This window comes from Campylobacter concisus (genome assembly GCF_015230035.1).
GTDB classification, from domain to species: domain Bacteria; phylum Campylobacterota; class Campylobacteria; order Campylobacterales; family Campylobacteraceae; genus Campylobacter_A; species Campylobacter_A concisus_BK.
Map to the genome: position 1 here is coordinate 1 of NZ_JAAKZD010000001.1, position 57671 is coordinate 57671.

The 57671-nt window shown below is 39.3% G+C and carries 56 protein-coding genes and 6 tRNA genes (1 of these 62 running past the window's edge); 11 read left to right on the forward strand and 51 right to left on the reverse strand.

Features of this window, described 5'->3' with window-relative positions; translation table 11 throughout:
- Positions 1 to 274 precede the first annotated feature (274 nt).
- Genes G6W41_RS00005 through mqnE form a run of 5 tightly spaced genes read right to left on the reverse strand, consistent with a single transcriptional unit; the run spans position 275 to position 5019 of the window.
- Positions 275 to 970 (reverse strand): pilus assembly FimT family protein, encoded by a 696-nt coding sequence (locus G6W41_RS00005; RefSeq protein WP_194170208.1) that lies wholly within the window; start codon positions 968 to 970, stop codon positions 275 to 277.
- A 3-nt stretch (positions 971 to 973) separates the two neighbouring features.
- The gene (locus tag G6W41_RS00010; protein WP_194170209.1) at positions 974 to 2191 is read right to left on the reverse strand and encodes an ArnT family glycosyltransferase; all 1218 of its coding nucleotides are present in this window, start codon (positions 2189 to 2191) and stop codon (positions 974 to 976) included.
- 9 nt (positions 2192 to 2200) lie between these two features.
- On the reverse strand, positions 2201 to 2641 hold the full coding sequence (locus G6W41_RS00015) for a phosphoribosyltransferase (RefSeq protein ID WP_103608327.1): 441 nt from the start codon (positions 2639 to 2641) through the stop codon (positions 2201 to 2203).
- A 12-nt stretch (positions 2642 to 2653) separates the two neighbouring features.
- Positions 2654 to 3946 (reverse strand): NCS2 family permease, encoded by a 1293-nt coding sequence (locus tag G6W41_RS00020; protein ID WP_004317807.1) that lies wholly within the window; start codon positions 3944 to 3946, stop codon positions 2654 to 2656.
- Between the two features lie 11 nt (positions 3947 to 3957).
- A complete protein-coding gene (gene mqnE / locus G6W41_RS00025) occupies positions 3958 to 5019 on the reverse strand; it encodes an aminofutalosine synthase MqnE (protein WP_194170210.1) in 1062 nt (353 codons plus the stop codon).
- A 113-nt stretch (positions 5020 to 5132) separates the two neighbouring features.
- Here mqnE and G6W41_RS00030 point away from each other — a divergent pair, with 113 nt between their 5' ends.
- The 5 genes from G6W41_RS00030 (at position 5133) to G6W41_RS00050 (ending at position 11536) form a co-directional block, all read left to right on the forward strand.
- The gene (locus G6W41_RS00030) at positions 5133 to 7631 is read left to right on the forward strand and encodes an HD domain-containing protein (protein WP_194170211.1); all 2499 of its coding nucleotides are present in this window, start codon (positions 5133 to 5135) and stop codon (positions 7629 to 7631) included.
- Between the two features lie 3 nt (positions 7632 to 7634).
- Complete coding sequence (gene glmS, locus G6W41_RS00035; protein ID WP_103594898.1) at positions 7635 to 9446, forward strand: glutamine--fructose-6-phosphate transaminase (isomerizing); 1812 nt, start codon at positions 7635 to 7637, stop codon at positions 9444 to 9446.
- A 147-nt stretch (positions 9447 to 9593) separates the two neighbouring features.
- Positions 9594 to 10382, forward strand: coding sequence for a peptidoglycan-binding protein (locus G6W41_RS00040; RefSeq protein WP_194170212.1), 789 nt, complete (start codon positions 9594 to 9596; stop codon positions 10380 to 10382).
- A 1-nt stretch (position 10383) separates the two neighbouring features.
- Positions 10384 to 10812 carry a gamma-glutamyl phosphate reductase gene (locus tag G6W41_RS00045; RefSeq protein ID WP_194170213.1) on the forward strand — a complete coding sequence of 143 codons (429 nt, stop codon included), beginning with the start codon at positions 10384 to 10386 and terminating at the stop codon, positions 10810 to 10812.
- Positions 10813 to 11212: 400 nt separating this feature from the next.
- On the forward strand, positions 11213 to 11536 hold the full coding sequence (locus G6W41_RS00050) for a Fic family protein (protein ID WP_346010870.1): 324 nt from the start codon (positions 11213 to 11215) through the stop codon (positions 11534 to 11536).
- Between the two features lie 169 nt (positions 11537 to 11705).
- Here G6W41_RS00050 and G6W41_RS00055 read toward each other — a convergent pair whose 3' ends face one another.
- Together G6W41_RS00055 and G6W41_RS00060 are read right to left on the reverse strand one after the other, a co-directional pair.
- The gene (locus G6W41_RS00055; protein WP_103648013.1) at positions 11706 to 12200 is read right to left on the reverse strand and encodes a hypothetical protein; all 495 of its coding nucleotides are present in this window, start codon (positions 12198 to 12200) and stop codon (positions 11706 to 11708) included.
- Positions 12201 to 12211: 11 nt separating this feature from the next.
- Positions 12212 to 13411, reverse strand: coding sequence for a tetrahydrodipicolinate N-succinyltransferase N-terminal domain-containing protein (locus G6W41_RS00060; RefSeq protein ID WP_194170215.1), 1200 nt, complete (start codon positions 13409 to 13411; stop codon positions 12212 to 12214).
- A 160-nt stretch (positions 13412 to 13571) separates the two neighbouring features.
- On the opposite strand from G6W41_RS00060, the gene G6W41_RS00065 reads away from it, so the two are divergent.
- Positions 13572 to 14168, forward strand: coding sequence for a YagU family protein (locus G6W41_RS00065; RefSeq protein WP_194170216.1), 597 nt, complete (start codon positions 13572 to 13574; stop codon positions 14166 to 14168).
- A 164-nt stretch (positions 14169 to 14332) separates the two neighbouring features.
- Here the strand turns inward: G6W41_RS00065 and G6W41_RS00070 are convergent, their stop codons facing one another.
- From G6W41_RS00070 to thiC, 6 genes are all read right to left on the reverse strand, one after another.
- Positions 14333 to 14785, reverse strand: a complete 453-nt coding sequence (locus G6W41_RS00070) for a hypothetical protein (RefSeq protein WP_194170217.1) — start codon at positions 14783 to 14785, stop codon at positions 14333 to 14335.
- A gap of 155 nt (positions 14786 to 14940) precedes the next feature.
- A complete protein-coding gene (locus G6W41_RS00075; protein WP_194170218.1) occupies positions 14941 to 15630 on the reverse strand; it encodes a cytochrome-c oxidase in 690 nt (229 codons plus the stop codon).
- A gap of 104 nt (positions 15631 to 15734) precedes the next feature.
- Positions 15735 to 17072: a PFL family protein gene (locus G6W41_RS00080; protein ID WP_194170219.1), complete on the reverse strand. Its 1338-nt coding sequence runs from the start codon at positions 17070 to 17072 to the stop codon at positions 15735 to 15737.
- 9 nt (positions 17073 to 17081) lie between these two features.
- Positions 17082 to 17348, reverse strand: coding sequence for an ACT domain-containing protein (locus G6W41_RS00085; RefSeq protein ID WP_002939508.1), 267 nt, complete (start codon positions 17346 to 17348; stop codon positions 17082 to 17084).
- A gap of 132 nt (positions 17349 to 17480) precedes the next feature.
- Entirely contained in the window at positions 17481 to 18581 is a 1101-nt protein-coding gene (locus G6W41_RS00090) for an Mrp/NBP35 family ATP-binding protein (protein ID WP_194170220.1), read from the reverse strand.
- Complete coding sequence (gene thiC, locus G6W41_RS00095) at positions 18575 to 19873, reverse strand: phosphomethylpyrimidine synthase ThiC (RefSeq protein WP_194170221.1); 1299 nt, start codon at positions 19871 to 19873, stop codon at positions 18575 to 18577. Before thiC ends, G6W41_RS00090 begins: the two co-directional genes overlap by 7 nt.
- Before the next feature lie 146 nt (positions 19874 to 20019).
- Here thiC and G6W41_RS00100 point away from each other — a divergent pair, with 146 nt between their 5' ends.
- The 4 genes from G6W41_RS00100 to G6W41_RS00115 are packed head-to-tail and all read left to right on the forward strand — an operon-like array spanning position 20020 to position 23660.
- Positions 20020 to 21138 carry a bifunctional 2-C-methyl-D-erythritol 4-phosphate cytidylyltransferase/2-C-methyl-D-erythritol 2,4-cyclodiphosphate synthase gene (locus G6W41_RS00100; RefSeq protein ID WP_194170222.1) on the forward strand — a complete coding sequence of 373 codons (1119 nt, stop codon included), beginning with the start codon at positions 20020 to 20022 and terminating at the stop codon, positions 21136 to 21138.
- The gene (locus G6W41_RS00105) at positions 21135 to 22025 is read left to right on the forward strand and encodes a response regulator (RefSeq protein WP_194170223.1); all 891 of its coding nucleotides are present in this window, start codon (positions 21135 to 21137) and stop codon (positions 22023 to 22025) included. The genes G6W41_RS00100 and G6W41_RS00105 overlap by 4 nt, the downstream gene beginning before the upstream one ends.
- A complete protein-coding gene (locus G6W41_RS00110) occupies positions 22003 to 23184 on the forward strand; it encodes a sulfate adenylyltransferase (RefSeq protein WP_194170224.1) in 1182 nt (393 codons plus the stop codon). The genes G6W41_RS00105 and G6W41_RS00110 overlap by 23 nt, the downstream gene beginning before the upstream one ends.
- Before the next feature lie 8 nt (positions 23185 to 23192).
- A complete protein-coding gene (locus tag G6W41_RS00115; RefSeq protein WP_194170225.1) occupies positions 23193 to 23660 on the forward strand; it encodes a phosphatidylglycerophosphatase A family protein in 468 nt (155 codons plus the stop codon).
- Positions 23661 to 23716: 56 nt separating this feature from the next.
- Here the strand turns inward: G6W41_RS00115 and G6W41_RS00120 are convergent, their stop codons facing one another.
- From G6W41_RS00120 to G6W41_RS00280, 34 genes are all read right to left on the reverse strand, one after another.
- Positions 23717 to 24283, reverse strand: a complete 567-nt coding sequence (locus G6W41_RS00120) for a hypothetical protein (RefSeq protein WP_194170226.1) — start codon at positions 24281 to 24283, stop codon at positions 23717 to 23719.
- A 78-nt stretch (positions 24284 to 24361) separates the two neighbouring features.
- On the reverse strand, positions 24362 to 24796 hold the full coding sequence (locus G6W41_RS00125; RefSeq protein ID WP_148801727.1) for a fatty-acid--CoA ligase: 435 nt from the start codon (positions 24794 to 24796) through the stop codon (positions 24362 to 24364).
- Positions 24797 to 27892 (reverse strand): cytochrome c biogenesis protein CcsA, encoded by a 3096-nt coding sequence (gene ccsA, locus G6W41_RS00130; RefSeq protein ID WP_194170227.1) that lies wholly within the window; start codon positions 27890 to 27892, stop codon positions 24797 to 24799.
- A 45-nt stretch (positions 27893 to 27937) separates the two neighbouring features.
- Positions 27938 to 28495, reverse strand: a complete 558-nt coding sequence (locus G6W41_RS00135) for a c-type cytochrome (RefSeq protein ID WP_103631261.1) — start codon at positions 28493 to 28495, stop codon at positions 27938 to 27940.
- A gap of 93 nt (positions 28496 to 28588) precedes the next feature.
- Positions 28589 to 29860 (reverse strand): OprD family outer membrane porin, encoded by a 1272-nt coding sequence (locus G6W41_RS00140; protein WP_194170228.1) that lies wholly within the window; start codon positions 29858 to 29860, stop codon positions 28589 to 28591.
- Between the two features lie 268 nt (positions 29861 to 30128).
- Positions 30129 to 30566, reverse strand: coding sequence for a hypothetical protein (locus G6W41_RS00145; protein ID WP_194170229.1), 438 nt, complete (start codon positions 30564 to 30566; stop codon positions 30129 to 30131).
- A 126-nt stretch (positions 30567 to 30692) separates the two neighbouring features.
- Positions 30693 to 31280, reverse strand: coding sequence for a hydrogenase-4 component G (locus tag G6W41_RS00150; protein ID WP_194170230.1), 588 nt, complete (start codon positions 31278 to 31280; stop codon positions 30693 to 30695).
- Positions 31281 to 31363: 83 nt separating this feature from the next.
- Positions 31364 to 31798 carry a Dps family protein gene (locus G6W41_RS00155; RefSeq protein WP_009294499.1) on the reverse strand — a complete coding sequence of 145 codons (435 nt, stop codon included), beginning with the start codon at positions 31796 to 31798 and terminating at the stop codon, positions 31364 to 31366.
- Positions 31799 to 31951: 153 nt separating this feature from the next.
- A complete protein-coding gene (locus G6W41_RS00160) occupies positions 31952 to 32329 on the reverse strand; it encodes a rhodanese-like domain-containing protein (RefSeq protein WP_103576220.1) in 378 nt (125 codons plus the stop codon).
- 111 nt (positions 32330 to 32440) lie between these two features.
- Complete coding sequence (locus G6W41_RS00165; protein WP_194170231.1) at positions 32441 to 33643, reverse strand: Ig-like domain-containing protein; 1203 nt, start codon at positions 33641 to 33643, stop codon at positions 32441 to 32443.
- Positions 33630 to 33779 (reverse strand): hypothetical protein, encoded by a 150-nt coding sequence (locus G6W41_RS00170; RefSeq protein ID WP_194170232.1) that lies wholly within the window; start codon positions 33777 to 33779, stop codon positions 33630 to 33632. Before G6W41_RS00170 ends, G6W41_RS00165 begins: the two co-directional genes overlap by 14 nt.
- Positions 33780 to 34022: 243 nt before the next feature.
- Positions 34023 to 34099 (reverse strand) — tRNA-Arg (locus tag G6W41_RS00175).
- A 78-nt stretch (positions 34100 to 34177) separates the two neighbouring features.
- On the reverse strand, positions 34178 to 36256 hold the full coding sequence (gene fusA / locus G6W41_RS00180; RefSeq protein WP_194170233.1) for an elongation factor G: 2079 nt from the start codon (positions 36254 to 36256) through the stop codon (positions 34178 to 34180).
- A 12-nt stretch (positions 36257 to 36268) separates the two neighbouring features.
- Positions 36269 to 36739, reverse strand: coding sequence for a 30S ribosomal protein S7 (gene rpsG, locus G6W41_RS00185; RefSeq protein WP_002941142.1), 471 nt, complete (start codon positions 36737 to 36739; stop codon positions 36269 to 36271).
- Between the two features lie 78 nt (positions 36740 to 36817).
- Positions 36818 to 37213: a 30S ribosomal protein S12 gene (rpsL, locus tag G6W41_RS00190; RefSeq protein ID WP_002941121.1), complete on the reverse strand. Its 396-nt coding sequence runs from the start codon at positions 37211 to 37213 to the stop codon at positions 36818 to 36820.
- Between the two features lie 80 nt (positions 37214 to 37293).
- Positions 37294 to 37824, reverse strand: coding sequence for an amidohydrolase family protein (locus G6W41_RS10050; RefSeq protein ID WP_242039875.1), 531 nt, complete (start codon positions 37822 to 37824; stop codon positions 37294 to 37296).
- Between the two features lie 2 nt (positions 37825 to 37826).
- Positions 37827 to 38426, reverse strand: a complete 600-nt coding sequence (locus tag G6W41_RS10055; RefSeq protein WP_242039876.1) for an amidohydrolase family protein — start codon at positions 38424 to 38426, stop codon at positions 37827 to 37829.
- Entirely contained in the window at positions 38423 to 39835 is a 1413-nt protein-coding gene (gene nhaC, locus G6W41_RS00200; protein WP_194170234.1) for a Na+/H+ antiporter NhaC, read from the reverse strand. Before nhaC ends, G6W41_RS10055 begins: the two co-directional genes overlap by 4 nt.
- A 135-nt stretch (positions 39836 to 39970) precedes the next feature.
- Positions 39971 to 40360, reverse strand: coding sequence for a DoxX family protein (locus G6W41_RS00205; RefSeq protein ID WP_009294512.1), 390 nt, complete (start codon positions 40358 to 40360; stop codon positions 39971 to 39973).
- Positions 40361 to 40493: 133 nt separating this feature from the next.
- On the reverse strand, positions 40494 to 45008 hold the full coding sequence (gene rpoC / locus G6W41_RS00210) for a DNA-directed RNA polymerase subunit beta' (RefSeq protein WP_194170235.1): 4515 nt from the start codon (positions 45006 to 45008) through the stop codon (positions 40494 to 40496).
- Complete coding sequence (gene rpoB / locus G6W41_RS00215; protein WP_194170236.1) at positions 44995 to 49140, reverse strand: DNA-directed RNA polymerase subunit beta; 4146 nt, start codon at positions 49138 to 49140, stop codon at positions 44995 to 44997. Before rpoB ends, rpoC begins: the two co-directional genes overlap by 14 nt.
- Before the next feature lie 118 nt (positions 49141 to 49258).
- Positions 49259 to 49636, reverse strand: a complete 378-nt coding sequence (gene rplL / locus G6W41_RS00220; protein ID WP_103569366.1) for a 50S ribosomal protein L7/L12 — start codon at positions 49634 to 49636, stop codon at positions 49259 to 49261.
- 29 nt (positions 49637 to 49665) lie between these two features.
- On the reverse strand, positions 49666 to 50151 hold the full coding sequence (gene rplJ, locus G6W41_RS00225) for a 50S ribosomal protein L10 (protein ID WP_194170237.1): 486 nt from the start codon (positions 50149 to 50151) through the stop codon (positions 49666 to 49668).
- A gap of 103 nt (positions 50152 to 50254) precedes the next feature.
- Positions 50255 to 50956, reverse strand: a complete 702-nt coding sequence (rplA, locus tag G6W41_RS00230; protein ID WP_002941167.1) for a 50S ribosomal protein L1 — start codon at positions 50954 to 50956, stop codon at positions 50255 to 50257.
- Between the two features lie 59 nt (positions 50957 to 51015).
- Complete coding sequence (gene rplK / locus G6W41_RS00235; RefSeq protein WP_002941145.1) at positions 51016 to 51441, reverse strand: 50S ribosomal protein L11; 426 nt, start codon at positions 51439 to 51441, stop codon at positions 51016 to 51018.
- A 10-nt stretch (positions 51442 to 51451) separates the two neighbouring features.
- Positions 51452 to 51985, reverse strand: a complete 534-nt coding sequence (nusG, locus tag G6W41_RS00240) for a transcription termination/antitermination protein NusG (protein ID WP_180385147.1) — start codon at positions 51983 to 51985, stop codon at positions 51452 to 51454.
- A gap of 12 nt (positions 51986 to 51997) precedes the next feature.
- Entirely contained in the window at positions 51998 to 52177 is a 180-nt protein-coding gene (gene secE, locus G6W41_RS00245; protein ID WP_002941070.1) for a preprotein translocase subunit SecE, read from the reverse strand.
- A gap of 17 nt (positions 52178 to 52194) precedes the next feature.
- Positions 52195 to 52270: transfer RNA gene (locus tag G6W41_RS00250), tRNA-Trp, on the reverse strand.
- Between the two features lie 19 nt (positions 52271 to 52289).
- Positions 52290 to 52448: a 50S ribosomal protein L33 gene (gene rpmG, locus G6W41_RS00255; protein ID WP_002941157.1), complete on the reverse strand. Its 159-nt coding sequence runs from the start codon at positions 52446 to 52448 to the stop codon at positions 52290 to 52292.
- Positions 52449 to 52501: 53 nt separating this feature from the next.
- Positions 52502 to 53701, reverse strand: coding sequence for an elongation factor Tu (gene tuf / locus G6W41_RS00260; protein ID WP_002941132.1), 1200 nt, complete (start codon positions 53699 to 53701; stop codon positions 52502 to 52504).
- Positions 53702 to 53773: 72 nt separating this feature from the next.
- Positions 53774 to 53848 (reverse strand) — tRNA-Thr (locus G6W41_RS00265).
- A gap of 124 nt (positions 53849 to 53972) precedes the next feature.
- Positions 53973 to 54049: transfer RNA gene (locus G6W41_RS00270), tRNA-Gly, on the reverse strand.
- 7 nt (positions 54050 to 54056) lie between these two features.
- A tRNA-Tyr gene (locus G6W41_RS00275) sits at positions 54057 to 54141 on the reverse strand.
- 52 nt (positions 54142 to 54193) lie between these two features.
- Positions 54194 to 54269, reverse strand: a tRNA-Thr gene (locus tag G6W41_RS00280).
- A gap of 257 nt (positions 54270 to 54526) precedes the next feature.
- Here G6W41_RS00280 and G6W41_RS00285 point away from each other — a divergent pair.
- Positions 54527 to 54775 carry a hypothetical protein gene (locus G6W41_RS00285; RefSeq protein ID WP_002941090.1) on the forward strand — a complete coding sequence of 83 codons (249 nt, stop codon included), beginning with the start codon at positions 54527 to 54529 and terminating at the stop codon, positions 54773 to 54775.
- Here G6W41_RS00285 and G6W41_RS00290 read toward each other — a convergent pair.
- The 4 genes in view from G6W41_RS00290 to G6W41_RS00305 are tightly spaced (at most 17 nt apart) and all read right to left on the reverse strand, a layout consistent with a single transcriptional unit that may run on beyond the window.
- Entirely contained in the window at positions 54772 to 55398 is a 627-nt protein-coding gene (locus tag G6W41_RS00290; RefSeq protein ID WP_149704013.1) for a transglutaminase-like cysteine peptidase, read from the reverse strand. The genes G6W41_RS00285 and G6W41_RS00290 overlap by 4 nt on opposite strands.
- Positions 55391 to 56026 (reverse strand): response regulator transcription factor, encoded by a 636-nt coding sequence (locus tag G6W41_RS00295; RefSeq protein ID WP_002941084.1) that lies wholly within the window; start codon positions 56024 to 56026, stop codon positions 55391 to 55393. Before G6W41_RS00295 ends, G6W41_RS00290 begins: the two co-directional genes overlap by 8 nt.
- A 17-nt stretch (positions 56027 to 56043) precedes the next feature.
- On the reverse strand, positions 56044 to 56541 hold the full coding sequence (locus G6W41_RS00300; RefSeq protein WP_194170238.1) for a DUF5416 family protein: 498 nt from the start codon (positions 56539 to 56541) through the stop codon (positions 56044 to 56046).
- On the reverse strand, positions 56541 to 57671 hold the 3' portion of the coding sequence (locus tag G6W41_RS00305) for an HlyD family type I secretion periplasmic adaptor subunit (RefSeq protein WP_021089988.1). Its footprint extends 336 nt past the window's final position; 1131 of the gene's 1467 nt are visible here — the last part of the coding sequence; its start codon lies beyond the right edge, outside the window; its stop codon occupies positions 56541 to 56543. Before G6W41_RS00305 ends, G6W41_RS00300 begins: the two co-directional genes overlap by 1 nt.

The following is a 57671-nucleotide window of genomic DNA, read 5'->3' on the forward strand; positions in this document are numbered from 1 at the left end:
AAAAACTTTTAGTTTTTATAATTAGTTTGTCTAATCTATTATTTAATCATAATAGACTGGCTCAATCGATCACTTGTTTAGATTTCAAAGATTGACTAATAGTTTAACAATTGTAAGTTAAAAGAACAACGATAAGAAAAAGGCTTTATTAACGTTGAAGTTAAAGGTGGTTTCTCGTTTCGTGAGCTGGAATTATATATGAGGGATGCTTAAATGCAGATTAAAAAATGGCAACTTTTTAAAAAAAATAAAAACTATAAAATTTTAATCAAATTTAACTATTTTCTTTTATAGATGCAAAGCCGCTTTCTTTTTCTATAGTAATGATTGTTTGATTGCCGCGTTTATCAGTTATTGTTATACTGCAATCTTTTTTAAGAAGTCTATCATAAGGACGCTTTGCTCCACCAGAAGTAGTACTTGCTACTCTCATAGGTCGGCCCATTTCATCAAAAATTATAGTTTGCATTCCGCTACAACCATCTTTAAAATCAACCGATGTTATGCCAAACCTTTTTCCTAAATTTAATTCTTTATTCCACTTTTTGCAAGTAGCTTCTGTTACTATTCCACTACTCCAGCCTCCACTAAGGAGTTTTCCGCTTTTATAGATATCGTTTGCAACTTCACTTTCTGAATTTATATTTCCATTTAAACTTTTATCAAAAAAGACACTATATTTCCAAGTATTAACTCCCGGCTTATCTATAGAGCATTTTTGCAAACTAGTATTATTAAAAGCTACCCCCCATCTCATTCTAAACCATCCCACAGGATTATCACTAACAAAATTTTCATATTTATCATCCTGCATAGCGAGATGTTGAGTATATCTTATATGAGTTAGGATCTGATTTGCAGCTTCTCTTGAGGCATTTCTATTTAGTTTTGGGATCATAATAGCAGCTAAAATTCCAACAACAACAATAACAAAAATAAGCTCTATCATCGTAAAAGCTCTTTTTTTCATATTTTATCGTTCCTTGACATTGAAATTTGCAACTACTTTTCCCATTTTTTCTATACTAAATTTTGACTTCTCATCTAAATCGGCACTTGCTAATAAATTTTTAGAGTAGCTTTTTGTTTTTATCCCATAAAATTTAAGCCTAAGCGCAAGCCTTGTATCTTCAGTCGTTATGTCCTGCACTCCAGCCTCTTTTAGCTTATCTGCCAGCTCTTTTGCTACATCAAATTTATAAGTGAGATGTTTTGTAGGATCATTTAAAAAGAGGTAAAAAATTTGATTAAAGATGATCGCTGACCAGTTAAATATCAAAAAGAGCATCACTAAGCTAGTGCAAATTTTATGACCTTTTCTAAATTTTGGCAGCCTCACGCGATATGAGTTGAAAAAAACTCTTACCATAAGTGGCGTTGCTATCACGCAAAATGGCAAGAACTGCTCAAGCTCCAGCCTTTGGCGCACAGAGACTATCATACAAAAGCAAAATGAGCAAATGGCGATAAACCACAAAAGATCTTTCTTCTCCTTAACCCAAATTCTATAAATCGTATATACAAAAAAGATAAAGACAAATGGCGAAAATACAGCAGCAAATATGCCAAAGGTATCGATAAAATGCCCGCTTGGTCTGCCATTTGTTTCAAAGCCAAAAAAGTAAAGTGTCAGCAAAAATAAAATGGCGCTTAGCCAAGCAAGAGGTGGCTTTCTTTTGTAAAGCGCAAATATAAAAAATCCTGCATAAAATATCAAAAAATCACCATCTATAAAAAAGGCTAGGCAGAAAAAGAGGCTAAATAAAATTTTCTTTTTAATATGAAAAAGATATATGCATAAAAGCGCTAGAGTGATGCAAATTCCAGCATTATTTATGATAAGGGCTGAAGCTAGTGTGCCAGGAAGCAGCACAAAAAGTAGGACCGCTACGATCCTGTCAAACTCGAGCTTGATGTAAAATTTACTCACCTTATACATCAAAACCACGCTTGCGATGTGAAAAAAGATCATCACACCTCGCACAGCGAGGTCATTTTGACCAAAAAAATGGGTGCTTAGTTTTAAGATATAGCTTAGAAGGCTGTGCTTTTGAAAGAAAATTTCAGCCTCGTTGTAGCTTATACTAAGAGAATTTGCCGCATAAAGTAGAAAAACAAAATCAATCAAACATATCAAAAATACGCTAAAAGCGATGTGCCTGCCAGCAAATTCTCTAACTCTTTCTAACAAATTTAGCCCTTAAATATGTATATCCCAGAAAAACTCAACCCAGTCATGAGCCTCTTTTACCTTAAATTCAGGCAAAAGCAGAGCCTTTTCTTTGTAAAATACAGTTGCTATCTTTATATCTAAATTTGGATAGCGTTTAAGCAGCTCTCTTTTTATCTCGACCATGCTCTCGCCACTATCGATGATATCATCAACAAGCAAAATTTTAGTGTATTTGCTAAGATCTGGCACGTTAAAAATTTGTATCGTATCAAGCTTGTTTGTATCCTCGTAGTGGATAGAATTTAAAGTAAATAAATTTCTATTTTCAAGCGCAACAGCTAGTGAGTGGCCAAGCGTTAGACCACCTCTTGCCACAGCTAGTATCACCTCTGGATCAAACTCATCTTTTATATCCTTTGCCATCTTTTTGGCATCAACGGCAAATTCATCGTAGCTATAAAATATCATCTTTCATCCTTATCAATGCACCAAAAATACGATAAAACTAATGAGCGCTAGCACGACTACGCCTAAATTTATATCGCTAAATTCTCTCTTTATGAGCTTAACTATGACGTATGACATAAAGCCAAATGCAAGGCCGTTTGTGATCGAGTAAGTAAGCGGGATGAGCACAACTATGAAAAATGTCGCAACAGCTATGGCTGGATCTTTGAAATTTATGCTAGCAAGCTCAGCAAACATAAGCACACCGACCATTACGAGGATCGGATAGATGGCATTGCCAGGGATAGCTTTAAAAAGTGGCAACATAAATAATGTAAGTATAAATAAAAGTCCGCAAAATACAGCTGTTAGACCAGTCCTACCGCCCTCTTCTACGCCGCTTGCGCTCTCTACAAACGATGTGGTCGTACTTACACCTACAAGAGAGCCAGCTGCCGTAGCAACAGCGTCAGCTTCAAGAGTTTTTTCAAGTTTTACGACGCCATCTTTTTTGTTTTCGTCAAATATCCCAGCCCTTGTGCCAACGCCAGCTAGTGTGCCTATCGAGTCAAAAAGATCGGTCACAAAAAATGTGATAATAACTGGTAGCAAGGCTAGGCTAAAGGCACCTTTTATGTCAAGCTCTAAAAATATCGGAGAGATAGAGGCTGGGGTTGAGAAAATTTCTGTTGGATGAGGAGCGATGCCAAGCACCCAAGCTATCACCGAAGTGACAAGCACAGCTAGGATAAACGCACCCTTTATCTTCCATGCCCAAAAGCAAATAACCAAAAATAGCCCCAAAACGCCAAGAAGCACGTTTGGATCTCTGAAATTTCCTATGCCAACCAAAACCGCATCGTTATTTACGATAAAGCCCATTTGCTGAAACGCAACAAAGCTGATAAACGTGCCTATGCCAGCGCTTATCGCTCTTCTTAGATCAAGCGGGATGGATCTTATTATCCACATTCTAAAATTTGTAAAAGACAAGACGACAAATATCACGCCACTTAGAAAAACAACACCAAGAGCCGTTTGCCAAGGCACTTTCATACCGATGCAAAGACCAAATGTAAAATAAGCGTTAAGCCCCATGCCAACGCTCATCGCAACTGGCGTGTTCGCCCAAAGACCATTTAATATCGTAGAAAATATGGTAATTAGCGCAGTTGCAGTGATTAATGCCTCATAAGGCATGCCAGTTTTGCTCATAATGATCGCATTTACCGGCACGATATACATCATCGCTAAAAATGTCGTAAGTCCCGCTCCAAATTCCTGCTTCACACTCGTTTTGTTTTGTGCTAAGTCAAAAAATTTCACCCCAAGCTCCTTTAGTAAATTTTAAGTTCGTTATACAAGCTATCACGCTCAACCGGCGTAAAACCAGATGTTTTTATGAGATCACAAAATGTCTTTAGTGTGACGCCATTTGCGCTATTTGCGCCAGCTGCACTTTGTATGCTCTCTTTTTCTATCGTGCCATCAAGATCATCAGCGCCAAATTCCTGAGCGATCATCGCTAAATTTAGCGTCGAAGTAGCCCAGTATGCCTTTATGTGTGGGACGTTATCAAGCACCAAGCGAGATATCGCCATAGTCTTTAAAATTTCAGCTGATCCTAGAAATTTAATATCTTTTAAGTAGTTATTTTCTCTTTGATAGACAAGCGGGATAAACGCGTTAAATCCGCCAGTTTCATCCTGTAAGTCTCTGATCCTTAACATGTGATCGATCCTATTTTCACGGCTTTCTATGTGTCCAAAAAGCATTGTTGCGTTGCTTTGTCTGCCTTTATCATGCCACATTTTGTGGATCTTTAGCCAGTTCTTGCTACTTACTTTACCTTTGCAAATTTTAGCCCTGACCTCTTCATCAAAAATTTCAGCCCCACCTCCTGGCATGCTATCGACGCCGTATTCAAGCATCTTTTCTATCACCTCATCGTAGCTTAAGCCGTAATGCCTTGATAAAAAATCAATCTCAGCCGCCGTCATCGCCTTTACGTGAAGCTCTGGGTGGGCTGCCTTTATCTTTTTAAAAATTTCTAAGTACCACTGCCAGCCGCTAGTTGCGTTGTGCGCTGAGACTATGTGTATCTCTTTTGCGCCGTGGCTCACGCTCTCATCAACGATCTTTAAAATTTCTTCGTGGCTCATTAGGTATGGATTTGGATTTTTTCTGTGGGCTGAAAATGCGCAAAATTTACAGATGTCAGCACAGATATTTGTTGGGTTTATGTGGCGATTTACGTTAAAAAAGACCTTGTTGCCGTGCAATTTTCTGCGCTTTTTGTCGGCAAATTTAGCCAAGGTAAAAAGATCAAGCTCATAAAGCGAAAAAGCCTCTTGCTTGCTTAATCTCTCGCCACTTTCTAGTTTTTGTAATAGATTCATTAGTTATATCGTCCTAAAGCTGAACTTAAGGCTTTATTATAAGCAAATAAAGCTTTGTTTTTGCAAAAATTATGTAACATTTGCCAAGATATTTTTAACAATGGAAACACTAAATGCTAGCTGATAAAAGTGCCAAAAATAGCGATAATTATTCAAAGATCAAAGAGAAATTTCTTGATTTTAAGGCAAATTTGCCAAAACATTTTCAAAAAAACCAAGGCAGAAATTTCACAAATTTCTTAGCCAAAGAGTATGATGATTTTATAAAATCTTATTTAAATGAAACTATGCGAGAATTTTTTGATGAGTTTGTACCGCAAAATGACAGCTTTGCTTTTAGCGTTCTAGCCACTGGCAAATACGCTCAAACGCTACTTAGCGCAAATAGCGAGCTTGAAATTTTACTAGTTTATAAAAATTTAAAGGGCTACAATATAAAAAATTTCTTAAAAGAATTTTCTGAAATTTTAGATAGCTCTGGCATGAAATTTGTGATAAAAAGCGCCGAAGTGGATGAAATTTTTATAAATTTCAAAGATGACCTTAAATTTAAAAGCGAAACCTCACAACTTCGCTACATCTGCGGCTCAAAAAGCCTCTACCGCCTAGTAAAAAGCGAGATCATAAAGATAAAAGAATTTGATAAAAAAGCCTTTTTAAACTACCATTTAAAGGCATTTTTGCCATTTTCTAGCATAAGCTACTTGGCACAAGAGCCAAATTTAAAAAGTGGCTTTGGCGGGATCGATGAAATTTACCGCTTAAACTGCATACTAAACTGCCTTGATAGCGACGTTTCGGTTAGATCACAAGCCCTAAAAGTGATGAATGAAAAAGAGATCGCTAGTTTTAATCTAAATGTGGATTTTTTACTAAGCTTGCTAAGTGCTTTAAATTTAACTCAAAACACCGATACTTTCAGCGCTTCAAGTGTCGAGATCACGACAAATTTCATGCAGACAAAGTCTAAAAAGCTTCAAGACAACGAAAGCGTCATCAGCCAAAAGATGCTAAGCTCGATGAATAATGTAGCCATTTATTCAAGATTTATCGCGGCTTCGCTTTGCAGGCCATTTTTCAAAAGCGAGCTAAGCTTCGTTCAAAGAAAATTTGCTAGACTAAAAAATGGCTTTTATGAGATAAATGGCGTCATCTACGTGCCACTTCACAAAAGGCCAGCACTTATCGAGAATCTCATAAATGAGCTTTTAGAGCTAAAAGATGTGGATTATAAATTTGATATAAGCGCGATCTTTTATATCAAGCGAGCCATCATCACAAAAGATGGCTTAGAGCGCGCTATCAGCGAGTTTAAGAAGATATTTTTAAGAGAAAATTCCTACGCCATCTTAAAATCCTTGCTCGATGCGCAGATGATACAAATTTTGATAAAACCGATGGAGCATATCTCCCAGCTAGCAGAATATGACGGCTATCACGAATTTACGGTTGATGAACATAGCATCTTAAGTGTCAAATTTCTTGAAAATATAAAAGATAAATTTATAAAAAATCTCTACACTGAGCTTTGCTTGGAAGGCAAAACGATGCTTAAGATCGTGACGCTTATGCATGACGTTGGCAAAGGACTTGGTGGCAAAGATCACGCAAATATCGGCGCAAACATCTTTAGAGCCTATGCTAACAAGCTAAATTTAAGCCAAAAAGCTATCAACATCGGTGTCATCTTGATAAAATACCACACCCTAATGAGCAACGTCTCAAACAGAGAGGACATCTACTCGCAACGCGTCATATTTGCCTTCATATCAAAGCTAGGCGACAAGCAGGTTTTAAAGCTACTTTACATCCTTAGCTACTGCGTGATAAACGCCACAAATGAGAGGCTTTACAACGCCTACACAGCAAAGCTTTTAAGAGAGCTTTATGAAATTTCTCTTAGCGCATTTAGCGATGAAAATTTACTTGATGAAGCGACAAGGCGGGTAAAAAAAGAGCAGTCTATAAAACGAAATAGCGAGTTTTTGGCGCTTGAGCCAAAGCTGCAAGAGAAAATTTTTAAGATCACATCAAATTTGGTCTTTACAAAATATAGCGCGAACGAGATCATAAATTTAAGCAAAGTGGCTGATAGCTTAAACGAAACCGAAATTTTCATAAACAATACTAAAAATTTAAGCATTCAAATTTATACAAACAAGAGCCTAAATTTAAGCGCCCTGCTCTATGAATTTGCCAAATTTGACCTTGCATATATGGAGATATTTGAGCTTTTTGAGAAAAAATTTTATATCAGGCTTGACTTTAACCAAAATGTAAAAAATCATGAGCTTGAAAATACTAAAATTTTAGCCCTAAAATCCCTAAATAGCGAGGTTTTAAGAGAGCCTTTGAAACCAAATATTAACAAAGATGAGATAAACTTCGAGCTAAATCACTCAAAAGATTACGCCAAACTTAGCATCAACGCAAAAGATCAGCGCGGGCTAATGGCTTATGTGATGAGTGTTTTTGACAGGCTTCATTTTCAAGTCACGAGTGCTAGAATTCAAACGGTTAAAAATAGAACGAGAAATCTCTTTTTGATCGAGAAAAACGAGCGACTTGAGAGTAAAGGCGAAGAGATATTAAATTTATTAATAAGCGAGTAAAACATGTGTGGAATCGTAGGATACATCGGAGATAAAGAGAAAAAAGAGGTCATTTTAAGCGGTCTAAAAGAGCTTGAGTATCGTGGATACGACAGCGCTGGCATGGCTGTGATGAGTGATGGCAAGATCGACTTCTTTAAAGCGGTCGGCAAGCTTGAAAATTTAGCCCTAAAGACAAAGGACTTTACATCAGAGGGTTTTGGCGTGGCGATAGGTCACACACGCTGGGCGACGCATGGCAAACCAACTGAGATAAACGCTCACCCACACCTTGGCGAGCACTCATTTGTCGTTCACAACGGCATCATCGAAAACTACAAAGAGCTTAAAGATGAGCTTGAGGCAAAGGGTGTGAAATTTGTCAGCCAAACCGACACCGAAGTGATCGTGCATCTTTTTGAAGAAATTTTAAAAGAGAAAAAAGACCCATTTAAGGCTTATGAGGCGACTATCGCAAAGCTTAGAGGCGCTTATGCGACGCTACTTATCACCAAAACTGCACCTGATAAGATATTTTTTGCAAAAGATGCCGCTCCTATGGCGATAGGCAAAAGCGACAAAAAAGAGCTATATTTTGCCTCATCAGATGCCCCGCTTATCGGCAACGCAACCGAAGTAGCCTACCTTGATGATAACAACTACGGCTATGTGAGCTTAGACGAGATAGCTGTTTTTAAACACGGCAAAAAGGCTAGCATAACATTTAACGCACTGCCAAAAGATAAGAGCTATGCCCAAAAAGAGGGTTATACGTTTTTTATGGAGAAAGAAATTTACGAGCAAGGCGCAGTCGTGTCTGAAACCATCATGGGCAGGGTCAAAAACCACAAAGTCACCCTTGAAAATTTAGACGATGAATACCTAAAAGGTATCGATGATATCGTGCTTTGTGCGTGCGGTACGAGCTACCATGCAGCGCTTGTTGCAAGCTATCTTTTTGAAAGGCTTGCCAAAGTTAGAACAAAGGTCGAAGTGGCAAGCGAATTTAGATATAGAAAGCCTTATCTAAACAAAAACTCGCTCTTCATCGTCATCTCGCAAAGTGGCGAAACAGCTGACACTCTTGAGGCGCTTAGGATAGCAAAAGAGGCTGGGCTAAAGACACTTGCAATTTGCAACGTCGATAACTCATCTATCGTTAGACTAGCTGATAATACACTTCTAACTCGCGCTGGCATCGAAAAAGGTGTGGCGAGTACAAAGGCATTTGCTACGCAGATCATCGTGCTTTGGATGCTTGTGCTTCAAATGGCATCAGCAAAGGGATCTATCAGCAAAAAAGAGCTTGATCACGAGATCAAAACGCTTCTTCACATCCCACAAATTTTAAATATAGATAACTCTTTGCAAGAGAAGCTTCACCGCCTAAGCAAGCACTATTTGCACGGTCATGGCTTCTTCTTTATCGGTAGAGATATCTTCTATCCGCTAGCACTTGAAGGTGCATTAAAACTTAAAGAAATTTCATATCTTCACGCCGAGGGCTATCCATCAGGCGAGATGAAGCACGGACCTATCGCACTTGCAGATGAGAAGCTATTTACGATCGCTTTAATGCCTCAAAACTTACTATATGAAAAGACAAAGAGTAACGTCGAAGAGCTTGCTGCAAGAGATGCTTACATCCTAGCGATCAGCCCACTTGAGTTTGAACTAAGCGATGACTATGTAAAAACTAGCGTTCAAGATCACTATATGAGCGAATTTTTCGAGATGATGCTAGTGCTTCAGCTGCTTGCACTTGAAATTTCCGTTAGACTTGGCAACAACGTCGATATGCCAAGAAACCTCGCAAAAAGCGTAACTGTCGAATAATTTATGTGGCTGGCATCTTGCTGGCCGCTTAAATTTTTTGTGAAAAATAGTTTTGCATTATGTTGTTAAACATAAATTTTATATTAATATTTTTATAATATTTACTCATATATAATTCTAAAACCAACTTAAATATTAAGGATAAAAATGAAGTTAAGTTCATCTTTACTAAGCGTAGGTCTTGGAGTTTTACTTTTAAGTGGTTGCGCAACTGGCAACAACAATGGCGTAACTGGCAGTGCTGCTGGCAGCAATAACAAAAATGCTAACACAAAAATAGAAAAGTGTAGTAGCACTCTTGGAACACTTGCGTTTTATGAAGACCAAAATTCCGACTGGTATTCATATTTAACACGCAACTACAAGCTCACATCAACTATTCCTGTTTTACGTCTTCTTGCACAACAAACTGGTTGTTTTGTTATAGTTGAGCGTGGTGCTATGATGGATAATATGATGCAAGAGCGTGCGCTTGATAGATCAGGCGAACTACGCGGTGGTTCTGGCTTTGGCAAAGGCAAAATGGTGGCAGCTGATTATACTATTCGCCCTGAAATTTTCTTTAGCAACGAAGATACTGGTGGCGTAGGCGGTGTTGTTGGAGCACTTTTTGGTAGTGTAGCAGGTGCTGTAGCTGGAGGTTTTTCAACAAAAGAGACACAGACCACATTGGTTCTTATAGAAAACCGCTCAGGTGTTCAATTAGCAGCGGCCATTGGCTCAGCTTCTAGCACTGACTTCTTTGGCATGGGTGGCGGTGCTGGCGCTTCTCTTGGTGCTGGACTTGGCGCATATTCAAGAACACCTGAGGGAAAAACACTTGTAAATGCTTTCCTTGATTCGATGAATCAATTGGTTATCGCCCTAAAAGACTACAAAGCACAAACCGTAAAAGGTGGTCTTGGCAAAGGTGGAAGCCTAAAAGTAGGAGATTAATATGAAATTTATAGCCATTTTATTTTGTTCATTAACTTTTTTGTTTTCTATGAGTTACGAAAAAAAAGTTGAAGCTAGGCTTTGTGGTCTTATAAATCAAAGAGAAATGGCTAAAATTTATGGCGACATAAGAAGTATTGATAGCTTTGATAAAAAAATAGAAAGCTACAAATTTCGCAACGGAATAGAAAAGTTTGACGAGGATAGTTGTCGTGCAAATGGCTACTATCCTGTTGACCCAAACTATGCGCCATATCCGCCTAACTACCGCCCATACTATCAAAATGAGTACGACAGATTTGATAGATTTCAGCGTGGTTACCGTAGAGGCTACTATAACGATGATGACGGCTATGATGATGGTTTTGAGCGTGGTTATAGACGTGGCTACAATGACGCTAGAAGAGAGTATAGAAGACCTTATAGATAGGCACAAAAGCCATAATCTTTAAAGAAATTTGATGCAAAACCTGTGGATATGGCAACATCCCAACTACCCAAATTTTTATTTCGATAAAAGTGCAATAGACCCTTGCGAATAAACTAGAGCAAGATCACGAAATTTTAAAAGAGATAACAAGCAAGACCGGTAGAAATGATCTTTTAAAGGCGCAAATTAACGCCCTAGAAGATGAGATCTTTTACTCATCTCTCATAGAGGGTTAGAGGCTAAAAAGATCAAGCATTCGCTCATCGGTAAAAAAGAGACTAGATGAAAATTTTGACTGGTTAGCTGACACTCATGCGACTAGACACAGCGATAATCTAGTCTCGCTAATGCTTGATGCAAATTTAAACAAAGCTCCTATGAACTTCGAGCGGCTACATGGCTGCACAATGCCTTGTTTGGATATAGTCATAGCAAAATTTACAAGATAAAAAGAGCTAAATTTAGAGATGATGAGATGAGCGTCGTCTCAGGCTCACAAGAAAATGTGCAAATCCACTACGAAGCCTTGTCAGTAGAGCATATAGAGGATGAGATGAGAAAATTCTTAAATTTTATCAATAAAAATCACAAAAACACCTATGTAAAAAGTGCCTTAGCGCACCTTTGGTTTGTGATCATCTATCCTTATGAGGGCGGCAATAGCCGCATCGCAAGGGCTTTGGCGCACTACTTTTTCTATCTCCAGCGTCATTTATGCAAATAAAAAAGATTATTATGAAATTTTAGAACAGACGACAAAGCTTGAAAATAATTTAAACTTTGACTTCACAGCGTGGGTAAAGTGGCATTTAGAAGCGGTAAATAGCGCCATAAAACAAGCTATAAGCTCATTAAAAGATAAAATTTCTATCAAAATTTAAGAGCCAGAGCCCTTAAATTTTATCTTTACTTAGGATTTTTGCGAGCTGCTCTTTGATCTCGTCATCAAATTCGCTAACGCTTATCACACCCCTGCTCTCGCACATCTTAGCGTCATTTACCTCGCAGTAGCCACTCAGCGCGTTTTTGTATCCGCCCCTTATGCAGGCCTCTCTGTCTTCTAAAAATCCAGCCCCACCAATGATAAGCACGCCAAGGTCAAAGCCGATCTTAAATTTCGCGCTCGCTGAGCTTTTTATCCAGCTTAAAAATATCTCATCATATCTTAGTCCAAGCGCTCCAACGCCGTCTGGCACGACCAGGATATCCACGCCGTAAAGGCTCTCAGCGTAAATTTCAGGATGAAGCCTGACGCCAAATTCATCGACTATCTCAGGCTTTAGGGCGTAGGTTTTGATGTTAAAACCTTCAAATTTATGCAAAAAATCATAAATTTTGGCAAAGCTTAACAAATTTATCTTGTCAAACATCAAAATGCCAACTTTCATGTTAGCTCCTTTTAATGAAGTGCCTCATTTAGCTTGATCGCCCTTTTGCTCGCACTTGCGGTGATCTGACCTGTTTGGCTATTTTGTCTAAAATGAAGCCCGTTTAGTCCGCCAAGCTCAAGCGCTTTGTAAATTTCAGCTTCAAATTTAAAGCTAGGATTTAGCTTAGCTAGTTTTTCGCGCTCGCTTGCCGAGATATAGACCTTTGTGCCCTCAAGCACCGCTATGCCAGCGTCCACGATGCAGTTATCGCCAAGTGGCACGCCAGTAACTGAGTTTGCGCCAAGCAAGCAGTGTTTGCCGATGCTTACAGGGTTGCCGTTTGTGCCGCTTAGCACGCCAAGTATGCTAGCTCCGCCACCAACGTCGCTGCCCTCGCCCACTACGACAGAGCTGCTAACCCTGCCTTCAACCATAACGCCACCAGTCGTGCCTGCGTTAAAGTTGATGTAAGCAGCCCCTGGCATGACGACTGTGCCAGGATGCACAGCTGCACCCATGCGGACTTTGGCAGCGTCTAAAATTCTCGTGTTATCAGCTGGGATGATGTGACTTAGAAATCTTGGAAATTTATCCACGCTCACGATCGCTGGATACTCGCCAAACATCTTTAGAGAAATTTCATTTTCTCTTAGCCACTCAAGCTCGATCGGGATGTTTTGACTAGTCCATGCGACATTTGGTAGCACTCCAAAGGCTCCATCAAGTGCGATCGTCCTAGGTGCGACCTTGCCAAGTGAGATCAAGTAGAGCTTGAGATAGACGGCCTCCACGCTAAGTGGCTTTGCGTCATCGAACAAAAATACAAGCTTAAATTTATTCTCATTTAGCTCAAGATCGTCATCAAATGCCATCTTCACAGCGTGTAAATTCTCCACGTTTTTATGCGATTTTATATCTTTTTCAAAGACGCTAAAGAGCTTACTAGCCTTTTTTGCTACCTTTGGCGTGAGATCAGTCACAAACTCGTGAGCACTAAAATCAACCTCAACATCGCACTTTTGCAAGGCGTAGATAAAAGCAGCTGCGCTTAAAAAGCTCTCTTTATAATTTACAACGGCATAACTTGCTTGCAAAATTTTGTCGCTATTTTTTTGTCCGCGATCAACTCTTGCGATGCCAAAAGCAACTGGATCTTTATAACCATCTTTTTTTCTAAATTCTTCAAAAAATTCCTTAAATTCGTTTGCGTCTTTAAACTCTTTAGACATCTATTCTCCTTTAAATTTTTTCTTAGTCTAGCCAAAAATGGCTAAAAATTTTATGATTTTAAAGCATTTAAGCTTTGATAAATTTATAAATTATAATAATGATTAACCTTATCATAAAGAAAATAGAAATAAAATGCCTCAAATTTTACAAGGAGACAAAATGTCAAATTTAGCTACCAAACCAAAATTTGCCTTAGCTGCGTTGATCGGCCTCGTCGCTGGCGTAGTTTCAGCTTTTGTCAAGTGGGGCGCAGAAGTGCCACTTCCGCCAAGAAGCCCTATGGATATGTTTAACGCAGCTTGCGGACCAGAAAGTGCCATCAGAGCGGCTGATGCGATCGACTGCTCAAGAAATTTTCTAAATCCCCCTTATGTGTTTTTGAGAGATTATGTCGGTATCGCCGATCCAAACGCTGCTATCTACGAGTTTGCAGGGCATGCCTTTAACTACGTGATGCTAACGCACATCATATTTTCAATAGTCTTTGCCGTTGGCTACTGCGTCGTGGCTGAGAAATTTCCAAAGATCACGATGTGGCAAGGCGTGATGGCTGGTATCTTAGCAACTATCGCAGTTCATGGCATCTCACTGCCGCTTCTTGGCCTCACTCCGCCACTTTGGACACTTCCTTGGTATGAGTATGTCTCTGAGTTTATGGGTCACATGATCTGGTTTTGGTCGATAGAGATCATCCGCCACGACCTAAGAGCTAGGATCACAAAAGAAAAAGATCCAAGCGACTGCTGCAACGCTTAGCTTATAAATTTGCTGTTTTGGGCGCAAAAACCTAAGACAGCAAAATTTAATAATTCAAAAACTCTAGCGCCTCTTGATCGCAGCCAATACCTAAAAACAAAATTTCATCATTTTTTGCAAGGCTTGAAAATCTTAACTATCTTTTAATGCGTAAATTTAAACGTTTAGAACTCCTCGCTAAGCTCTAAATTTTCTAAACGAAGCGGCTTTTCACCATCAAAGATCACCCCAACGCCATAAGGCTCACAGATATCAAGCGCGCCCTCTGCAAATCTCATCAGCCACTGCTTATCATGCGCATAAAAGGTGCATTGTGGCGAGCTAAATGGCAGGTCGCAAACTGGCACGTCAAGCAAGTTAAGCTCGTCCTCGCTCAAAAAGCGCCCTCGCCTAAACTCATCTTTTAAAAAGGTAAGCGCCTCTTTTACGTGCCGGTCAATATCGCTGGCAATGCGCTCTGCTAGTAAAGTAGTCTCATCATCCAGGTCTGCTCTATCTGTGCTAACGAGGCAAAATAACACCTGACCGAAATTTTCGCTCATTAGCTTCACCTCCGCATACCAGATAAAGCCACCATCTGTCGCTATTTTTTCAAGCTCGCCAAATTTCAAAGTCATTTTTTATACTCATTTTTGTGATTTTGCTACTATTATGGAAAAGAGCCAAATTTAAGCAAATTTGTTGTGATTTAAAATAGAAATAGCTTGTAAATTTGCCCTTTTAACATAAAGCAAAAGCTAAATTTACAAGCAAATTTTCAATGTCTTGCTACTTAAAAGCAAAATTTCTCATCAGTGCCATTTTGCTTGCGCATAGCTTTGAAGTTAGCAAGATTGTCTTTGTCTAAAAAATAATCTTTCTCTTTTTTATTGCGCGCTTCTAGCTTTTCTATGCCTTTTGCAAGGGCTGCTTTTCTATCTTCGTGAGGTGAGCTAAATTCTGGCGAAAACATCGCTTCATAGGCATTTTTCTTAGTCCATTCAAGCGCTTTATCAGCGATCTCTTGTTGCTTTTTGATATCGCAAAATGCATAAGGATTGACCACGTCGCCAACAAGCTTCATAAACGCCCCTATCGCAGCCACCACGTCAGTAAATTTCTCGCCCTCCATGTCTATAACGCCTCTTAGCAAGATCGCGCGATTTTTTGCCACGTAAAACCAAAATACCGCATCATCGCGAAGTCCAAGATCATAAGCGCGAGCTGAGAGAACAAAAAGAGTTATCGGAGAGACCATTTGTGGAGCGTCTTGCACGATCTTTTCAGCCTTTTTAAACTCCTCCACTTTGCCACTTTTTAAAAGCTCATCTATCTTGTCATAGACCTTGACATACTCCACCTTGCCAGCATTTGCTGAGTAGTATGGCGTGACGTAGATGTCGATACTTCTTACTTTACCGTCGTTTGCAAAGCCACATACCGCTGTAAAAAGTAGCACCGTAAGCAGTGATAAAATTTTCATTTTAACTCCTTGGTTTAAAATTTTTATTATTTTAACTAAAAGCAGTTGAAAAGATTAGGATAAATTTAAGAAAAAGTCCGCAAATTTAAAGCGGACTTTGTAGATTAGTTTTTGAAACTATGAATAGGTGCTGGAATTTGTCCGCCACGAGCGATAAAGTCGGCACTTGAAGCTTTATTTATCTTCATCACAGGTGCTCTTCCTAAAAGGCCGCCAAACTCGATCATATCGCCCTCTTTGCCTAAAGGTATGATACGAACGGCCGTTGTTTTTTGATTTATCACGCCGATAGCAGCCTCATCAGCGATCATCGCAGCTATACTTTCACTTGGCGTATCAGCAGGTATGGCGATCATATCAAGCCCAACTGAGCATATCGCTGTCATCGCCTCAAGCTTTTCTAAATTTAGCGATCCCGCACGCACAGCAGCTATCATGCCCTCGTCCTCTGAGACTGGGATAAACGCACCGCTTAAGCCGCCAACTTGATTGCACGCCATGACGCCACCTTTTTTGACCGCGTCATTTAGCAGGGCAAGCGCCGCAGTCGTGCCGTGCGTACCGACAGCCTCAAGCCCCATCTCCTCAAGCACGCGGGCCACCGAGTCGCCCACAGCAGGCGTTGGAGCAAGAGAGAGATCGACGATACCAAATTTAACCCCAAGGCGCTCGCTCGCCATTTGACCAACGAGCTGACCGATACGAGTGATCTTAAAAGCTGTCTTTTTCACAGTCTCAGCCACCACGTCAAAGCTCTCGCCACGCACCTTTTCAAGCGCTCTTTTTACGACGCCTGGGCCTGAAACGCCGACGTTTATCACCACATCAGCCTCGCCCACTCCGTGAAATGCACCAGCCATGAAAGGATTGTCCTCGACTGCGTTTGCAAAAACAACAAGCTTCGCACAGCCCATCTCTGATGCTGCCGCCGTCTCTTTTATGATGCGTCCCATGTCACGCACCGCGCTCATGTTTATGCCACTTTTTGTTGAGCCGACATTGACACTTGAGCACACTTTTGCAGTTTGTGCTAGAGCTTGCGGGATAGAATTTATCAAAATTTCATCGCCCTTTTGATAGCCCTTTTGAACCAAGGCCGAAAAACCACCTATAAAATCAATACCAACTTCAATAGCCGCTCTATCAAGCGTCTTTGCGATCATCACGTAGTCTTTTGCGTCCGTTGCGGCGCCGATTATCGAGATAGGCGTCACGCTCACTCTTTTATTGACGATTGGTATGCCTAGTTCAGCGGAAATTTCGTTGCCCACCCTAACTAGGTCTTTGGCTTTAGTGGTGATTTTTGCGTAAATTTTGTCGCAGGCTTTGCCCATGTCAGGGTCGATGCAATCAAGCAAACTAATGCCCATCGTGATCGTTCTGATGTCAAAATTTTGCTCCTCGATCATCGAGATCGTTTCAGTTACGTTTTTGATATCCATCTTTTGTCCTTAAATTTTGTGCATAGCATCAAAAATGGCTGAGCTTTGGATATTTATCTTTACTTTTAGGCTCTCTCCAAGCTTATCTAGCTCCGCTCTTAAGGCTGTAAAGTCCTTATTTTCATCGCTTGAAACCACCGCCATCATCGTGAAAAAGTCGCTCAAAATAGTCTGACTTATGTCGTCTATGTTTAGCCCTAGCTCGCTAAGCTTTGCTGAGACGCCAGCAACGATGCCAACTCTATCTTTTCCGACTACGGTTACGATCGCTTTCATCTTTTCTCCTGTTAAATTTTCTTTTTAATGATTGCATTTTGGCTCCAAAATTTAAGCCCCTACATCAAGTAAAGCCAAATTTTGGTAGCCAAAATTAATTAAAATTTGCTCTGAATTTTATATTTTACAAATTTACTTCGAGCAAGCACTCTTGCCGTCATTTACTGGCTGGATCGCCGAGTTATCAGCCCCGCCGCCGTTATTTATATTTTCTATCATCTCCCAAAGTCTTGCAGCTGCGCTCTCATAGCGTTTTGCAGTAACTGAGTTTGGCTCGTAAAAGCTAACTGGCTTGCCACTATCGCCGCCCACACGAACCGCTGGCTCGATAGGAATTTCGGCTAAAATTTGAGTGTTATAAGCCTTTGCCACCTCTTCAGTCGTGCCTTTGCCAAAGATATCATACTCTTTGCCGTTATCTGGGCAGATAAAGCCACTCATGTTCTCTATGACGCCAGCGATTGGGATGTGAAGCTTCTCAAACATATCAAGCGCACGCTTGCTATCATCAAGTGCTACTACTTGAGGCGTTGTGACGCATACACCTGCCGTTACTGGCACGCTTTGAGCTAGAGTTAGCTGCGCGTCGCCCGTTCCTGGAGGCATGTCGAGAAACAAGACATCAAGCTCGCTCCAAAGCACATCTCTTAGCAGCTGCTCGATCGCTTTCATGATCATCGAGCCACGCCAGATAAGGCTCATGCCCTCTTCCATCAAAACGCCCATACTCATCATCTCCACGCCGTGGCTAAGGATCGGCTTTAGCTTGTTGCCAACGACTTGTGGCTGGGTATTTACTTCGCCAAGCATCCTTGGGATATTTGGTCCGTAGATGTCAGCGTCTAAAATTCCCACTTTTTTGCCTAGTTTTGCCATTGAGATGGCTAAATTTAGCGTTGTGGTTGATTTACCAACGCCGCCTTTGCCTGAGCTTACCATTACGAAATTTTTAACTTGCGGCGCGATATTTTTGCCACTTTGAGTGTTGCTTTTCTCCTCAGGCATCTTTGGCTGGATCAAATTTAGCACGTACTCATTTGAGCCCATGACACGTTTGACGTCCGTTTTTAGCTCATTTGCCACATCAGGATTTGAGCTAACTATCTCGACTTCGATTGTAATTTTCTCGCCGATTTCTACATTTTTTACAAAGCCAAAGCTAACTATATCCTTCTCAAATCCCGGATATATGACACCTTTTAATCTATTTAAGACCTCTTCTTTATTTAACATTTTTCTCCTTTTTCTAGATCTTTTGAAATTTTATATGCACAAAATTTTGGTCCGCACATCGAACAAAAATGAGCGCTCTTAAACGCATCTTCTGGCAAGCTCTCATCGTGAAGCTCTCTAGCCTTTTTTGGATCAAAGCTAAGCTCAAACTGCTTGTTCCAGTCAAACGCATATCTCGCATCACTCATCGCATGGTCTTTTTCGATAGCTCCAGCCTTACCAAGCGCGACGTCTGCGGCATGAGCTGCTATCTTGTGAGCTACGATACCCTCTCTTACGTCATTTTCGTTTGGCAAGCCAAGGTGCTCTTTTTGCGTCACATAGCAAAGCATGCTAGCGCCGTGATATGCTGCCATCGTACCACCTATCGCTGAAGTGATATGATCATACCCCGCGCCGATATCGCTAACAAGCGGTCCAAGCACGTAAAATGGGGCGTCATGGCAGAGCTCTTGTTCGATTTTCATATTATACTCAATTTGATTTAATGGCACATGACCAGGGCCCTCTATCATCACTTGCACATCTTTCTGCCACGCACGAAGTGTTAGCTCTCCAAGCACCTTTAGCTCACTAAGCTGTGCCTCATCTGTCGCGTCGTAAAGACATCCTGGGCGCAAACCATCGCCAAGCGAGAGCGAGACATCGTATCTAGCGCAAATTTCTAAAATTTGATCAAAAATTTCATAGAAAGGATTTTGCCTATTTAGCTTTGACATATAGCTAGCGCTTAGGCTGCCACCGCGGCTTACTATGCCCATTTTACGCTTTTTAACAAGCGGTAAAAACTCACGCAAAAAGCCAGCGTGTATCGTAAAGTAACTAACCCCTTGTTTTGCCTGCTTTTCAAGTATCTGCAAAATGAGCTCATTTGTGATATTTGTAACCTCTTTTGCCTCTTTTAAAATTTCATACATCGGCACCGTTCCAACTGGCACGCTTGAATGCTCTATGATAGCGCTTCTAATGGCATCCAAATCGCCGTCCGTGCTTAGGTCCATAACCGTATCAGCGCCAAATTCTAGGCAAATTTCAAGCTTTCTAAGCTCAGCGCAAATGTCACTACTTAGGCTTGAGTTGCCGATATTTGCATTGATTTTTGTCTTTAGCTTTCTGCCTATGCCCATAGGCTTTAAATTTGTGTGATTTACGTTTGCTGGGATGATGATGCTGCCTTTTGCCACCTCATCCATCACTAAATTTTCGCTCACTCCCTCGATCTTTGCCACATAGCTCATCTGCTTTGTGAGCTCGCCACGCCTAGCATAGTGCATCTGAGTCTTTTCTCTCATGAATAGCCTTTTTTTAAAATTTAAGGGCTCATTTTAGTCCTTTTTTGTTTTGATCTAACTAAATGCTAGACTTAAATTTATTTTTATAAAAAGAAATATTTAGCTTTTAGGTGTATAATTCCGTAACAATCTTCAAAGGAGCTACCTTGCTTGATATCTCACTTATAATGCTAGGAGCGGGAAATTCCAGTCGTTTTGAGCTACCTGTAAAGAAGCAATGGCTTCGCATCGGCAGCGACCCACTTTGGCTATTTGCCACCAAAAATTTGAGTAACTTTTACACATTTAAAGAGATCATCGTCGTTAGTAAAGAGTGCAAATATATGTCTAAATTTGCTCCAAATTATAAATTTGTTGATGGCGGCGAGACAAGGCAAGATAGCCTAAAAAACGCACTTGAGCTAGTAAGTAGCGAATTTGTCCTAGTTAGCGACATCGCGCGTCCTTGCATATCAAGCGAGCTCTTTCACAAGATCATCGAGGCGGCCGCTCAGGCTGACTGCGTAGTCCCTGCGCTAAAGATCGCTGACACTGCCTATCTTGGCGAAAATGCAATCGACAGAGAAAAGGTAAAGCTTATCCAAACACCGCAGCTCTCGCGCACAGCACTTCTTAAAAAGGCTCTTAGTAGCGGCGAAATTTACACAGATGATAGCTCGGCTATGAGAGCCATAGGCGCAAGTGTTTGGCACATTTTGGGCGATGAGATGGCTAGAAAGATCACTTTTAAAGAGGACCTTGCTAAAATTTCAGCCCTAAAAGCACCAGAAAGTGAGCTCTTTGTTGGTAACGGCTTTGACGTGCATGAGTTTGAAAAGGGCAGACCGCTTGTGCTTTGTGGCGAAAAGATCGACTATGAGTTTGGGCTAAAGGCTCACAGCGACGGCGATGTGGCACTTCATGCGCTAACAGACGCTATCTTGGGAGCTGCTGGGCTTAGCGACATAGGTGAACTCTTTCCTGATACGGACGCTAAATTTAAAGATATTAGCTCCATTTATCTGCTGCAAGAAGCCTATAAAAGGGTGCAAAGCGTGGGCTTTGTGCTAACAAACGCTGACATCACGATAATGGCGCAAAAGCCAAAACTTTCAAAACTAAAATCAAAAATGGAGGCAAACATCGCGCAGGCTCTAAATTTAAGCCAAAGCCGCATAAATGTAAAGGCGACGACGACTGAGGGGCTTGGCTTTGTCGGCAGATGCGAGGGGATCGCTGTCATGGCAAGCGCTAGCCTTAAATTTTACAACTGGACACAAATATGAAAATTTTAATAGTAGAAAACGAAATTTACCTAGCTGGCTCGATGGCTAGCAAACTAGCTGACTTTGGCTACGACTGCGAGATCGCAAAGAGCGTCAAAGAGGCTTTGAAATTTGAAAATTTTGACGTAGTGTTACTTTCTACCACACTCCCTGGGCAGGACTTCTACCCAGTCATAGAGAAATTTAAAAGCTCTATCATCATCTTACTCATCGCCTATATCAACAGCGACACCGTGATAAAACCGATACAAGCGGGTGCGGTGGATTACATCCAAAAGCCATTTATGATAGAAGAGCTAGTTAGAAAGATAAGACATTTTGAAGAGTTCAGAGGCTTTAAAAACGAGATAAAAAACTACGAAAACTATATAAATTTCGCCCTAAAAGACTACGAGATACCTTGTCTTGAAGCTAAAAAGATCAAATTTCCACTTCTTTTAAAATCAAGCAAAAATGGCTACAGCGATAAATTTATCTTTAACTACGCAAAGGCTGGGAATTTGCCATTTTTGTTTTTAGGTAAAGCCTGTTTTAGTGAGCTTGAAAAAGCACTTGCTCAAAGTGGCGACGAGCTAATATACATCACAAATCTCGAAGAGCTAAAAGATGATGAAAAAGAGAAAATTTTAGAGCTTTGCAAAAAGAAAAAAGTAGCTATACAAACTAGCGATTTTGCGCAAAGTGCGCCATTTGAGGTGCTTGAACTCTCCATCCGAGATAAAAACTTTGACATCGGCGAGATCGTCACGATCGATGAATATATAAAATATATCATCGTTAATTATCAAGATAAATTCCCCGACACCGAGCTAAGCAAAAAGCTTGGAATTTCTAGAAAATCACTTTGGGAAAAGAGAAAGAAATATGACGTCAGCAAGAAAAAATAGTGAAATTTCTATAAACACCGAAGTTTATGGCGCCTTAGAGCTTATCAAAAACAAAATTCTCTCAAATTTTAGCGCCCTGATGGACGACGAGCAGATCAAAGAGGTGGCAAAAAAGGGCTACTTTAATGGCGAGCCTATGCCCTACTCTTTTGGCTTTGCTCCATTTGGCGAGGTCAATCAAAATATCGCTAGCAAGCTGTATGCTGGTCAAAGAGTAAATTTAAATATGGACGGCAAGATCGTTGGGCACATCGATGTGGCAAAGGTCTTTAAATTTGACGAGAGCATGCGAGCTAAAAATATATTTTTAGCAAATGAGTCAAACAGCGAAATGTCACTAAATTTAGGCAAATACGGCATAAGCGGCGAGTTTGAGCTATATGATGAGAGCTTGCAAATAAGCAAAGATGCGCTAAATGAGCTAATAAAAGAGAGTGGCGCCAAGAAGATAACGGCTGTTTTTTTAACGGCTGATCCATTTAACCGCGCGCATGAACGCCTAGTTAGGATGACTATCGACAAGGCCGATCTTGTGGTCGTTTTTCTAATAAGAACGCGCGAAGAGAGGCATATTGACTACGAGATCAGAAAGCAAGTGCTTGACTTTTTTAACCAAAACTATCTGCCAACAAAAAAGGTCTTTGTCTTTGCGCTAAAAAACACGACCCTTTTTAGCTCGCACGCCAACCCAACGCTTGAGTGCATCGCGGCTTCAAGACTCGGCGCAAATAAGCTAGTCATCGGACAAAATCACTCTGGTATCGGCATGTTTTTTGACCACAACGAAGTTCATACGATACTTGACATCTACAAAAACGATCTAAATTTAGATGTGATCGTCCTGCCTGAGCTCGTTTATTGCAACAAGTGCAAGACGCTAGTTAGCACCAAAAGCTGCCCACACGGACAGCACCACCAGATCAAATACCACCCAGACGTGATCAAAGAGCTGCTATTTAACGGCATCATGCCACCAGCCATACTAGTAAGACCTGAAATTTCAGCGCTCATCTTAAGCAAGCTCTATGTAAATCGCTTCAAAGATATACAAAAGCTCTGCGACGATCTCTTTGTAAATTCTGGACTGCTTGAAAACAAAACCGACCGCGACTTTTACGAGGAGCTCATGAAGCTCTACCAGACATCATCACTCACTTAAGGAAATTTATGCAAAAGCTATTTTTGACATTTTTTGGATTTGGACTTTTACCAAAGGCACCTGGCACTTGGGGCTCGGTGGCTGGAGCTGTGGCGGCTTATTTTGTGTTATATTTTTTCTCATCTACCACGCTTTTGCTAGCTAGCATTTTGTTATTTTTGGTGAGCATCAGCGTCATTGATGATTTTGAAAAAAAGATAAATTCACACGACGAGAGCTTTATTGTGATCGACGAAGTTGCTGGCGTTTGGCTCGCTATCGCCATTAGCGGAGCGACTATCTCACAGCTAGTTCTCTCACTCGTGCTTTTTAGAGTGCTTGATATCAAAAAACCATCGATCATTGGCAGGATAGACCGCAACGTAAAGGGCGGACTTGGCGTTATGGGTGATGATATGGTTGCTGGATTTTTCGCTGGCATTATTAGTGCGATGATATATGGTGTGGCTATGAAATTTGGCGTAGTTTTGCCGTAAGCTGAGCTAGCTATCTTGCTGGCTCTTTTTAAATTTAACTCTCCCTGCTTTTTATTTTAAACCTCTTTTGAGATGAGAGCTTTGTCGCTTGAATTTATCTCATCCCTGCCTGCAACTTTATCTTTGTCATAATTTTTTCTAAAGATGATCATATTATAAAGCGAAAATCTAAGCTTTCCAACAAGGCTTAAATTTTTCACATTTTCAGGGGTTATCTCATTGCCATTTTTGTCACGTCCTTTGCCACCTAAAAATAGCAAATAAACAAGCGGAGTCATGAAGCTAAATCTTAAAAGAAGCGCCCAAAAGCAGTTTATAAAGCCGTGATTGTATTTAATGCAAACGTAAAAGCCAAAAACGGCGTAAATAGCTATTATAAAAAGCATAGTGTAAAAAATATAAGCTAACCCATCATCGTTTGAAACGTCAAAATACTCACATACTGCACAAAAGATAGCTACAAAGATGGGAAATATCACGAGTGGAAAAATGAGATGCAGTCCGATCAAGTCAAATTTACTCAGATAGACTTTTATATTTCGCCTGCCAGCAAAGATCATCAACAAAATAGCTAGCACTATCGGCAAAAAGACTAAACTAGCATAGAGATCATTGATGTCCAAATTGCACTCCTATTTTTGCTTTGTAAATTTGAGTTTTGCTAACGACGTTTTGCGTTCTTAAATTTAAAAAAGTTAATTTTACCTGCGATTTTTGCGGTTTTCTATGCCTATCCTCTCACTATCTTCGATCTCTGCAACATAGCTTGGATTTTTCTTTTTAGCCTCTTTGTCTAAAAAGCTAATAAGCTTTGCGTCGGCATTTTGATGAGAGCAGATTAGGATTATAAAATTTATGTAGTTGCTAGCTTCTTTTGGAGCAACCTGATTTTTTTTCGCTGGTATTATAAATTTCTCTCCAAAAATTTGTATAAGCTCGAAAAGCTCGTTTTTGCTTAGAGTTTTATCACCAGCAAGTTCTTCAAGCTTTTCGATCGTGATCTCTTCTTCACTCTCAGCTTCTAGCCCTCTTGCCAAGACTTGATGATCTTTGTTTTTTAGCAAAAGATAGACTAGCGCACAAATGGCCACTATAAGCAAAAAAATAAAAAAGACTATCAAGCCTTTAAGAAGCATCTATAACCTTGTGCAAAGAGAGCGTTTCATAAATGCAAGAACGCTCATCGCTATCATAATGGCGATGCTTATCCAGACAAAATCAGGCACTGGAAGCGGATCTCCAGCTGCGTATGAGTGCATGCCAGCTAGATAGAAATTTACCCCAAAATAGGTCATTATGATCGACCAATAGGCAAAAAATGATGCAACAGCAAATGCGTATTGATTATTAAGCTTTGGTATAAATCTCATGTGAAGCACTGCCGCATAGACAAGGATCGAAACTAGTGCCCAAGTCTCCTTGCTATCCCAGCCCCAGTATCTACCCCAGCTCTCATTCGCCCAGACGCCACCTAAAAAGTTTCCAAGCGTGAGCAAGCTAAGACCTAGTATCATCGCCATCTCATTTATGCGTGTCGCTTCAGTGATATTGCGCGCGATCTCTGTATTTGGCTTTTTCTTGTTTTGCAAGATGATAAGCAGCAAAGTAAAGCCGCCAAGCAGTGAGCAAAGACCCAAAAAGCCATAACTTGCGGTTATGATAGAGACGTGGATAGTTAGCCAGTAGCTCTGAAGCACAGGCACAAGCGTCGTGATCTGCGGATCCATCCAGCTAAGGTGTGCGACAAATAGCGTAACACCAGCTAATATAGATGTAAGCGCAAGTGCGATCGGACTGCGTTTTGCAAAGATGATGCCTGAAAGTCCAAGCGCCCAAGCGATATAAACCATCGACTCGTATGCGTTACTCCAAGGTGCGTGCTCGGCGATATACCAGCGAAGTCCAAGACCTACCGTGTGCGCAAGAAAGGCTAGTAAATTTATAATATATACGGCTTTAACTATGCCATTTATCTGTACTTTTGGTGCTAGCATCTTGACAAAAACAAATAGTAAAAGCGCAAGTCCAGCCAAAAGATATATCGGCGTCAAGCGGTCAAATACTTGAAATTTATTAAATAAAATTTCTATGTCTATTTTTTTCTCACTTGGCATGACGGCAGAGCCGTATTTGTGCTGATAGGCTGAAATTTTCTCAAGCGCCGCATCCGCCTTACTCCAGTCATTATCCTTTGAGGCTGCATCAACAGCTGAGAAATACTCTCTCATCATACCAACGACTAGCTCAGCCTCTTTTGGCGAGAAGTACATCATCGCACTAGCTGGCGAATACCAAGAATTTGACGGATCATCTTGTTTTGGGAAAATTTTGAAAATTTCACCGATAAATATCATATAAAATACATTTAGTCTCTCGTCGATCTTTATCACATCTTTGTCAAAAGTATTGCGTGAGCCTGGGTGTTTGCGGTTTGCTATCTCGGCAAATTTTGTTAGTTTATACTCGCTTCCACCATCTTTTGTCGCTTTAAAAAATTCATCAAAGCTTGCGTATCTTGCATTTTCATCGACGCCTAGCTCTTTTTTTAGCTCCTTGCTTTGACCAAGTGCGATGATCTTCTCATTTCGCCAAAAATCAGGCGTTACCATTATAGAAAGCATCGCTTGGTTTGAATTTAGGCCACCTATGCTCTCGCCTCTATGAATTTTGTTTAAAACCTCTTTGCTAAGCGTATCAAATGGCTTCATCCTGCCATCTGGACTTTGCACGATAAGCCTAGCAAGCTTGTCTGCATGCTCTTTGCTGATATGCGGCAAGAAATCCTCTGCCTTTAGCGAGCTAAAATTTAAGCCTAAAAGTAAGACCGCTATGAGAGTAGCTACTTTTTTACCGCTTTTTGTTGATTCATTATCTATTAGTTTTGCGAGCTTTCTAAAGCGGCTGTTAGGATTTATGACATTTAGCAAGAAGCCAAGACCTAGCAAAAAGTAGCCGATATATGTCGGGATCTTGCCTGGGTCTTTATTGACAGAGAGGATCGTACCTTTCTCGTCAGTATCGTATGAGCTTTGGAAAAATCTATATCCATCATAATCAAGCACGTGGTTCATATAAATTCTATAGTCAAACCCAGGATCATTTGTGCCATCTTTTACCACAACCTCGCTTGAGTAGCTCATAGGAGAATTTGAGCCAGGATATCTTTTTAGCTCAAAGTCCTTTAGGTAGAGGCTAAATGGAAGTTTTATCTGCTGAGCTCCCCATGAAGCGTTAAATTTCTGTCCAGCCACAGCGATACGTGAAGGCTCCATTAGGTTGTAAAATACATGCATCTCTTTACTCTCACCTTTGTAGTTTAGCTCAGCTATCAATGCGTTAAACTCACTATCCTTTGAGCTAACTAGCTTTCTTGTGGCGTGTGCTGAGACTAGCCTTGGGGCAAAATTTATATTTGAGATAGTATATAAGCTGCCTGTGCCAAATTCATTCACGCTGCCAGCTTTTAGCTCAGTTTTTGAGCTATCTGCCATAGTAAATTTTGAAAGATCAGCATTTGAAGTAACAGTGAAATTTCCATCATTTAGTCTAAAAAGAACATATTTTTTATTTTCATCTGGTTTAGCATTAAAGATAAAGCTGATATCTCCAACCCTCGCCTCTTCTTCTTCAAGTAAAAATATCTCTTCACTTTCGCTCTCGTTTGAGACTACAAACTCAACGACAGGCTTTCCGCTATCATCATTTACAAATTTATAACTTGCATTTGGCACAAATTCTTTAAATTTTAAACTAGCCTCTCCATCTGCTGTTTTTAGTTTTAGATCAAAGCCCTTCTTTACATCAGCAAGTCCTAAGGGCATAGCCGAGCTGATCTCCTCGCCTTTGTCGTTAAGCGCTGTTAAATTTATATATGAAACCTTCGTGCTAACAACGTTTGAAGCAGTGTTTTCACGTATATGCATATCAGCTTCAAAGCCAAGGTATCTTGTGATGCCAGCACCAATTAAGATGACGATAAAACCTAAGTGAAAGATGAGCGATGGCAGTTTTTTAGGATCGATTAGATTGTATCTAAAGATGTTAAAGGCTAAATTTATACCAAGAAGTAGTTGAATGAGCGCAAACCAGCTAGCGCCATAAACATAGTACCAAGCTGCTTCGGTGCTAGTTTTGCTCTCTATTATTGTGGCGGCTCCACTAGCTACGGCAAAGATTATCATCAAAACGATAGCTGAGCCCATACTTAAAAATAATGTTTTTGGATTTAACATCTGCTTCCTTTTATTTATATTGTGGCAAAGCTACCGAAGTGAAATTTATCTTAAATAACTGCCCTGCTTTGTTTCGGTTGAAACTGGTTTATTTTCGTTTGTATCTTGATCTGCAAGTGCATCTTTGCCTTTTAGATAAGCTAATATTGCACCTAGATCATTGTTTGAGATGATCTTAGCTTGGTTTTGCATTACGTTTTTACCGCTACCACCAAAGCTTGAGTCACTTCTATAAGAGATGATACTATCTTCTATATCTTTAGCATCCATGTTTTTAAGCGGCGTTGAGCCAAACGGTCTTTTATCTGCACTTTCGCCATGGCAACTAGCGCATTGTTTTTCATAAAGCTCTTTTCCTAAAGAGACACTATATCTACCTTTTCTATCAACGCCAAATTTTAAAATCCTATTGTCTTTATAGCGTCTTGGATCTTCATCGACATAGACATTTACTTTTTCGTTTCTATCATTAGCCTGCTTTTTTGCCATCTCGGCAAGCTCTTTACCAAACTCACCACGAGCTTCTATATAATAAACCTGAGAAGCTGCAAAGGCATTTGCCACCAAAAAACACGCCAAAAAAGAAATTTTGATATTTTTCATAAGTTTCCTTGAAATTTTGCTCTAAATTTAAAAATCCCGGATCAGATTGCTCCGACCCGGGATTATATCATAAGTTGATTAACGAGCTATGAATTAGAATGAGTATTTAGCTTCAAATCTGAACTGATCTTCTTTCTTTTTGTCTTGATCAGCAAATTTTGAAGTCTTGAACGCATAGTATGAACTAAATTCTAGCTTTTTGCTATATTGATAAGCAAATCTTGGAGTGATCTCTTCAACTTTTTCTTTACCATTTTTGCCAACAGCTGCAGCATGTTTAATATGACCTTTTATGTAGTCTGCACCAACTGTAAATTTATCGAATGTATATCCAGCTGTAGCATATATTAAGTTAGCTTTACCATCAGCCCAAGTGTGATCAAGTGTAAGTTCACCAACATTTATTAGACCACCTTGGTCTTCAAAGCTGAATGATGTTACGCCTTTATCTTGGACTTTCCAACCCATATAACCTAATCTTGCGTCAAAACCAAATAGTGAAGCTGTAAGTTCGCCAGCATAGAAGTTACCATCATTGTAGTTTGCAACGCCATTAGATGCATCTATGCTTTTAGATAAAGGCGCAAATGATTTTGCATCTATATCTGCATTGCTATTTACATAGTTTATTCTACCACCTAAGCTAACATCGTCACTGATGGCAAAATTTGCAGAAACATCAGCAGCAAGAAGATCAGCTAGGTTTGTTAGACTACCATACCATAGTTGGAAGTTAATAGGATCGTATGAGCCAATAACAGCTGCAGCATATAGATTGCCAACATCATAAGCTCCAAGTGATCTTGTACCTTTTGTTATTTCGTATAAAGTGCCATTACTCTCATCTTCGTTGTCTTCGATAGCATCAAAAGCTGCTGCTGCTAAAGTAAGACCTTCAATATCTTGATTTACAACTTTAAGACCAGTAGCAACAGCATCATCGGTAAAGTATGAACCTATAACTTGTTTGCCAGCTGTTACAGTAGTGCCACCAATCTTATAACCAAGATAGAATTGATAAACATTAAAGGCTGTTGTTGTATCTGTTTTATCTGTACCTTTGCCTGCATTATCGCCTGAACCATCAGCTTTATTGTATCTTAAACCGATAACACCAAAGAAATTATCATCAATGGCGGCTTTAAAATCAGTGACCATTTTAAATCCATGACCTGCTTCATTTCTGTCTTCTGCTGGTGTTGCTGAAGCATCAGCACTCTTGTCTCTAGTATTTGTATATCTATATCTTGCAAATCCTGAAAGATCTACATTTTTTATAGCTTCTTCAAGTGGAGTAGCACTCGCTACACTTGAAAATGCGCCTAAAGCAACCAAAGCGGCTAAACTAATTTTTGTTAGTTTCATTTTTTCTCCTTTTAAGGTTTTTGTGTCGACGATTATAATCAATAAATTTTAAGATGAAGCTTAAAAAATCATAAAATTTTGTATTTTTGTTACCAATCGTTTACCGATTTTGACCAAAAAGAAGTATATTTTGATAATTTATCTTTCACAAATGAGACTTTTAAAGTGGGGATAAAAAGAAAAAGGGGCCGTTGCTTTGCCCCTTAAAAGGAGTTCTAGTTTTGATTGCTGATGAAATTATATATGCTAGCAGTAAATCAACGGTAATCTAAAAAGAAATTTTCTCCTCTTTTGGTACCTCAATATTTGTTTTTATATTTTTTCTTTTTACGACTACTTCATTTTGTGGTTTTCTTATGCCATTATATGCGCCTCTAGAGCCGCCCTCTTTTATAAGAAGCATGTCTATGAGCTTATCTGCGTAAAAAGTCGCATAGACAAGATCGCCCTTATCGTAATAATATCTGTTTGCACAAAAATTTGCTTTGTTTAGTTTGTGATTTTTCACATCGCTGGCTACTATCTCGTAGCAGTATTTCGAATCTTTATAGCTGACATCTTTTATGAAGCCTTTGATGGAGCTTTTTGCGGGCGCAGTTTTAGTAGCTTGCCTTGGTTGCTTGCGGATTGGTGGATTATCATCAAAAAATGAACATCCCAAAAACATAGTGGCTACTGCTAGAGGAAGTAAAATTTTAGCTTTCATCTTTTCTCCTTAATATAAAGAGAAAAGTATAGCTTTTAAGATTAAATAAAATTTGTGAGTTTTTAAAATTTTAGTTTTGTACTTACATTAATATATTTAAATTTCTTGGGAGAGCTCCCAAGAAATTTAGGCTGATACGTTTAAGACGTTACCACCAAGCTCGGCGATCTTTTTATCGAGCGTCTCAAGGGTCTTCTCGATAGTCTTTTGTGAAATTTCAGGTAGCTCACCGCCCCAAATTTTCTTAGCATCCTCAAAGCCCTTTGCCACGCCCTCTCTACCAGCTTTTAGCTTCTCCACATCATCACCTGCACCATTTAGCACAAAGCCGGCTATCCTATCAGCTGTATTTGCGATGCCAAAAAAGCCATTTTCACTAACTAGCTCGCTCGCCTCATCACTACTTAGCTCTCCTAGAGCTTTGCCGTTGTAGCCAATGCCTGCTAGATCAAGTCCGGCTAAAATGTCTGATAAATTTTCAGGCACACTAAAGCTTAGACCGCCTTGCGCTAGTAAATTTGAACTAGCATTTTGAGTAATATCTTTTTGATACTGCAAAAAGTAGCTATTTGATATCTCTTTTGCGCTTAAATTTGAAATCTCAGGCTGCTTTTTAGAAACCTCTTTTTCATCTTTGTGAAGTGAAATTTCTGATTTTACATTTTCTTTTACACTTGAAGTGTTGTATGAGCTTACGATTTGACTGATTTGCATATTTGGCTCCTCTAAGTTTATAAAAACTATATCGCCAAAAGGTGGAATTTATTTAGGGTAAAGCGGGAGAGCTCCCGCTGTGATTATTTACCAAGTGTTGCGTTTAGCATCCAGATGGCTTTTTCAAATTTAGCTATTTGATCTTGTGCGTACATCTGAGTTGTTGTGTCGCCTTCTGCAAGCTCATCAAGCTTTTTAAACTCACCCAAAAGGTGCTTGTAATCAGCCAAAACGATCTCTAAAACTTCAGTCGGAGTGTAGCTCTCTTTTGGCTCGTGTTTTATGTGAGCGACTTTTGCTAGCTCCTCAGCCTTGACGATAGGTCTGCCACCAAGCATAAGAGCTCTCTCAGCTGCATCATCAAAAATCTCACTCATATCCTCATAAGCTTTTTCAGTATACTCGTGGACGCTAAAAAATTGAATACCTTTTACGTTCCAGTGAAGATCATGAAATTTGATATAAAGTGCATTTGCATCAGCCTGAATTGTGTTTAACTGTAAAATAACTTTTGACATTTTGTCTCCTTCTTTATTGTTTAAATGTGATGAAATTATATTGGCTTAGAGTTAATCACTGGTTAATCAAGTAATAAATTTTATTATTCGATAGAAATTTTGACTACAAGTTAAATTTGATCTTGTAGTCAAAAGTAGAATTTTTAAATTTACTTATTTTTTATATGGCGTAGTTTTGTAGCCTTGCTCGATCAAACTACTCATACCACCATCTAAATTTATAATCTTAAGATCTGAGCTATCTATAGCTGCAGCTGCCGCTGTGCTTCTTCTGCCGCTTCTACAAACAAGAGCGATAGGCTTTTTGATATCAACCGCTTTTGAAAGCTCATCTAAAAATGCACTCTTATTACTTGGATCAAAAGTGATGGTCTTCGCACCAGCTATGATGCCAGTCTCTTGCCATTCAGATGGGGTTCTAATATCAACGATCTGATCATACTTTTTGATCTCATCTGGACTTATATTAACAGTTTTAACATCAGCTGACAACATGCAACAAACGGCTCCTAAAAGTAAAATTTTTTTCATCTATTCTCCTTAAATAAATTTTTGAAATGTTAGCATGGATTATTAAATGGATTAAATTGTATTTGAAATAGGCTAAGTGTGTGGAGAGAGGCTCTCCACATTAAATTTATTTTATAGGTGATCTTCTGGAGGTGTTGGAACTGGAAAATAAAATGTGGTAGGTGTGCTTAAATCAGCAACATTTCCTGCTTCATCAACGCTAGAAACAGCTCTTATTTCATAACCTTGGTCAAAATATGCTTTACCTTTAAAGTCTATATCCTCGGCCTTCCAGTTGCCATTTTCATCAGCTTTAACTGAGACTGTGGTAAGTAGTTTATCTGGAATATTTGAATCCCAATAAGCTGACTTCATCCAAATTTCAAGATTAACATCAGCAAATGCTTCAGCCTTACCAGTTATAGTTGGTGTCCAGTCAAGATCATTTGGGCTATTGATAAGAGTGCTATCATCTATATGACTAGTTATACTATCAGGATATCTAAACATGTGGAAATCTCTTAAATCGCCAAAGTGATCTACTTTGATGCTATCAATGCTTAGTTGATTATTTACTGTATCAATAGTCAAATCTTGCGTGCTTGTAGCTTTTAGCTCTTCGCCGTTTGCAGCTACTTTGCTAGCCTCGATAGTAAATTTATGATCTCCATCAGCTAAAGGCGAAGTTGGAGTATATGACCAGTTGCCATCATTATCAGCAGTTGTCGTGCCAAGTAGTGGTGCATTTTCACCTTCGCCATCAAATATGCTTATAGTAGCGTTTGCAGTAGCTTTACCTACTAAAGTTGGAGTGTTGTCGTTTGTGATATGTAGGCCTGTTCTTTCAGAAACATTGTGTTCTAAAATGTTATCTCCAACATCAATATGGCGACTTACTGATTCGTCTGTATTACCAGTCACTACGTTATCATCCACTGCCGTAACAGTTACTTCTAGTGGCTGTGGCAATATATTGTTATATGCATTATCTATCGCAGCCGCAAGCGTATCAAGACTAAAGCCCTCCTCGCTTGCGCCACCGCTTACATTTGTAAAGGCCTCTGCACTTGCATTTGCTTGAGAGCTTAGGTTTTCAAAATTTGCATTGATGTTTGAGTAGTGACCGCCTTGCGCAAAGCTAGCAGCACCAAGGCTAACACCATCTCCACTATTGCTACCGCCTGCTGAGGCATTACCACCAGCTGCAGTCTCTTCAAGATCAGAGATATTTTTACCATTTAGTAGTTGCTCTTGTAGCGATGCTATCTCTTTGCCAGTCTCATCGCTAGCTTTTTCATTTTCACTATTAAGAGGTTGCACCTCAACCTTTAACACCGTCTTGCTCTTTTATGACCTCATTGTCATAGATCACGTCGCCTGCTTTTAGAGTTCTTTGATTTCCATTAGCATCAACTGCGACGATGGCATCCGTGCCGATTATTGATTTGATTAGTCCTTTAACTTTACTCATAATTTTTCCCCTTTGCGTATTTTTATGTTGTCAATTATAAGTAAAAAATTTATTTTATAGCTATTGTACTTTGGTACAGTTGTGACATTTTAGAAATGTGAAGTTGTAAATTTTTGAGTTAAATTTAGTAAAAATTTGCCGTATTTTAGGGATTTAGTTTAAAATTTAAAAAGGCAAAAGTTACAAAAAATATTTTTAAATTTTATTTTTGGATTTTGTGTTTTGGAGAATTTGATATAAAAATGGTGTCCCCAGCGAGGTTCGAACTCACGACCTCAGAATTAGGAATTCTGCGCTCTATCCAGCTGAGCTATGAGGACAAATTTGCAAGTTAGTTTAAATTTTTACTCAAGTAGTTAAATTTTAAAGGGCAGATCGCTCTGCCCTATTTTGGCTAATTAGCCATTTCTCTTTTTAATAATCTCTTCACTTACGTTTTTAGGAACTTCTTCGTAGTGATCAAATTCCATAGAGTAAGTCGCACGACCTTGAGTCATTGAGCGAAGATCTGTTGAGTAGCCAAACATTTGAGCAAGTGGACAATAAGCTGCAATGATCTTAATGCCGTTTCTATCATCCATTGAATTTACTTGGCCACGGCGCTTATTAAGGTCACCGATAACATCACCCATATACTCTTCTGGAGTCTCAACTTCAACTTTCATCATAGGCTCAAGGATAACCGCACCTGCTTTTCTAGCGCCCTCTTTAAAGCCCATAGAAGCAGCAAGTTTAAATGCCATTTCAGATGAGTCAACTTCGTGGTAGCTACCATCAAAAAGCGTAACTTTAACATCTTCGACTGGATATCCAGCAAGAACACCGCTTTGAAGCGCTTCTTTACAACCTTTTTCAACAGCTGGGATGTACTCTTTTGGAACAACACCACCTTTGATGTCGTTAACAAATTCAAATCCGCTAGCAGCTGGAAGTGGCTCAATACGTAAGAATACGTGACCATATTGACCACGACCACCTGATTGTTTAGCATACTTATACTCTTGCTCAACTGCCTTACGGATAGTCTCGCGGTAAGCAACTTGTGGCTGACCAACTTCAGCGTCTACTTTAAATTCACGAAGCATACGATCAACAATGATCTCAAGGTGAAGCTCACCCATACCACTAATGATAGTTTGTCCACTCTCCTCATCAGTGCTAACTCTAAAGCTTGGATCTTCTTGAGCTAGTTTTTGAAGAGCGATCGCCATTTTTTCTTGATCTGCTTTTGTTTTTGGCTCAACCGCAACACTAATAACTGGCTCTGGGAAGTCCATTCTCTCAAGGATAACTTTGTCTTTTTCACTTGCAAGAGTATCGCCAGTTAGGGTATTTTTTAGACCAACAACGGCGCCGATTTCACCAGCGAAAAGTTCTGTAATCTCTTCACGTTTATTTGAGTGCATTTTTAGTAAGCGGCCAATTCTCTCTTTGCAGTCTTGAACTGTGTTGTAAGCGTAGCTACCACTTTCAAGGCTTCCTCTATAAACACGGATAAATGTTAGCTGTCCAACAAATGGGTCAGTCATAATCTTAAACGCAAGAGCAGCAAATTCGCCATCATCTGTACTTTCAACAGTCACTTCGGCACCATCTTCGTAAACACCATTTATCGCTGCGATCTCATCTGGAGCTGGCAAATAATCGACAACAGCATCAAGTAGAGGTTGGATACCTTTGTTCTTAAACGCAGTTCCACAAAGCATAGGCGTAATAGTCATTCTTAAGCAGCCTGCTTTAATACCTTTTTTGATCTCTTCTTCAGTTAGTTCTTCGCCTGCAAAGAATTTCTCCATCAAGCTATCGTCTGTCTCAGAAACAGCTTCGATTAGTTTTGCACGATATTCTTCAGCTTTATCTTTAACTTCAGCTGGAATTTCTTCTTCTACATAGTCAGTTGGCTTTTTCTCGTCATTCCAAACGTATGCTTTCATTCTTACAAGATCAACCACACCTTTAAAGTTATCCTCTGCACCGATAGGAATTTGAATAGGTACTGGATTTGCTTTTAATCTTTCTCTGATCTGCTCTTCAACTCTAAAGAAATTTGCACCAATTCTATCCATTTTATTAACAAAAACAATTCTTGGTACGTGATATTTATTTGCTTGTCTCCAAACAGTTTCAGACTGTGGCTGAACACCACCAACAGAACAAAATACCGCAACAGCACCGTCAAGAACACGCATAGAACGCTCAACTTCGATAGTAAAGTCAACGTGTCCCGGAGTGTCGATTAGGTTTACTTGGTAGCCCTTCCAAAACGCTGTAGTTGCAGCTGATGTAATAGTAATACCACGCTCTTTTTCTTGCTCCATCCAGTCCATAGTAGCAGCGCCATCATGAACCTCACCTATCTTATGACTCATACCAGTGAAGAACAAAATTCTCTCACTAGTAGTTGTCTTTCCAGCATCAATGTGAGCCGCAATACCGATATTTCTTACCTTATGTAAAGGCGTTTTTCTCTCTGCCATACTAATTCTTTCTTACCAGCGGTAGTGAGCAAATGCTTTATTAGCCTCTGCCATCTTGTAAGTATCTTCCTTCTTCTTGAAAGATGCACCTTTTGAATTTGCCGCATCTAAAAGCTCATTTGCTAATTTATCAACCATTGTTCTTTCGCTTCTTTTTCTAGCAAAAGTTATAAGCCAGCGGATAGCAAGAGCTTGTTGGCGAGCTGGGCGAACCTCAACTGGTACTTGATAAGTAGCGCCACCAACACGGCGTGATTTAACTTCTAAAATAGGTTTTACATTTTCGATAGCGTCGTTAAAAACGTCGATGCCTTTAACCTCAGCATTTTTCTTTTCGATAGCTTTAATAGCACCATACATTATCTCTGTAGCGACGCTTTTTTTGCCATCATACATAAGAGAATTAATAAATTTAGTGATTATTTTATTTCCGTAAATCGGATCAGGTAAAACTTCCCTTACAGGAGCTTTTCTTCTTCTCATTTTGATTTTTCCTTCAAATTTTTATGAAATTTTACTCAAACGTTTGCAAATTTAAGCAACGTCTGCGAACCTAATTTTTTACTTTTTTGGAGCAGCAGCGCCAGCTTTAGGGCGTTTTGCACCATATTTAGAACGAGAAACTGTTCTTTTTGCAACACCAGCAGTATCAAGTGCACCACGAACGATGTGATATTTAACACCTGGTAAGTCTTTAACCCTACCGCCGCGAACTAAAACGATACTGTGTTCTTGTAGGTTGTGACCTTCACCGCCGATATAGCTGATGACTTCAAAACCGCTTGTAAGCCTAACTTTGGCAACTTTCCTCAAAGCTGAGTTTGGTTTTTTAGGAGTTGTAGTATAAACCCTAGTGCAAACTCCTCTTCTTTGAGGGCACTCTTTTAACGCTGGAGATTTTGACTTAACAGTCACTTTCTTGCGTTCATTTCTGACCAATTGATTTATGGTTGGCACAATAATTCCTTTCAACTAAATTTATTAAAAAGACCTAATTTTATTTAAAAAAAGCTTAAATAACGGTTAATAAGTTAGACTTATTCATACGTTCCTTTTTTTATAAAACCGCTGTCATCTTTTAAAATTTCACCCTTTGCAACGACAAATTTAATCTCAAATTTCTCATCGATTAGCAAAATATCTGCATCGTAATTTTCTTTTATCTCGCCTTTTTTATTTTGCAAGGCCACACTTCTTGCCACGTTTGTCGTAAAATATGGCAACGCCTCTTCAATACTAAAGCCATCTTTTACAAAATTTACAAACTCTTCGTATAGGCTCTTAACGCTAGCAATGCCAATTTTTAGTAAATTTCCGTCGCCATCATAGCTAGAGTAGCTACCAAAGCCGTCTGAGCTAATGGTTATCTTATTTGTCGGTAAATTTTCTTTTTTGATACGCTTTACAGCTTCAAGTGGCGTAAGTCCTGGCATGCAGGTAAAGTCGATATAGCCGCCATCTTTTATAAATTTAAAGCTTTGTTTAAAAAGCTCCTCGTTTCTATTTACGTGCGTTGGCTGAAGTAGCGTGATCGGCATATCGTACTCATTTAGCACTTCATAGATCAAATTTAAGCCCTTTTGCCATCCCCCATGTGAAGCGTGGTATGGCCTGACTTCGAGCTGATCATACCAGCCACCCTGCCAGCGGAGACTATGTGAGCGAGCTCATCTTTGCTTACACTTGATGAGCGGTGGTCGCTTATGGCTAGTTTGGTGCCGATTATCGGATCAACAAAGACAATATCTTTTTCGATCTCGCCAGTTATGGTTGGCGTTTTAGAGCTGTATGCGCCAGTGTGAGCATAGCATGTGATGCCCTCGTCGTTTAGCGCGTGTGCTTTTGCGACTAAATTTTCAACGCTTCTTGTCGTGCTGTCAGTTCCAAGTAAGCCAACAGCCGTCGTTATGCCAGCTTCTATTAAATTTGATAGCATGATCTCAGGCACTCTAGTCTTAAAGCCGCCCTCTCCGCCGCCTCCAGTGATATGTACGTGCTTATCGATAAGGCCTGGTATAGCTGTGAAATTTGAAGCGTCGATCACCTTTACATTTGGTAAATTTGGCTCTAAATTTTCAGCTATGCAGACGATCTTGCCATTACATATAAATATATCTTTTTTACCAAGAAATTTTGGCGAGTAAATTTTGACGTTTTTTATGAGTATCATTTAGTTTCCTTGTTGATTTTAGCTATGCCGATACCTGTGAGCGCTAAAATGATAGCAAAGACAACACCCATGTAGTTTAAAATAGCCCATGGCAAATAATCTACCGTTGGCACACCAAGTGTAGCAGTCATATATGCGCCTGCCGCTGACCAAGGGATGAGTGGGACGATCACGGTGCCAGAGTCCTCAAGTGTTCTTGATAGGTTTTTGGCTGCTAAATTTTTCTCTTTATAAAAGTCTTTAAACATCTCGCCAGGGATGAGGATAGAAAGATATGAACTACCTGTGACAAATGCGACAGTTAGGCATGAGCCGATAGTCGAGATGATGACGCCTGCTGCTGATTTGACCCTTGCCATGATGGTGTGAAGCACCTTTGTAAGCATGCCAGTTTTTGAGATGATACCAGCAAAGCCCATAGCGCAGATGACTAGGATAGTGGTTGAATTTACAGAGCTCACGCCGCCTCTATTTAGAAGCTTAGTGATATCTTTTGAAAACTCCATATTAATGCCGCTCATCGTGACGTTAAAGCCAGTCATCACTGAGATAAAGCCATTTTTAAAGCTAAAATCTTGAACGATAACACCAAGAAGCACTGAAAATAGCGAAGCTATGATCATGACAGGTATAGTTGGCCACTTTAGCACCGAACCAGCCAAGACAAAAAGCACAGGCAAAAGCAAGATGATATTCCAATGAAAAATTTTATCAAGCTGACCTTGAAGCGCCAAAACCGACTCTGAAACATTTGCGCCACTACTTGCCGCCTCGCTACCAAAGAATAGATAAGCTGCTATCGCAACGATAGTTGCTGGGATAGTCGTATAAAACATATGTCTGATGTGCTCATAAAGCTCTGAGCCAGCTGCTATCGGAGCTAGGTTTGTCGTGTCTGAGAGTGGAGAGAGCTTGTCGCCAAAGTATGCTCCTGCGACTACCGCGCCAGCAGTTGCTGCTAAATTTACATCAAGACCTTGAGCTATGCCCATGATGGCGACACCGACTGTGCCTGCAGAACCCCAAGATGTGCCAGTCACGGTTGAGATGATAGCTGCGATGACAAAAGCTGTTAGGACTAGATACTGCGGACTTATAAGATCTACGCCGTAGTAGATGATCATAGGGATGGTGCCTGAAAATACCCACGAGCCAATAAGCAGACCGACTGCCCAAAGTATCATAAGTGCTGGCAATGAGCTTGAAATTTTCTCTATCACCCCTTCTTGAAGCTCGCTCCAACTATATCCTAGTCTCCAAGCGATGCCACCAGCTACGAGGGCTGCTATCAAAATGATCGGCTCAACCTTTAGCTTCATATAACCAACGCCAAGCGCAAGGCCTACGATCATGACTAAAATAGGTGTGACTGCGAGCAAAAACGAAGGCTCTTTTTTTGTCTGTTCCATCGTGTGTCCTTTAAATTTGAGATATTTTTGAATTTAAAGGCTACAAACTTAAATTGTTATAAAAAAATAAAATAAATTTAAAATTTAAATAAAATGTGTGAAAATTTAGCACATCTAATATGTGCTAAATTTAGATCAGTCTTGCTTGATAGCGTATTTGCCACTGCCAGTCGAGATGATGCAAAGTGACATAGCGATATAAAGATATATAAGCTCTGCTTTAAAGCCATTTACATTAGTTAGCTCAAGTAAATTTGATAAGCCAAAATACGAATACAAAATGACAAGACTAGAGCCAAAAACTAGGAGCGCGCCAAGCCTTGAGTAAAAACCAACGGCGATCATTATAGGGGCTAAAACCTCGCTAAGATAGGCAAAATACGCTAGAAAACTAGGTAGTCCAGCATCGACTAAAATGCTCTTTACGCCGCCGACTCCATGTAAAATTTTGCCAAAGCCGTGCATAAAAAGGCAAATTCCAAGACCTAAGCGCAGAAATAAAAGTCCAAGATCGACATTTTTCATAATATCTCCGTTACATATTTTTAGTTAGGGATTTTATTTAATATTGATTAACGACTTGTAAATTTTGAAATTTTGTAAATTTAAGTGGGTAAATTTATAAAGGGATTAAGCCCCAGAGGTGGGGCTTAATATATTAGTTTTCTTTGATCTTTATCTTTTTATCTTTGTAAAAACCAGTACCAACTGGGATCATACGTCCAAGGATGACGTTCTCTTTTAGATCTTCAAGATAGTCAAATTTAGCAGCGATTGAGGCTTCTGTTAAGACCTTAGTTGTCTCTTGGAATGACGCAGCAGAGATCACACTATCACTTCCGATGGCCGCTCTTGTGACACCAAGAAGGATCGGCTCAGCGATAGCTGGCTCGCCACCCATCTTCATAATGCGCTCGTTCTCTTCTTTAAATTTGTTTCTTGAAACCATGTCGCCAACGATGAAATTTGTATTTCCGCTATCGACGATTTTGACTTGGCGAAGCATTTGAGAGACGATGATCTCGATGTGCTTATCAGCGATCGCAACACCTTGGCGGCGATAAACTTGCTGAATTTCGCTGATCAAATAGTAGTGAAGTGCCTTTTCACCAAGAATTCTTAAGATATCGTGGCTTGAGATAAGTCCGTCTGTTAGTTTCTCACCAGCATGGACAAATTCGCCGTCTCTTACTTGGATCTGACGGCTCTTCTCGATCAAATACTCAGCTGTCGTGCCATCTTCTGCTTGGATGATGATGCGCTCTTTTGAGCGAAGTGGCTTGTCAAATCTAACAACACCGTCGATCTCTGCAACGATAGCTGTATTTTTAGGGCGTCTTGCCTCAAATAGCTCACTAACTCTTGGAAGACCACCAGTAATATCTTTTGACTTAGCAACAGCTTTTGGAGTCTTAGCCAAAATGTCAGCTTGAGCTACTTCATCGCCACTTGAAACGAAGATCGCAGTTTTTGGATCAAGCGGATACTTGATCAAATGTCCGCTCTTTGTAGTGATAATGATCGCTGGTTTTACGCCACTTGGTAAATATTCGTTGATGACAAGACGCCTTTGACCAGTTGCCTCGTCAGCTTGCTCAGTCGCACTATATCCTGGCTCGACATCTTCAAAGCTAACCACACCAGCTTCTTCTGCGATAGTTGGAGTTGAGTATGGATCCCACTCAGCGATTATTAGCTTGTCATCTTTTTCAGGTAGTGAGACTACTGTCGCTCTTTCTACCGCATCATTGTCTGATACTTGAATGATAGAATTTCTTGGGATGTAGTGGCGAACTGCCTCGCGTCCATCCTTGTCAGAAACGACAACAAAGAAGCCTTTTTCAGTTACTTTGTGACCTTTTTTGATATCTTTTAGTCTGTCAAGGAAGTCACCTTTTAGTATGAAAAATTTAACCACACCATTTGCATCTGCTGTGATCTTTCTAGTTACTGGATCGCCGTCTGAAATTTTAAGCTCACTAGCATATGGGATACGATTTGGAATGTTCCAACCCTCTTTTATGATCTCGACGATACTCTCGTTCTCTTTTACCTTATCGCCATTTGCATAAGGGATATACATCTTACCTTCGATCTTACCGCTAACGCCAGCTAGTTCGTTTGGTTTAGCAAGGTCGTTTCTTCTGATTGTATATTTAACCTCTTCTTTTTTGCCTTTGATAACGATATTTACGTCTTCGTGGGCATATTCTATCTCGATTTTACCATCGATTGTTGATTTTATCTTTGGCTCAACAAGTAATACAGCAGCACTTCTTCTGTTTGCAACGATTTTCTTGCCGTTGTTCTCGTATGTGCTAAGGTTGTAATATCTAATAAAGCCCTCTTTTTGAGCGATGACTTGGCGGTCTTGCTGCTCAGTAGAAGCCGTACCACCGATGTGGAATGTTCTTAGCGTTAGCTGAGTACCTGGCTCACCGATTGATTGAGCTGAGATGATACCGACAGCCTCGCCTGGTTTTACAAGTTTGCCCTCACCCAAATTTAAGCCGTAGCATTTTGCGCAAACGCCTTTTGGCGCCTTGCACGTGATAGGTGTTCTAATGCTTACTGATTTTATGCCAGCTTCTGTTATCGCCTTAGCTTTCTCCTCGTCAAGCAATGTGCCTTCGCTAAATAAAATTTCATTTGTTATAGGATCGATCACATCATCTGCTAAAACACGGCCCAAGACCCTCTCTTCAAGGCTTTCGATTAGCTCACCGCTCTCTGTGATATCTGTGATCTCGACACCCTCGTGCGTACCGCAGTCGTGCATTGTGACTTTAACATTTTGAGCAACGTCGATTAGCTTTCTTGTTAAGTAACCAGCGTTGGCAGTTTTTAGCGCGGTATCTGCAAGACCCTTTCTAGCTCCGTGGGTTGAGTTGAAGTACTCCATTATGTTTAGACCTTCACGGAAGTTTGAAATGATCGGCGTTTCGATGATTGAGCCGTCAGGTTTTGCCATAAGACCACGCATACCAGCTAGTTGGCGAATTTGCGCTGCACTACCTCTCGCGCCAGAGTCTGCCATCATATAGATCGAGTTAAATCCGCCTTTGTCGTTTTGGATAAGCTTCATCATCTCGCTTGCAACGCTGTTATTTGTATCTGTCCAGATATCGATGATCTTGTTGTATCTCTCACTATCTGTTAAAAGACCAGCGCCATATTGCTTTTGAATTTCACGAACTTTTTTCTTAGCTTCGTCGATATATTTTTGCTTGCTGTCTGGCACGATGATGTCTGCGATAGAGATAGAAATTCCCGCTTTTGTAGCATATCTAAAGCCTAAATTTTTAAGCTTATCAAGGAAGTCAGCCGTTACTTCAAGGCCGCCATTTCTATAAACATAATCAACCAAATTTGCAATATCTTTTTTCTTCATGATCTTATTCCACATATTTTCAGGGACAAAATCAGGTAGTATCGCTCTTAGGATCAAGCGACCAGCCGTTGTAAAGATGATCTTGTTATCAACCATTGTTTTGATCTTTGCGTGAAGGCCAAGAGTATTAGCCTCTTCAGCGATCATTACTTCATCGACGCTTGAGAAAATTTTATTTGCACCTTTTTCGTCATTTCTCTCTAAGCTTAGGTAATAAATTCCTAAAACCATATCTTGCGAAGGGACTGTGATAGCCTTACCACTTGCAGGAAGCAAGATGTTCATTGAGCTAAGCATCAAAATTTTACACTCAGCGATAGCCTCTTGAGATAGTGGTACGTGAACAGCCATTTGGTCGCCGTCAAAGTCTGCGTTGAACGCCGCACAAACTAATGGGTGAAGCTGGATCGCCTTGCCCTCAACAAGCACTGGGTGAAATGCTTGGATAGAAAGCTTGTGAAGTGTCGGAGCACGGTTTAGCATGACTGGATAGTCTTTAACAACCTCTTCTAAGCACTCCCAAACCTCATTTGTCTTATCTTCTATCATCTTTTTAGCTTGCTTAACGGTTGTCGCATAGCCTTTTTCTTCAAGGCGAGCAAGCAAATGTGGCTTAAATAGCTCTAAAGCCATCTTCTTTGGAAGACCGCACTGATCCATCTTTAGCTTTGGACCAACGACGATAACAGAACGTCCAGAGAAATCAACACGCTTACCTAGCAAATTCTGACGGAAGCGGCCTTGCTTACCTTTGATGATCTCACTTAGTGATTTTAGTGGGCGTTTATTTGCACCTTTTACTGCATTTGCTCTGCGACCATTGTCAAATAGCGCATCAACAGCCTCTTGAAGCATTCTCTTTTCATTTCTGATGATGATCTCAGGTGCGTCAAGCTCAAGCAGACGTTTTAGACGACTATTTCTATTTATTACACGGCGATATAGATCATTTACGTCCGAAACAGCAAATTTACCACCATCAAGATTAACAAGTGGTCTAAGATCAGGCGGAAGAACTGGTAAATTTGTTATCATCATCCACTCTGGGCGGTTGCCTGAATTTAAAAAGCTCTCGATAACTTTTAGGCGTTTTACGATAGTCTTTTTCTTAGCCTCAGAATTTGTAGCCTCCATCTCTTCTTGTAGTTGATTTAAAATTTGAGTTAGATCAAGCTCAGCTAGCATATCATAGATGACCTCGCCACCCATTCTAGCACTAAAGCCACTCTCTTCATATCTTGAAGCTAGGCTTTGATATTGCTCTTCGTTTAAAACGTCATATTTTTCAACTTTTTTAGAATTTTCATTGTCATAATAAGCCTCGCCAGCATTATCAACAATGTATGCCTCATAGTAAAGTACGCGCTCAAGATCTTTCATCTTGATACCAAGAAGCGCACCTATACGGCTTGGCAAGAAATTTACATACCAGATATGAGCCACTGGAGTTACAAGCTCGATGTGACCCATGCGAGAGCGACGAACCTTAGATGTTGTTACTTCAACGCCGCACTTTTCACACTTGATACCTTTGTAGCGCATCTTTTTATATTTACCACAAAGACACTCGTAGTCGCGGATCGGTCCGAAAATTTTGGCACAAAATAAGCCATCACGCTCAGGTTTTAGCGTGCGATAGTTGATAGTTTCTGGTTTTTTAACCTCGCCATAACTCCAAGATTTTATCTTCTCAGGACTTGCTAAACGAAGTTGAAAAGCTTCAAAATCACGAGGTCTATGCTCTTCTTTTATCTCAACTGGTTTTAAATTAGTTAGTTTCATTTGTCTCATCCTCATCATATACTTCCACGTCAAGAGCTAGTGATTTTAGCTCGTTTGTTAGAACAAAGAACGTCTCAGGGATACCAGTCTCAGGAACGTTTTCACCTCTAGTTAAAGCTTTGTAAGCAGAAAGTCTTCCCTCGACATCGTCTGATTTTACAGTTAGCATCTCTCTTAGTGTATGAGCAGCACCATAAGCCTCAAGTGCCCAAACCTCCATCTCACCAAACCTTTGACCACCAAATAGCGCCTTACCACCGACTGGTTGTTGTGTAACAAGGCTGTATGGTCCAGTACTTCTTGCGTGAACTTTTTCATCAACCAAGTGGTGAAGTTTTAGCATATACATACAACCAACATTAACGCGTTCTCTTATCTTTGAACCTGTGCGTCCATCATATAGCTCAGTTTTACCATCGCTATCTATCTTTGCCATCTCAAATAGTTTTGCGAATTCGTCAGCTTTAACACCTTCAAAAATCGGAGTTGCAAATCTTACGCCATTGCTCCAATCTTTTGCGTACCCAAGAAGCTTCTCATCACTCATCTTACCAAGAGCTTTTTTAGCGTCCATTAGCTTAGCAACGCTTGCGATCTCTATCATCTTAGCTCTTAGCTCTTTTATCCACTCGCCTTTTTTGGTCTCAAAAATTTCATTGATCTGCTCACCTAAACGGTAACCAACAAGACCAAGGTGGCTCTCTAAAATTTGACCGATATTCATACGGCTTGGAACGCCTAGTGGGTTTAGCACGATATCTACGATCTGACCGCTTGGAAGATACGGCATATCGACTTCTCTAACTATATTTGAAACGATACCTTTGTTACCGTGACGTCCAGCCATCTTATCGCCAACTTTTAGTTTGCGTTTTGTAGCTATATAGACTTTTACAAGTTTTACAACGCCGCTTGGTAAAATGTCATCTTTTTCTAAAATTTCTATCTTAGCGTCATGCTCTTCTTTAAGCTTTTTCTTCTCATTTTGGAAGTAATTTTTTAGCTCGTCATATTTCTTTTGGATATCTTTTGAAAAGCTCTTTACGATAGCATTTAGAGTAAATCTATTGATATTCTCAAAATCAGCTTTATTGATCTTTGAGCCTTTTTTATACTCTTTTTTATTTACCTCTTGATCGCTAGCTAGTGGGTTTTTAGAAAGAAGTGCTGTAACTTTTAGCATCTCTTCGCGGTCTAGCATAAGCAGTCTATCGTGGTGCTCTTTTTCTAAAAGCGTCTTCTCTTCTTCATAAGCCTTGTTTGTTCTGCTATCTTTCTCATAGCCTTTTTTGGTGAAAATTTTAACATCAACAACCACGCCCTCCATTGAAGCTGAAGCATAGAGCGATTTATTTACAACATGGCCTGCTTTTTCGCCAAAGATAGCACGCAAAAGTCTCTCTTCTGGAGTTGGCTTAACTTCGCCTTTTGGAGATACTTTACCAACAAGGATCATACCAGGCTTGATCTCTGTACCAATTTTAACAATACCACTTTCATCAAGGTGCATAAGCTCCTCTTCTTTGACGTTTGGTATATCTTTTGTTATCTCTTCAACGCCGTCTTTTAGCTCACGAGCCTCAATCTCTTTTTCATAAATATGAACGCTTGTAAAGGCATCTTCACGTATCATTTTTTCACTAATAACGATCGCGTCCTCGTAGTTGTAGCCATTCCAAGGCATAAATGCAATTAGTGCGTTTTTACCGATAGCTAGCTCGCCTTTTTCCATGCTTGGGCCATCAGCTATAATTTGATTAGCAACGATCTCATCACCTTTTTTAACGATCGGATGTTGTGAAAATGTCGTATTTTGGTTTGTTCTTAAATTTTTCTCTAAAGAGTAGTGATCGATATATGGACCAGCTTCATCTTCACCAAGGATAAAGATGTTTTTATTATCAACCTTTTCAACCACGCCTCCACGTTTTGCTTTTACGCTCTCCCAAGCATCTCTTGCGATAACACTCTCCATACCTGTTCCAACAATAGGAGCAGTTGAACGAAGTAGCGGCACTGCTTGACGTTGCATGTTTGAACCCATAAGCGCACGGTTAGCGTCATCGTGTTCTAGGAAAGGGATAAGCGAAGCCGCAACACCGGCTATCATACCAGAGCAAAGGTCGATCAAGGTAACATCTTCTCTACGAGCAAGCATCATCTCGCCCTCTTTTCTAACCTCGATCAAATCCTCAACAATGTGTCCATTTTCATCAAGCTTAGTTGATGCTGGAGCGATAACATTGCCCTCTTCTTGTGTCGCTGTTAGATAGACTATCTCATCAGTCACTTTGCCATCGACGACCTTTTTATAAGGCGCCTCAACAAAGCCAAGATCATTTACTTTTGCATAAGTTGAAAGAGTGTTTATAAGACCGATATTTTGACCTTCTGGTGTTTCAACCGGGCAAATTCTGCCGTAATGAGTTGGGTGAACGTCACGCACCTCAAATCCAGCACGCTCTTTTACCAAGCCACCCTCGCCAAGTGCAGATAGACGGCGCTTATGAGTAACCTCACTAAGTGGGTTTGTCTGATCCATAAACTGACTTAGCTGACCGCCTGTGAAAAATTCCATGATTGTCGCTGTGATCATTTTTGGATTGATAAGATCATAAGGCATGATCTCGTCAGTATTGTTGCTTAGACTTGTAAATTTATCACGGATAGCCTTTTGCATCTTAACAAAACCAAGGTGAAGCTCACTAGCAAGTAGCTCACCGATAGATCTTATGCGGCGGTTACCAAGGTGGTCGCGATCGTCAATGTGGCCTTGTCCGTTTTTAACTTTTGTAAGATATTTTGCAGTTTTGATGATATCTTCGCTAGTTAGCAAAGTAACGTACTCTGGTACATCAAGCGAGAGCTTGTGATTCATCTTCATACGACCAACTTTTGTTAAGTCATATCTTTCAGGATTAAACAATATATCATTTACAAAGCTTTTTGCAGCCTCTTTAACTACCGGCTCGCCAGGTCTCATGACCTTGTAAATTCTAATCGCAGCAAGGTCATTTTCATCATCAACGCCCTCAGTTTGTTTTAAAACCTTGAGCATATCGTTGTCGGCGATAAAAGAATTTATTATAGCGTCATCAACGCCAGCTGCAGAGTTGTTTATAATATCAATACTTTCATGCTCAGCTAAAATTTTTGCAAGTTTATTCTCATCAAGAGCAGATAGTGTGTCATATAAAATTTCGCCGCTTTCTGTGTTTATCACAGGGTTTGCCAAATATCTACCTATAAGTGCTTCGATCGGATACTCGACAAATTTAACGCCATCTTCAATTAATTTATCAGCTTTTTTCTTTGTTAGACGCTTGCCAGCTTGATGAAGAACATCACCCTCTTCATTTTTTATATCATATTCAACCCTTCCTAGATAATCCTCTGGATTGAAAAGAGTTAAAAATTTATTATTTTTAATAACTAAATTTTGTATCGGATAAAATAGCTTAATAATGTCTTGTTTTTTATATCCTAATGCCCTAAACAAGATAGTTACAGGCACTTTTCTGCGCTTGTTTATCCTAACATATAAAATATCTTTTGTATCATATTCAAAGTGCAACCAAGAGCCACGATCTGGGATTATTTGAGCTGTGTAGATAAGTTTGTTTGCAACAGTCGCACTCTCTTCTTGTTTGAAGATAACGCCAGGGCTTCTATGGAGTTGATTTACAACAACACGCTCAACACCATTTATAATAAATGAAATTCTATCTGTCATCAACGGAATTTCACGTATAAAAATTTCTTGCTCTTTTATATCTTTAACGCCAACTTTATCACCAGTCTTATCATCTTTTTCATGTACGATAAGGCGTATTTTCATTTTTAAATTTACAGAGTATGTAAGACCTCTTTCTATGCACTCTCTGATTGTATATTTTGGTTTTCCAATCTCTGAGCTAACATATTCTAAAGTCAAACGATTTTGCGGATCATGTATAGGAAAAATCGACTTAAAAACTTTTTCGATACCGCTTTCTGTTTGATTGTTATTTAGATTTAAAAAATTATCAAAGCTCTTTTTTTGTAGTTGTAGTAGGTTCGGAACGTCTATCTCTTTAACGACATTAGAGAAGTCAACCCTAAGACGATTTCCTGAGTATAAGCTATTTAACATTGCATCTACCTCGTGGTAATTTTGAAAGAAAAGTATAGCCTTTTAACAAGGCATCTAAAATTTAAAAAAGAGAGAGCCTCTGCTCTCTCTTGAAATATTAAGCCTAAATAATAAAAAATTATTTAAGTTCAACCTTAGCACCAGCCTCTTCAAGCTCTTTTTTAGCTGCTTCAGCTTCGTCTTTGCTAACGCCTTCTTTAAGAACAGATGGAGTTCCTTCAACTGCGTCTTTAGCCTCTTTAAGACCAAGACCAGTAAGTGCTCTAACAACCTTAATAACGTTGATTTTCTTATCACCAGAATCAACAAGAACGATATTAAATTCTGTTTTTTCTTCAGCAGCAGCTGCACCACCAGCAACAGCTGCACCACCAGCCACCATTACAGGAGCTGCGCTAACACCAAATTTCTCTTCAAACTCTTTTACAAGTTCGCTAAGTTCAAGTACAGAAAGATTAGATATAAACTCTAATACGTCTTCTTTTGTAATTGCCATTTTTTATCCTTATTATTTTTTTAATTTAATTAAGCTGATTGTTCTTTTTTCTCTTTAAGCGCATTCAAACCAATTGTGAAATTTTGAATTGGCGCATTCCAAACTTGCAAAAGCATCGCAATAAGCTCATCACGGCTAGGCATTTTAGATAGAGCTTTAACTTTATCAACGCTTGCAACTTCGCCATCAATATAAGCTGTTTTAATTTTGAAAAGATCAGAATTTGACTCTTCAAATTTTGCGGCTACTTTAGTTACTGCTAATTGATCTTCACTCCAAAGATAGATATTTGTATCTTTGAGTTCCATTCCGACTTTATCAGAATTTTTAAGAGCAATATTTGCAAGAGTATTTTTAATAACTTGAACTTTTACATTTTGTTCTTTTGCAGAATTTCTTAAAACTTCAAGTTTTTTAACTGAAAGACCACGATAGTCACAAACTACAATAGCTTCAGCAGTTTTAAATTCACTCTCTAATTTTACAACAACTTCAGTTTTTTCGTTATGTGTCACTTTTTCTCCTTTCCGACCGGTAATTTCAAGCAGAGCGGGTCGAATCAATTAAGCCCAATGGCCTCGGCTATCTCCAATCTAAGATATAAATTTGTCTAAATTCTTATTTTAAGTCCATAACTTCTTGAGTATCAAGAGTTACAGAAGGGCTCATTGTTAAAGACAATGAAGCATTTTTTACATATCTACCTTTTGCAGTCGCAGGTTTATGTTTATTAATAGCTTTAATAAATGTTGAAATATTTTCATTTAATTGCTCTTTAGTAAAATTGACCTTACCAAGACCTGCATGTATATTTCCTTGCTTATCAACACGGAAATTTACCTGACCACTTTTTGCATTATTAACAGCTTGCGCAACATCCATTGTAACTGTTCCAGTTTTTGGATTTGGCATTAACCCTTTAGGTCCTAAAATTCTACCGACTTTACCTACAAGACCCATTAAATTTGGAGTAGCTATAAGAACATCAAAGTTCATTATACCTTTTTGGATATCCTCAACTAGATCATCAGCACCAACTATGTCAGCACCAGCAGCTTTTGCCTCATCAGCTTTAGCATCTTTTGCTATAACAGCAACTCTTACAACTTTGCCTGTACCAGCTGGTAAAACAACAGAACCACGAACCATTTGATCAGCATGTCTTGGATCAACGTTTAATTTTAACGCAATCTCAACTGTCTCATTAAATTTAGCAGAAGCTAGAGTTTTAACAGTATCGATAGCCTCGCTAAGGTTATAAATTTTATCTTGCTCTACTTTTTTGAGCAATTCCTGAAATCTCTTACTAGTTTTTCCCATAAATTTCTCCGCATATAAATTGCTTCCGTCTTTTGAAAATCAACCTGACGGTAAAGGTTTTAGTCTACTACTTCGACACCCATTGAACGAGCTGAACCAGCAATAATCTTAGCTGCTTGCTCTTTATCATTTGTATTTAAATCAACAAGTTTTTTCTCAACAATTTCTAAAACTTGAGCTTTTGTTAATTTACCTACTTTATTTTTTAAAGGATTATCTGTTCCTTTTGTTATACCCGCAGCCTTTTTAATAAGGTCTGTAGCAGGTGGTTGCTTTGTGATAAATGTAAAACTTTTATCAGCATAAACTGTTATAACGACCGGGATATTAAATCCAACCATATCTTTTGTTTTTTCATTAAAGGCTTTACAAAATTCCATAATATTAACGCCCTTTTGTCCTAATGCTGGACCAACTGGCGGACTAGGATTTGCTTTTGTTGCGGCAATTTGTAATTTTATTTCACCTATAACTTTTTTAGCCATTTCTTGCTCCTTAAATTATCTTCTCAACTTGTGAATACAAAATATCAACAGGGGTACTTCTACCAAAAATAGAAACATTGAGTCTAAGCTTACCATGTATCATATCGTATTCTTCAACGATACCTGTAAAGTTAGCAAAAGGACCTTCTGTTATGCGAACGCTTTCACCATCCTCAAAAAATATTTTAGGTTTTGGTGCCGCTCTTTTTTGAACTTTTTCCAAGATAGTATTTATATCTTTTTCAGTCAATGGTGTAGGCTTTTTAGCCTCACCAATAAAACGTCCAACCTTTGGTAAGGACTGAATCTTATGCCAAAGAGCTGTATCAAGATCTAAACATGCAAAAGCATATCCAGGATAAAGAGTTCTTTCATTAATTTTTTGCTTACCGTTTTTTATCTCTATTACGTCTTCTGTAGGAACTATAACTTCTTTTAGTTGATCTTCAATACCGTGATCTCTAACTAAATTTTCGATTCCTCTTTTTACTGCCATTTCGCTACCAGCGTAAGTTTGTATAGCATACCATTTGTGTGACATTATTTTTTCCCCATTCTATATAACTTTAGAAAGAACAAAGGACATAATAACATCAACAAGAGCTAAAAAAAGTGAAACAACAGCGACCACGATAAAAACTGCAATAAAAGCATTTCTAATTTGTTCTTTAGTAGGAAAAATAACTTTCATTATTTCCAATTTAGATAGCTTTATATAATTTATAAATTTTTCCATAATCTTAACCTTAATTGTGGCAGGGCAAGAGGGATTCGAACCCCCAACCATTGGATTTGGAATCCAGCGCTCTACCGTTGGAGCTATTGCCCTAATAGCTACTTATTCTTAATTAGCTTTTTAACTTAACTTCTTTATGAACAGTATGTTTTTTTAATCTTGGGCAATATTTTTTGAGCTCAACCTTATCTGTAGTGGTTTTGCTGTTTTTTGTAGTAGTATAATTGATATCACCACACTCAGAGCATTTTAAACCGATTTTAATTCTCATATATATTCCTTATAGAAAGCCAAAGGGTTTCCCCTTTGGCATAATTTTATAAATTAACCAAGTATTTTTGAAACAACACCTGAACCAACAGTTCTACCACCTTCACGGATAGCAAAACGAGTACCTTCTTCAAGTGCAACTGGAGCGATAAGCTCAACAGAAATTCTTACGTTATCACCTGGCATAACCATCTCTGTTCCCTCTGGTAATGTAATAGAACCAGTAACGTCAGTTGTTCTTACATAGAATTGTGGTCTATAGTTATTAAAGAAAGGAGTGTGGCGACCGCCCTCTTCTTTAGTTAGAATATAAACCTCACCCTCAAATTTTGTGTGAGGAGTAATTGATTTAGGTTTGCAAAGAACCATACCACGTTCAACATCTTCTTTTTTAGTACCACGAAGAAGAACACCAACGTTATCGCCAGCCTCACCTTGATCCATCTCTTTTCTAAACATCTCAACACCAGTAACTGTTGTTGTTTGTGTAGGCTTGATACCAACGATTTCTATTGTGTCACCAACTTTAACAACACCTTTCTCAATTCTACCTGTTACAACTGTACCACGACCTGAAATTGAGAAAACATCTTCGATTGGCATAAGAAGATCTTTATCTGTAGCACGAACTGGAGTTGGGATATAGCTATCAACCGCATCCATTAGTTCCATAATTTTTGCTGACCATTCGCCATCTTGTCCAGCTTTTGCCTCTTCAAGAGCTTTAAGTGCTGAACCAGAAACTATTGGAGTATCATCGCCTGGAAAGTTGTACTCGTTAAGTAGTTCGCGAATTTCCATTTCAACTAGTTCAAGCAACTCAGCGTCATCAACCATATCTGCTTTGTTCATGAAAACAACGATATAAGGAACACCAACTTGGCGAGATAGCAAAATGTGCTCTCTTGTTTGTGGCATTGGGCCGTCTGCTGCAGAAACAACTAGAATAGCGCCGTCCATTTGAGCAGCACCAGTAATCATGTTTTTTACATAGTCGGCGTGGCCTGGGCAGTCAACGTGAGCATAGTGACGTTTTTCTGTCTCATACTCAATGTGTGAAGTAGCAATTGTAATACCACGCTCTTTCTCTTCTGGAGCATTATCAATATTATCATAATCTTTTAGCTCAGCAAGACCTTTGCGTGAAAGAACAGCAGATATTGCAGCTGTTAAAGTAGTTTTACCATGGTCAACGTGACCGATAGTGCCTATGTTTACGTGTGGCTTGTTGCGTGAAAATTTTTCTTTAGCCATCTTTTCCTCCGTTATGATATGTGTCTTTATCTAATTCAAATTCGTATAGTAATATAAAATCATATAAACCAGTGGAGCTCATAGCGGGACTTGAACCCGCGACCTCTTCCTTACCAAGGAAGTGCTCTACCTCTGAGCCATATGAGCGAAAAACGCTTGGCTGAGATGATTTTAATCAACATACAAACAACTAAAAATTCATGAAAATAAAGATGGAATAACTGTGTTTAGTAAAATCTAGATACAGCTCCCAGTTTACTTTCCCAAATTTTGGAGCGGGAAACGGGGCTCGAACCCGCGACCCTCAGCTTGGAAGGCTGATGCTCTAGCCAACTGAGCTACTCCCGCATAACAATGGTGGTGAGACGTGGATTCGAACCACGGAAGACATAGTCAGCAGATTTACAGTCTGCCCTCGTTGGCCGCTTGAGTATCTCACCTTAAACATTAATAAGTTATTTTGGTATTTTCTGGTCAAACACTGTTACAAAATGGAGCTGGTGAACGGACTTGAACCGCCGACCCACTGCTTACAAGGCAGTAGCTCTACCAACTGAGCTACACCAGCACCTGTTTTGTGAAGTGGCAATTATAGCCCAAAACAAAATAAAAGTCAAGGAGATTTTGAAAAATATTTTATCTAATTTTTTTGCAATCAAAAATCTATAGAATTTATAAAAAAATTTCAAAAACACCCACTAGACTGAGCATCTTTTACAAAAAACAAAGATAAATTTTACATATATAAAATTTCATATTTTCATAGTTTTATTTTTTTTAAAAGCTAAAATTTCTATAATTACGAAAAATTACAAAGGATTTAATATGCAATTTTTACCTTGGGCGGTAATTTTACTGCTAATTTACGTGATCTATTTCTTAATGATCCGCTATGAAAAAAAGATAGCGACGCTAAGCAAAATGATCGAGCAAAACAGTGATGGTATCAAAGAAAATAGAGACCTTATAGGTCAAAACAGATCACTAATCGAGAAAAATAAACACAACATTGAGAAAAATACTAAAGACATTACAACAAATGTTGAAAAAATAGACATTGACTTGGAAGATTAATTCTTCCAAAATTTCTCTTCTTTTTCCTTTTTTATCAAATTTTCGTAAGTTTGCATTCTTATATTCACTGGCTCTAAATTTATGCCATCTTTTTTTATCTTAAAATATTTCCCATCCATTAAGCAATACTCTGGCACCAAGTCGTAGCGCTTTGAAAGTGGCAAAACTCTAAAGCTTAGATTATCCAGTATCAAAGGCTCTTTGTGTAAATTTTCCCAAACAGCTAGCACCATATGATATTTTTTTGTATTTTTTTCTTGAACCACTAGAAGGCATTTTTGATTATCCACGCCAAGATCTTTTAGGCTATCGCGCTTTGATATCGCGTACTCTTCGCAGTCTCCGCCACCTCGCCTTAAAAACTCCCCCCTAGTGCTCCACACATCTACATTTGTATTGTAAAAATCATCATATCTTGGCATCAAAGAATTTAGATATGAATTTATGAGCTCTAGCTTTCTGATAAAGCTTTCGTGTTCTATTTTTTTCATAAAATTTGCATAGTGGTTTAGGATATTTTTGCAAATTTGATTTTTGCACTGAGATATATTTTTTGGAGAAATTTCAAAATTATTTGCAAAAAGTGAAGAGGCAAAAAAGAAAAGAAGCAAAATTTTACGCATGAAGCTGCTTCATCAAAAGCACAAGACCTATTCTATCTTTCACATTTAGCTTGCTGTAAATCGACGTAGTGTGCGCCTTTACCGTCCTTAAAGTAATACCTGTTTGCTCTGAAATTTCATTATTTGTTAGACCTTGGTAGATTAAGTTTGCGATCTCTTTTTCACGTGAGCTAAGCTCACTTAGATCAGACTTTTTCTCCAAAGTCTCACTTTCATTATTTATATATGAGCCAGTTAGCTCTCCGATCATCGCTTGGATAAATTCTGGATAAAGCCAAACTTTGCCATTTAAAATCGTCTCAAAAGCATCTTCAAAGTGAGTTTTTCTCATGTGTGAGTTTGCATATCCTTTGACACCAAGTGCCAGCAGATGTTTGCCTTCGCTAAATTTTGGTTCGTTTGCAAGGATTAGACATTTTATATTTGGAAAACTTTCATGAATGGTTTTAATATTTTCATCAAGGCTATCTTTAAAAGCATTTGTATCGATACCGACGATATCGACCTCGTCGTTTAAATTTGCAAAAAAATCCTTTTTATTGTGAGTAAATTTCACACTATCATCTGAAAAATATCCTCGCCAAAGATTATTAAGCGAACCATTTTGAGTAAAAAAAACCACATTCATAACCATATTTCCTTATATCACATATAGGTTTGCTCGTAAATTTTTGACTCATTTACGAAAACGATCACGTGGCGCTCCTTGCCACTATTTGCCTCAAATTTATAACTAAAAGTGGATAAGAATTTCTCAACCACTTCATTTCTCTCATTTAAAAAGATACTCATCTCAAAACAACCATTTGATATAGCGTATCTATATGGCACGCTAAGAGATAGTAAATTTAGATCAAAGTCCAAGCTGTCGCTGTTTTCATCGTAGCCGCTAATTGATATCTTGATGCTGCTTACTAGCTCATCTTCTATCTTTAGTCCAGCTAAGCTGATATGCTCTTCTTTTTTTAAATTTATCATCTCATCAAAGCTTTTTTCACAGTCTTTAAAGAGAAATTTGACGATCTCTCTTCCGATTAGATCGCATATTTTGCCATCATTTAAAATGACAAATTCCTCAGCCAGCTTTGCTCTTGAAATTTGATATTCGCTAAAATTTCGCTCAAAGCTAGCTGATTTTTGCATTATCGCTCCGTTAAAGCGTTTTGTTTTGCTTTTAAGATAGGTTTTAACAGATAGTCAAGTATCGTCTTTTTACCAGTGATGATATCAGCTGAAACTATCATACCAACCTTTATCCTAAGCGGCTTCTCTTCGCTACCAAGATAGTTTTTCTCAGTTTCTATCCTGACTAGATAGTAGCTCTCGCCTGTTTTTTCATTTGTCTCAGTATCGGCACTGATCTGCGTTACTTTGCCTTTTAAGCCGCCATAAATACTAAAATCATACGCCGTAAATTTAACCATCGTATCAAGTCCAGGTCTTAAGAACGCAACGTCAGCTGGCTTTACCTTTACCTCAGCGATGAGCTTATCTTCTAATGGGACGATCTCAGCTATGTTTTCACCAGGCTTGATAACGCCCGAGACGGTATGCACCATCATTTTACTAACGATACCATTTACCGGAGATCTTACATAAGTTCTTTCAACCCTGTCGCTTAGACTGATTTGTGACTCGTTTATCCTTGCGATCTCAGCAGAGACTTCATTTAGCTCTTTTTTTGCATTGTTTTTAAATGCCAGCTTTGCCTCTTCTATCTTATTTTTTGCCTCTTTTATGGTTGATTCGACCCTTGGCACGGCAAGCACAGATGCGTCAAGCTCGCCCTTTAGGTCATTTACACGTCTTTGAAGCTGGATATACTCGACCTCACTAACAAGACCTTTTTTAAAGATAGGCTCCATGATCGCTTTTTCTTTTAAGACAAGGTTGTAGCTATTTTGAGTTTGAGAAATTTTATTTCTAAGCTCATTTAGCTCACTTTGGCGTTGATGGATCTGCTCTGTTAGAATTCCTATTTGCTCATTTAAGTGATCGATGTTTGAGTTATGCAAGCTTATCTCGTATCTCACAGCCTTGCTATTGTTCGCATCTCTTGTTTCATTGTAGTCAAATTCTTTATCATTTGCTTCAGCATCAAGCCTCATAAATTTGGCCTGAAGCTCATCAAGTCTTAGCTTTGACTCTCCGTAGCTACTTGTAAAATTTTTATTGTCAAGCCTGATTAGAATTTGATCTTTTTTAACCTCATCACCCTCTTTTACAAAAATTTGATCTACGATACCACCCTCAAGGTTTTGTATCGCTTGGTT

Coding starts and splice junctions, on each gene's coding strand:
- rplK (WP_002941145.1), bottom strand. CDS start 51,441: ATGGCTAAAAAAGTTATAGGTGAAATAAAATTACAAATTGCCGCAACA.
- G6W41_RS00145 (WP_194170229.1), bottom strand. CDS start 30,566: ATGAAAGCTAAAATTTTACTTCCTCTAGCAGTAGCCACTATGTTTTTG.
- G6W41_RS00015 (WP_103608327.1), bottom strand. CDS start 2,641: ATGATATTTTATAGCTACGATGAATTTGCCGTTGATGCCAAAAAGATG.
- G6W41_RS00080 (WP_194170219.1), bottom strand. CDS start 17,072: ATGGATATCAAAAACGTAACTGAAACGATCTCGATGATCGAGGAGCAA.
- G6W41_RS00300 (WP_194170238.1), bottom strand. CDS start 56,541: ATGCAAAAATCAGCTAGCTTTGAGCGAAATTTTAGCGAATATCAAATT.
- G6W41_RS00105 (WP_194170223.1), top strand. CDS start 21,135: ATGAAAATTTTAATAGTAGAAAACGAAATTTACCTAGCTGGCTCGATG.
- G6W41_RS00070 (WP_194170217.1), bottom strand. CDS start 14,785: ATGACTTTGAAATTTGGCGAGCTTGAAAAAATAGCGACAGATGGTGGC.
- G6W41_RS00160 (WP_103576220.1), bottom strand. CDS start 32,329: ATGAAAAAAATTTTACTTTTAGGAGCCGTTTGTTGCATGTTGTCAGCT.
- G6W41_RS00085 (WP_002939508.1), bottom strand. CDS start 17,348: ATGAAAGCGATCGTAACCGTAGTCGGAAAAGATAGAGTTGGCATCGTT.
- G6W41_RS00170 (WP_194170232.1), bottom strand. CDS start 33,779: ATGAGTAAAGTTAAAGGACTAATCAAATCAATAATCGGCACGGATGCC.
- ccsA (WP_194170227.1), bottom strand. CDS start 27,892: ATGTTAAATCCAAAAACATTATTTTTAAGTATGGGCTCAGCTATCGTT.
- G6W41_RS00055 (WP_103648013.1), bottom strand. CDS start 12,200: ATGAAAGTTGGCATTTTGATGTTTGACAAGATAAATTTGTTAAGCTTT.
- rplA (WP_002941167.1), bottom strand. CDS start 50,956: ATGGGAAAAACTAGTAAGAGATTTCAGGAATTGCTCAAAAAAGTAGAG.
- G6W41_RS00135 (WP_103631261.1), bottom strand. CDS start 28,495: ATGAAAAATATCAAAATTTCTTTTTTGGCGTGTTTTTTGGTGGCAAAT.
- G6W41_RS00125 (WP_148801727.1), bottom strand. CDS start 24,796: ATGCTTCTTAAAGGCTTGATAGTCTTTTTTATTTTTTTGCTTATAGTG.
- rpoB (WP_194170236.1), bottom strand. CDS start 49,140: ATGTTAAATAGCTTATACTCAGGAAATCGTCTTAGGGTTGACTTCTCT.
- fusA (WP_194170233.1), bottom strand. CDS start 36,256: ATGGCAGAGAGAAAAACGCCTTTACATAAGGTAAGAAATATCGGTATT.
- rpsG (WP_002941142.1), bottom strand. CDS start 36,739: ATGAGAAGAAGAAAAGCTCCTGTAAGGGAAGTTTTACCTGATCCGATT.
- G6W41_RS00040 (WP_194170212.1), top strand. CDS start 9,594: ATGAAGTTAAGTTCATCTTTACTAAGCGTAGGTCTTGGAGTTTTACTT.
- G6W41_RS00115 (WP_194170225.1), top strand. CDS start 23,193: ATGCAAAAGCTATTTTTGACATTTTTTGGATTTGGACTTTTACCAAAG.
- G6W41_RS00290 (WP_149704013.1), bottom strand. CDS start 55,398: ATGCGTAAAATTTTGCTTCTTTTCTTTTTTGCCTCTTCACTTTTTGCA.
- mqnE (WP_194170210.1), bottom strand. CDS start 5,019: ATGAATCTATTACAAAAACTAGAAAGTGGCGAGAGATTAAGCAAGCAA.
- G6W41_RS00110 (WP_194170224.1), top strand. CDS start 22,003: ATGACGTCAGCAAGAAAAAATAGTGAAATTTCTATAAACACCGAAGTT.
- G6W41_RS00090 (WP_194170220.1), bottom strand. CDS start 18,581: ATGTTAAATAAAGAAGAGGTCTTAAATAGATTAAAAGGTGTCATATAT.
- G6W41_RS00295 (WP_002941084.1), bottom strand. CDS start 56,026: ATGAATGTGGTTTTTTTTACTCAAAATGGTTCGCTTAATAATCTTTGG.
- G6W41_RS00065 (WP_194170216.1), top strand. CDS start 13,572: ATGTCAAATTTAGCTACCAAACCAAAATTTGCCTTAGCTGCGTTGATC.
- G6W41_RS00155 (WP_009294499.1), bottom strand. CDS start 31,798: ATGTCAAAAGTTATTTTACAGTTAAACACAATTCAGGCTGATGCAAAT.
- G6W41_RS00205 (WP_009294512.1), bottom strand. CDS start 40,360: ATGAAAAATGTCGATCTTGGACTTTTATTTCTGCGCTTAGGTCTTGGA.
- G6W41_RS10055 (WP_242039876.1), bottom strand. CDS start 38,426: ATGATACTCATAAAAAACGTCAAAATTTACTCGCCAAAATTTCTTGGT.
- rplL (WP_103569366.1), bottom strand. CDS start 49,636: ATGGCAATTACAAAAGAAGACGTATTAGAGTTTATATCTAATCTTTCT.
- G6W41_RS00140 (WP_194170228.1), bottom strand. CDS start 29,860: ATGAAACTAACAAAAATTAGTTTAGCCGCTTTGGTTGCTTTAGGCGCA.
- tuf (WP_002941132.1), bottom strand. CDS start 53,701: ATGGCTAAAGAAAAATTTTCACGCAACAAGCCACACGTAAACATAGGC.
- rpmG (WP_002941157.1), bottom strand. CDS start 52,448: ATGAGAATTAAAATCGGTTTAAAATGCTCTGAGTGTGGTGATATCAAT.
- glmS (WP_103594898.1), top strand. CDS start 7,635: ATGTGTGGAATCGTAGGATACATCGGAGATAAAGAGAAAAAAGAGGTC.
- rpoC (WP_194170235.1), bottom strand. CDS start 45,008: ATGAAACTAACTAATTTAAAACCAGTTGAGATAAAAGAAGAGCATAGA.
- G6W41_RS00060 (WP_194170215.1), bottom strand. CDS start 13,411: ATGTCTAAAGAGTTTAAAGACGCAAACGAATTTAAGGAATTTTTTGAA.
- secE (WP_002941070.1), bottom strand. CDS start 52,177: ATGGAAAAATTTATAAATTATATAAAGCTATCTAAATTGGAAATAATG.
- G6W41_RS00030 (WP_194170211.1), top strand. CDS start 5,133: ATGCTAGCTGATAAAAGTGCCAAAAATAGCGATAATTATTCAAAGATC.
- G6W41_RS00075 (WP_194170218.1), bottom strand. CDS start 15,630: ATGAAAATTTTATCACTGCTTACGGTGCTACTTTTTACAGCGGTATGT.
- G6W41_RS00045 (WP_194170213.1), top strand. CDS start 10,384: ATGAAATTTATAGCCATTTTATTTTGTTCATTAACTTTTTTGTTTTCT.
- G6W41_RS00150 (WP_194170230.1), bottom strand. CDS start 31,280: ATGCAAATCAGTCAAATCGTAAGCTCATACAACACTTCAAGTGTAAAA.
- nhaC (WP_194170234.1), bottom strand. CDS start 39,835: ATGGAACAGACAAAAAAAGAGCCTTCGTTTTTGCTCGCAGTCACACCT.
- G6W41_RS00285 (WP_002941090.1), top strand. CDS start 54,527: ATGCAATTTTTACCTTGGGCGGTAATTTTACTGCTAATTTACGTGATC.
- thiC (WP_194170221.1), bottom strand. CDS start 19,873: ATGAGAGAAAAGACTCAGATGCACTATGCTAGGCGTGGCGAGCTCACA.
- G6W41_RS00005 (WP_194170208.1), bottom strand. CDS start 970: ATGAAAAAAAGAGCTTTTACGATGATAGAGCTTATTTTTGTTATTGTT.